This window comes from Nocardia sp. NPDC055165, assembly GCF_053606985.1.
This window is the reverse complement of the sequence record NZ_JBSGSS010000022.1, coordinates 1-56,165: the sequence shown is the minus strand read 5'-3', so window position 1 is coordinate 56,165 and position 56,165 is coordinate 1. Positions and strand designations below refer to the sequence as shown.

The 56,165-nt window shown below is 68.5% G+C and carries 54 protein-coding genes, 1 tRNA gene and 1 pseudogene (1 of these 56 running past the window's edge); 38 read left to right on the top strand and 18 right to left on the bottom strand.

Going from position 1 to position 56,165, the window contains the following annotated elements; all coding sequences use genetic code 11:
* The 12 genes from ACWFRF_RS32095 to hisH all read left to right on the top strand — a co-directional run.
* A protein-coding gene (locus tag ACWFRF_RS32095) for an MFS transporter (protein ID WP_452453862.1) crosses the window boundary here: on the top strand, positions 1 to 1,190 show its 3' portion. 19 nt of this gene lie to the left of the window's left edge; the window shows 1,190 of its 1,209 coding nt (coding positions 20–1,209); its start codon lies beyond the left edge, outside the window; its stop codon occupies positions 1,188 to 1,190.
* A gap of 87 nt (positions 1,191 to 1,277) precedes the next feature.
* A complete protein-coding gene (locus ACWFRF_RS32090) occupies positions 1,278 to 3,437 on the top strand; it encodes a TRAP transporter permease (RefSeq protein WP_452453860.1) in 2,160 nt (719 codons plus the stop codon).
* A 47-nt stretch (positions 3,438 to 3,484) separates the two neighbouring features.
* The gene (locus tag ACWFRF_RS32085; protein WP_379314102.1) at positions 3,485 to 4,465 is read left to right on the top strand and encodes a TAXI family TRAP transporter solute-binding subunit; all 981 of its coding nucleotides are present in this window, start codon (positions 3,485 to 3,487) and stop codon (positions 4,463 to 4,465) included.
* A gap of 93 nt (positions 4,466 to 4,558) precedes the next feature.
* On the top strand, positions 4,559 to 5,608 hold the full coding sequence (locus ACWFRF_RS32080; protein WP_452453859.1) for an alpha/beta hydrolase family protein: 1,050 nt from the start codon (positions 4,559 to 4,561) through the stop codon (positions 5,606 to 5,608).
* Between the two features lie 67 nt (positions 5,609 to 5,675).
* On the top strand, positions 5,676 to 6,536 hold the full coding sequence (locus tag ACWFRF_RS32075) for an arylamine N-acetyltransferase family protein (RefSeq protein WP_378995740.1): 861 nt from the start codon (positions 5,676 to 5,678) through the stop codon (positions 6,534 to 6,536).
* A 111-nt stretch (positions 6,537 to 6,647) separates the two neighbouring features.
* A complete protein-coding gene (locus ACWFRF_RS32070; RefSeq protein WP_379314388.1) occupies positions 6,648 to 8,696 on the top strand; it encodes an acyltransferase family protein in 2,049 nt (682 codons plus the stop codon).
* A gap of 67 nt (positions 8,697 to 8,763) precedes the next feature.
* Positions 8,764 to 10,506, top strand: a complete 1,743-nt coding sequence (locus tag ACWFRF_RS32065; protein ID WP_452453857.1) for a penicillin-binding transpeptidase domain-containing protein — start codon at positions 8,764 to 8,766, stop codon at positions 10,504 to 10,506.
* 88 nt (positions 10,507 to 10,594) lie between these two features.
* Positions 10,595 to 12,193: a serine/threonine-protein kinase gene (locus tag ACWFRF_RS32060; RefSeq protein ID WP_379314386.1), complete on the top strand. Its 1,599-nt coding sequence runs from the start codon at positions 10,595 to 10,597 to the stop codon at positions 12,191 to 12,193.
* Between the two features lie 130 nt (positions 12,194 to 12,323).
* Positions 12,324 to 13,661: a histidinol dehydrogenase gene (hisD, locus tag ACWFRF_RS32055; RefSeq protein ID WP_452453854.1), complete on the top strand. Its 1,338-nt coding sequence runs from the start codon at positions 12,324 to 12,326 to the stop codon at positions 13,659 to 13,661.
* Positions 13,658 to 14,785 (top strand): histidinol-phosphate transaminase, encoded by a 1,128-nt coding sequence (locus tag ACWFRF_RS32050; protein WP_387448905.1) that lies wholly within the window; start codon positions 13,658 to 13,660, stop codon positions 14,783 to 14,785. Before hisD ends, ACWFRF_RS32050 begins: the two co-directional genes overlap by 4 nt.
* A gap of 24 nt (positions 14,786 to 14,809) precedes the next feature.
* Complete coding sequence (gene hisB / locus ACWFRF_RS32045; protein ID WP_056824871.1) at positions 14,810 to 15,424, top strand: imidazoleglycerol-phosphate dehydratase HisB; 615 nt, start codon at positions 14,810 to 14,812, stop codon at positions 15,422 to 15,424.
* Positions 15,421 to 16,050 (top strand): imidazole glycerol phosphate synthase subunit HisH, encoded by a 630-nt coding sequence (gene hisH, locus ACWFRF_RS32040; RefSeq protein ID WP_378995727.1) that lies wholly within the window; start codon positions 15,421 to 15,423, stop codon positions 16,048 to 16,050. Before hisB ends, hisH begins: the two co-directional genes overlap by 4 nt.
* Before the next feature lie 38 nt (positions 16,051 to 16,088).
* On the opposite strand, the gene ACWFRF_RS32035 is transcribed toward hisH, so the two are convergent.
* The 3 genes from ACWFRF_RS32035 to ACWFRF_RS32025 are packed head-to-tail and all read right to left on the bottom strand — an operon-like array spanning position 16,089 to position 19,197.
* On the bottom strand, positions 16,089 to 17,063 hold the full coding sequence (locus ACWFRF_RS32035; RefSeq protein WP_452453851.1) for an alpha/beta fold hydrolase: 975 nt from the start codon (positions 17,061 to 17,063) through the stop codon (positions 16,089 to 16,091).
* Positions 17,064 to 17,117: 54 nt separating this feature from the next.
* A complete protein-coding gene (locus tag ACWFRF_RS32030; protein WP_452453849.1) occupies positions 17,118 to 17,897 on the bottom strand; it encodes a helix-turn-helix domain-containing protein in 780 nt (259 codons plus the stop codon).
* Between the two features lie 58 nt (positions 17,898 to 17,955).
* A complete protein-coding gene (locus ACWFRF_RS32025; RefSeq protein WP_452453847.1) occupies positions 17,956 to 19,197 on the bottom strand; it encodes a DUF2786 domain-containing protein in 1,242 nt (413 codons plus the stop codon).
* A 233-nt stretch (positions 19,198 to 19,430) separates the two neighbouring features.
* Here ACWFRF_RS32025 and ACWFRF_RS32020 point away from each other — a divergent pair, with 233 nt between their 5' ends.
* Positions 19,431 to 20,033, top strand: a complete 603-nt coding sequence (locus ACWFRF_RS32020) for a maleylpyruvate isomerase family mycothiol-dependent enzyme (RefSeq protein WP_379311907.1) — start codon at positions 19,431 to 19,433, stop codon at positions 20,031 to 20,033.
* Between the two features lie 82 nt (positions 20,034 to 20,115).
* On the opposite strand, the gene ACWFRF_RS32015 is transcribed toward ACWFRF_RS32020, so the two are convergent.
* A complete protein-coding gene (locus ACWFRF_RS32015; RefSeq protein WP_452453845.1) occupies positions 20,116 to 21,021 on the bottom strand; it encodes an RNA polymerase sigma-70 factor in 906 nt (301 codons plus the stop codon).
* A gap of 166 nt (positions 21,022 to 21,187) precedes the next feature.
* Here ACWFRF_RS32015 and ACWFRF_RS32010 point away from each other — a divergent pair, with 166 nt between their 5' ends.
* From ACWFRF_RS32010 to ACWFRF_RS31990, 5 genes are all read left to right on the top strand, one after another.
* Entirely contained in the window at positions 21,188 to 21,673 is a 486-nt protein-coding gene (locus ACWFRF_RS32010; RefSeq protein WP_452453843.1) for a carboxymuconolactone decarboxylase family protein, read from the top strand.
* A 143-nt stretch (positions 21,674 to 21,816) separates the two neighbouring features.
* Positions 21,817 to 22,548, top strand: a complete 732-nt coding sequence (gene priA, locus ACWFRF_RS32005; RefSeq protein WP_378637223.1) for a bifunctional 1-(5-phosphoribosyl)-5-((5-phosphoribosylamino)methylideneamino)imidazole-4-carboxamide isomerase/phosphoribosylanthranilate isomerase PriA — start codon at positions 21,817 to 21,819, stop codon at positions 22,546 to 22,548.
* Between the two features lie 8 nt (positions 22,549 to 22,556).
* The gene (locus ACWFRF_RS32000; RefSeq protein WP_378995711.1) at positions 22,557 to 23,378 is read left to right on the top strand and encodes an inositol monophosphatase family protein; all 822 of its coding nucleotides are present in this window, start codon (positions 22,557 to 22,559) and stop codon (positions 23,376 to 23,378) included.
* A 5-nt stretch (positions 23,379 to 23,383) separates the two neighbouring features.
* Positions 23,384 to 24,199 (top strand): imidazole glycerol phosphate synthase subunit HisF, encoded by an 816-nt coding sequence (gene hisF, locus ACWFRF_RS31995; protein WP_378995708.1) that lies wholly within the window; start codon positions 23,384 to 23,386, stop codon positions 24,197 to 24,199.
* Positions 24,200 to 24,371: 172 nt separating this feature from the next.
* The gene (locus ACWFRF_RS31990; protein ID WP_452453840.1) at positions 24,372 to 25,310 is read left to right on the top strand and encodes a TIGR03564 family F420-dependent LLM class oxidoreductase; all 939 of its coding nucleotides are present in this window, start codon (positions 24,372 to 24,374) and stop codon (positions 25,308 to 25,310) included.
* A 7-nt stretch (positions 25,311 to 25,317) separates the two neighbouring features.
* Here the strand turns inward: ACWFRF_RS31990 and ACWFRF_RS31985 are convergent, their stop codons facing one another.
* The 7 genes from ACWFRF_RS31985 to ACWFRF_RS31955 all read right to left on the bottom strand — a co-directional run bounded on the left by ACWFRF_RS31985 (position 25,318) and on the right by ACWFRF_RS31955 (position 32,058).
* Entirely contained in the window at positions 25,318 to 26,475 is a 1,158-nt protein-coding gene (locus ACWFRF_RS31985; RefSeq protein ID WP_452453838.1) for an acyl-CoA dehydrogenase family protein, read from the bottom strand.
* Between the two features lie 84 nt (positions 26,476 to 26,559).
* On the bottom strand, positions 26,560 to 27,306 hold the full coding sequence (locus ACWFRF_RS31980; RefSeq protein WP_452453836.1) for a hypothetical protein: 747 nt from the start codon (positions 27,304 to 27,306) through the stop codon (positions 26,560 to 26,562).
* Positions 27,307 to 27,383: 77 nt separating this feature from the next.
* Positions 27,384 to 28,640, bottom strand: a complete 1,257-nt coding sequence (locus ACWFRF_RS31975) for an ABC transporter substrate-binding protein (protein ID WP_378995700.1) — start codon at positions 28,638 to 28,640, stop codon at positions 27,384 to 27,386.
* Positions 28,630 to 29,682: a branched-chain amino acid ABC transporter permease gene (locus ACWFRF_RS31970; RefSeq protein ID WP_452453834.1), complete on the bottom strand. Its 1,053-nt coding sequence runs from the start codon at positions 29,680 to 29,682 to the stop codon at positions 28,630 to 28,632. The genes ACWFRF_RS31975 and ACWFRF_RS31970 overlap by 11 nt, the downstream gene beginning before the upstream one ends.
* Positions 29,679 to 30,557 carry a branched-chain amino acid ABC transporter permease gene (locus ACWFRF_RS31965; RefSeq protein WP_378995695.1) on the bottom strand — a complete coding sequence of 293 codons (879 nt, stop codon included), beginning with the start codon at positions 30,555 to 30,557 and terminating at the stop codon, positions 29,679 to 29,681. Before ACWFRF_RS31965 ends, ACWFRF_RS31970 begins: the two co-directional genes overlap by 4 nt.
* The gene (locus ACWFRF_RS31960) at positions 30,554 to 31,303 is read right to left on the bottom strand and encodes an ABC transporter ATP-binding protein (protein WP_379311899.1); all 750 of its coding nucleotides are present in this window, start codon (positions 31,301 to 31,303) and stop codon (positions 30,554 to 30,556) included. Before ACWFRF_RS31960 ends, ACWFRF_RS31965 begins: the two co-directional genes overlap by 4 nt.
* Positions 31,300 to 32,058 carry an ABC transporter ATP-binding protein gene (locus ACWFRF_RS31955; protein ID WP_452453831.1) on the bottom strand — a complete coding sequence of 253 codons (759 nt, stop codon included), beginning with the start codon at positions 32,056 to 32,058 and terminating at the stop codon, positions 31,300 to 31,302. Before ACWFRF_RS31955 ends, ACWFRF_RS31960 begins: the two co-directional genes overlap by 4 nt.
* A gap of 177 nt (positions 32,059 to 32,235) precedes the next feature.
* Here ACWFRF_RS31955 and ACWFRF_RS31950 point away from each other — a divergent pair, with 177 nt between their 5' ends.
* Both ACWFRF_RS31950 and hisI read left to right on the top strand, forming a co-directional pair.
* Complete coding sequence (locus ACWFRF_RS31950) at positions 32,236 to 33,489, top strand: PucR family transcriptional regulator (RefSeq protein ID WP_379311897.1); 1,254 nt, start codon at positions 32,236 to 32,238, stop codon at positions 33,487 to 33,489.
* Positions 33,486 to 33,830 carry a phosphoribosyl-AMP cyclohydrolase gene (gene hisI, locus ACWFRF_RS31945; RefSeq protein ID WP_378995685.1) on the top strand — a complete coding sequence of 115 codons (345 nt, stop codon included), beginning with the start codon at positions 33,486 to 33,488 and terminating at the stop codon, positions 33,828 to 33,830. The genes ACWFRF_RS31950 and hisI overlap by 4 nt, the downstream gene beginning before the upstream one ends.
* Here the strand turns inward: hisI and ACWFRF_RS31940 are convergent.
* From ACWFRF_RS31940 to ACWFRF_RS31925, 4 genes are all read right to left on the bottom strand, one after another.
* Complete coding sequence (locus ACWFRF_RS31940; RefSeq protein WP_378995683.1) at positions 33,827 to 34,294, bottom strand: MarR family winged helix-turn-helix transcriptional regulator; 468 nt, start codon at positions 34,292 to 34,294, stop codon at positions 33,827 to 33,829. The genes hisI and ACWFRF_RS31940 overlap by 4 nt on opposite strands.
* Positions 34,295 to 34,437: 143 nt before the next feature.
* Positions 34,438 to 35,010 (bottom strand): permease, encoded by a 573-nt coding sequence (locus ACWFRF_RS31935; RefSeq protein ID WP_378995681.1) that lies wholly within the window; start codon positions 35,008 to 35,010, stop codon positions 34,438 to 34,440.
* Positions 35,011 to 35,077: 67 nt separating this feature from the next.
* On the bottom strand, positions 35,078 to 35,548 hold the full coding sequence (locus ACWFRF_RS31930) for a peroxiredoxin (RefSeq protein ID WP_378995679.1): 471 nt from the start codon (positions 35,546 to 35,548) through the stop codon (positions 35,078 to 35,080).
* Positions 35,549 to 35,620: 72 nt separating this feature from the next.
* Positions 35,621 to 35,899: a hypothetical protein gene (locus ACWFRF_RS31925; protein WP_378995677.1), complete on the bottom strand. Its 279-nt coding sequence runs from the start codon at positions 35,897 to 35,899 to the stop codon at positions 35,621 to 35,623.
* A gap of 133 nt (positions 35,900 to 36,032) precedes the next feature.
* Here ACWFRF_RS31925 and ACWFRF_RS31920 point away from each other — a divergent pair, with 133 nt between their 5' ends.
* The 11 genes from ACWFRF_RS31920 (at position 36,033) to ACWFRF_RS31870 (ending at position 47,386) form a co-directional block, all read left to right on the top strand.
* A complete protein-coding gene (locus ACWFRF_RS31920; protein WP_452453827.1) occupies positions 36,033 to 37,571 on the top strand; it encodes an anthranilate synthase component I in 1,539 nt (512 codons plus the stop codon).
* Positions 37,568 to 38,365, top strand: coding sequence for a TIGR02234 family membrane protein (locus tag ACWFRF_RS31915; RefSeq protein ID WP_378995673.1), 798 nt, complete (start codon positions 37,568 to 37,570; stop codon positions 38,363 to 38,365). Before ACWFRF_RS31920 ends, ACWFRF_RS31915 begins: the two co-directional genes overlap by 4 nt.
* A gap of 124 nt (positions 38,366 to 38,489) precedes the next feature.
* A complete protein-coding gene (trpC, locus tag ACWFRF_RS31910) occupies positions 38,490 to 39,311 on the top strand; it encodes an indole-3-glycerol phosphate synthase TrpC (protein ID WP_056824640.1) in 822 nt (273 codons plus the stop codon).
* Entirely contained in the window at positions 39,308 to 40,573 is a 1,266-nt protein-coding gene (gene trpB / locus ACWFRF_RS31905; protein WP_378637181.1) for a tryptophan synthase subunit beta, read from the top strand. Before trpC ends, trpB begins: the two co-directional genes overlap by 4 nt.
* Positions 40,570 to 41,370, top strand: coding sequence for a tryptophan synthase subunit alpha (trpA, locus tag ACWFRF_RS31900; RefSeq protein ID WP_378637179.1), 801 nt, complete (start codon positions 40,570 to 40,572; stop codon positions 41,368 to 41,370). Before trpB ends, trpA begins: the two co-directional genes overlap by 4 nt.
* 121 nt (positions 41,371 to 41,491) lie before the next feature.
* Entirely contained in the window at positions 41,492 to 42,568 is a 1,077-nt protein-coding gene (lgt, locus tag ACWFRF_RS31895; protein ID WP_452453825.1) for a prolipoprotein diacylglyceryl transferase, read from the top strand.
* A gap of 224 nt (positions 42,569 to 42,792) precedes the next feature.
* Positions 42,793 to 43,323 (top strand): TM2 domain-containing protein, encoded by a 531-nt coding sequence (locus ACWFRF_RS31890; protein WP_378995669.1) that lies wholly within the window; start codon positions 42,793 to 42,795, stop codon positions 43,321 to 43,323.
* Between the two features lie 166 nt (positions 43,324 to 43,489).
* Positions 43,490 to 44,248, top strand: a complete 759-nt coding sequence (locus tag ACWFRF_RS31885) for an amino acid ABC transporter substrate-binding protein (protein WP_452453823.1) — start codon at positions 43,490 to 43,492, stop codon at positions 44,246 to 44,248.
* A 3-nt stretch (positions 44,249 to 44,251) separates the two neighbouring features.
* Positions 44,252 to 44,923: an amino acid ABC transporter permease gene (locus tag ACWFRF_RS31880; protein WP_452453821.1), complete on the top strand. Its 672-nt coding sequence runs from the start codon at positions 44,252 to 44,254 to the stop codon at positions 44,921 to 44,923.
* Positions 44,924 to 45,068: 145 nt separating this feature from the next.
* Positions 45,069 to 46,487 carry a pyruvate kinase gene (gene pyk, locus ACWFRF_RS31875; protein WP_378995802.1) on the top strand — a complete coding sequence of 473 codons (1,419 nt, stop codon included), beginning with the start codon at positions 45,069 to 45,071 and terminating at the stop codon, positions 46,485 to 46,487.
* 2 nt (positions 46,488 to 46,489) lie between these two features.
* Positions 46,490 to 47,386 carry an acyl-CoA thioesterase gene (locus ACWFRF_RS31870; protein ID WP_378995663.1) on the top strand — a complete coding sequence of 299 codons (897 nt, stop codon included), beginning with the start codon at positions 46,490 to 46,492 and terminating at the stop codon, positions 47,384 to 47,386.
* 42 nt (positions 47,387 to 47,428) lie between these two features.
* On the opposite strand, the gene ACWFRF_RS31865 is transcribed toward ACWFRF_RS31870, so the two are convergent.
* The 3 genes from ACWFRF_RS31865 to ACWFRF_RS31855 all read right to left on the bottom strand — a co-directional run bounded on the left by ACWFRF_RS31865 (position 47,429) and on the right by ACWFRF_RS31855 (position 49,265).
* On the bottom strand, positions 47,429 to 47,812 hold the full coding sequence (locus ACWFRF_RS31865; RefSeq protein ID WP_379316948.1) for a hypothetical protein: 384 nt from the start codon (positions 47,810 to 47,812) through the stop codon (positions 47,429 to 47,431).
* A 134-nt stretch (positions 47,813 to 47,946) separates the two neighbouring features.
* Positions 47,947 to 48,570, bottom strand: a complete 624-nt coding sequence (locus ACWFRF_RS31860; RefSeq protein ID WP_378995659.1) for an arsenate reductase/protein-tyrosine-phosphatase family protein — start codon at positions 48,568 to 48,570, stop codon at positions 47,947 to 47,949.
* Between the two features lie 185 nt (positions 48,571 to 48,755).
* A complete protein-coding gene (locus tag ACWFRF_RS31855) occupies positions 48,756 to 49,265 on the bottom strand; it encodes a monooxygenase family protein (protein WP_378995656.1) in 510 nt (169 codons plus the stop codon).
* A 112-nt stretch (positions 49,266 to 49,377) separates the two neighbouring features.
* Here ACWFRF_RS31855 and ACWFRF_RS31850 point away from each other — a divergent pair.
* The 7 genes and pseudogenes from ACWFRF_RS31850 to ACWFRF_RS31820 all read left to right on the top strand — a co-directional run bounded on the left by ACWFRF_RS31850 (position 49,378) and on the right by ACWFRF_RS31820 (position 55,986).
* Positions 49,378 to 49,464, top strand: a tRNA-Leu gene (locus ACWFRF_RS31850).
* 165 nt (positions 49,465 to 49,629) lie between these two features.
* Positions 49,630 to 50,241 (top strand): ANTAR domain-containing response regulator, encoded by a 612-nt coding sequence (locus tag ACWFRF_RS31845; RefSeq protein WP_056824610.1) that lies wholly within the window; start codon positions 49,630 to 49,632, stop codon positions 50,239 to 50,241.
* Between the two features lie 272 nt (positions 50,242 to 50,513).
* Positions 50,514 to 51,671: a branched-chain amino acid ABC transporter substrate-binding protein gene (locus ACWFRF_RS31840; protein WP_379318575.1), complete on the top strand. Its 1,158-nt coding sequence runs from the start codon at positions 50,514 to 50,516 to the stop codon at positions 51,669 to 51,671.
* Between the two features lie 72 nt (positions 51,672 to 51,743).
* Positions 51,744 to 52,781 (top strand): branched-chain amino acid ABC transporter permease, encoded by a 1,038-nt coding sequence (locus ACWFRF_RS31835; RefSeq protein WP_378995651.1) that lies wholly within the window; start codon positions 51,744 to 51,746, stop codon positions 52,779 to 52,781.
* Positions 52,778 to 54,202: a branched-chain amino acid ABC transporter permease gene (locus ACWFRF_RS31830; protein ID WP_452453817.1), complete on the top strand. Its 1,425-nt coding sequence runs from the start codon at positions 52,778 to 52,780 to the stop codon at positions 54,200 to 54,202. Before ACWFRF_RS31835 ends, ACWFRF_RS31830 begins: the two co-directional genes overlap by 4 nt.
* Before the next feature lie 41 nt (positions 54,203 to 54,243).
* Positions 54,244 to 55,149: pseudogene (locus ACWFRF_RS31825) on the top strand (ABC transporter ATP-binding protein); the annotation flags it as partial.
* Between the two features lie 141 nt (positions 55,150 to 55,290).
* Entirely contained in the window at positions 55,291 to 55,986 is a 696-nt protein-coding gene (locus ACWFRF_RS31820; protein ID WP_378995800.1) for an ABC transporter ATP-binding protein, read from the top strand.
* Positions 55,987 to 56,165: the final 179 nt, after the last annotated feature.

Sequence of the window (56,165 nt, the reverse complement as noted above, 5' to 3'; positions counted from 1 at the left end):
CGCCACGGGTGCGCGATGGGGCGATCTGGGCGGCAGCGTGGCCGGTCCTCGCGGTGTTCGTGCTCTCGAACGCCGCCACGCCGCTCTACGTCGTGTGGCAGCGGGAGATGGGATTCTCCTCGGGCACGCTCACCCTCGTCTTCGCCTGCTACATCGCGGGATTGCTCGGGGCGCTGACCGTCGCCGGCGTGGTCTCCGATCGGGTGGGGCGTAAGCCGGTGCTGCTACCCGCGATCGTGCTGGCGATGGTGGCCTGCGTGCTGTTCGCCTGCGCCGGTTCGGTTCTCGTGCTCGCGCTGGCGCGATTGCTCACCGGCGTCGCGGTGGGCTGTGCGGTCTCGGCGGGGATGGCGGCGGTGACCGATATCGCGGGCCGAGAGCGCTCGGCGAAGGGCGCGTTGGCGGCTTCGGTGGCCATGGTGCTGGGCGCCGGTCTCGGTCCGCTGCTGGCCGGGGTCTTGTCGGAGGCCGCGCCCGGTGCGACCGTGACCGTGTTCGTGGTCGAAATCGCGCTACTGGCAGTGGCTTTCGTCGTGGTGTCGCGGCTGGATCTGCCGAGCGGGGTGGGCGGGCACGGTCCGTGGATCCGAGTGCCCGCGGTACCGGCGCGGGGCAGGACGGCGGTGCTGCTCGGGATTGTCGCCTTCGCCCCCGGCATCACGGCCACGTCCTTCGTCCTGTCGCTGGGCCCGTCGGTTCTCGGGATGCTCGGATCGGCGAATCGGGTCGTGGCGGGTGCGCTGGCCTTCGTGATGTTCCTGGCCGCGACGGGGATCCAGTTCGCGGTGCGGCGCAGGAGTATTCGCGTGATCCTGCTCGGCAGCTCGGTGGCGACGGTGGGGAGTGCGGTCGCGCTGATCGGCGCGGTCGCGACGGCGGCGGTGCCGGTGTTCGGCGTCGCCGCGGTGCTGGCCGGGATGGGGCAGGGGCTCGGGCAACTCGGCGGTTTGACCGCGATCGGATCGGCGGTGCCGCCGGATCGGCTGGCCGAGGCCAACGCCGCGCAGAACGTGGGCGGTTATCTCCCCGCCGCGGTGTTGCCGCTGGCGACCGGTTTTCTCGGCGATGCGGCGGGGTTGGCCACGGCCACCACGGTATTCGCGATCGTTGTCGCGGCCGCCGCCGCAGCGGGCGCCACCTTCGCGCTGCGCCGAGGTGCGGAAGTGGATCGTGGGACCACACAGCGGTGAGCGCCACCCGCGTAGTGTCCATTTTGTACAGACTGCCCGGTTGTCGATTTCGTCACCGGCCGTGAATCTCGTTGCTATCGTCCGCTCATGAACGCAGCGCCACCGGTTGTCACTGCGGCTGAGCTGGGGGTGGACGACGAGGAGCGGCCCGCGCGGGTGCTCTCCGGATTCCCCGGTCGGCTGGTCGGCGGCGTCGCGCTCGGGCTCGCGCTGCTGTCGGTGTGGCAGGTGTTTCGGCCGCTGGCGCAGGGCAGCCAGTACTACCTGGTCATCTTTCTGGCTGTCGCGCTGCCGCTGGTGTATCTGAGCTATCGGTCGTGGTGGGGTCCGCTCGATCGGGCCGACGGACCATCCGTGCTCGACTGGGTACTGGCGGCGATCACCCTGGTGGTGTGTCTGTATCCGGTGCTGCCGATTCGAATCGGTGACGCGGGTGGGGGATACGACGCGTTTCTCGATCGGCAAGGGATGCTCGCGCCGCTCGATGTCGTGATGGGCGGGTTGCTGCTGGTGCTCGTGCTCGAGGCGTGCAGACGCACCACCGGGGTGATCCTGCCGGTGGTGTGTCTGGTGTTCCTCGGGTACGGGTACTACGGCGGTCTGCTGCCGCAGGACTGGTCGATCGCGCACGCGGGCCTCGACGTCGATCAGATCGTCGACGCGCTGTACAACTCCGGCAGCGGCTTCTACGGCACGCCCCTCGACGTCGCCGCCAGTTACATCGTGTTGTTCACGCTCTACGGAGCGGTACTCGAATTCTCCGGTGCGGCACGGTTCTTCGTCGATCTGTCGGTGTCACTGTTCCGGCGCTCGCACAGCGCGGCAGGGCGCACGGCAGTGGCGTCGGGATTCCTGCTCGGGACCGTCTCGGGCTCGGGAACCGCGACCGCGGTGAGCACCGGCGCGGTGACCTGGCCGATTCTGCGCAAGGCCGGTTACCGGCCCGAACAGGCGGGTGGGATGCTCGCGGCGGCGGGCGTCGGTGCGATTCTGTCGCCGCCCACGCTGGGAGTAGCGGCATTCATCGTCGCCGAATATCTCGACGTGTCGTATGTGACGGTGCTGGGGTGGGCCCTGATCCCGACGCTGCTGTACTACCTGGGCATCCTGCTGTCGGTCGAGATCGACGCCCGCCGGATCCACGCGGACGGGCGGGCGCCCGTGGATCTGGCCGACGGTCCGCTGCCGACGCCGTGGTGGAAGCTGCTGGGGCGCTTCGGGTATCACTTCTCGTCGCTGATCGTGATCGTCGTGCTCTTGCTGGCCGACGTGAGCGCGACCCGCGCGGTGGTGTACGCGACGGCGCTCGCGCTGCTGCTCGCGATCCCGGACCGGATGCTGCGCAGTGCCGCGGCGACCGATGCGGCCTCGGCCACCGATCTCACGAAAACGCCCGCTGAACAGAGCACGACGGAATCAGTTGAGGGCCGCTCGGTGCGAGCGGAGGGGCACCGCTGGTCACGCAAGAGCGTGGGGCAGTTCGTGATCGAAGCCTTGCGCTCGCTGTCGTACGGGATGCGCTCGGCGCTGCCGGTGGTCGCGGTGTGTGCGGCGGCGGGCGTGATCACCGCGATGACCACCAAGACCGGCCTCGGTGCGCAACTGGCCGCGCTGCTGGTCAAGGCCGGATCGGCGCTGTCGGACGATCCCGCCGTCGTGCTGGCGACCACCGCGGTGCTGGCGGCGATCGCGTTGTCGCTGCTGGGTCTGGCGGTCCCGGTGACGGCGTCGTTCGTCATCGGCTGGGTGATCATCGGGCCCGCGCTGCTCGACCTGCACGTCGCCGCACCCGCCGCCGCCATGTTCGTCTTCTACTTCTCGGTGCTCTCGGAGGTGACGCCGCCGACCGCGCTGGCCGCCGTCGGCGCGGCCGCGGTGACCGGGGCGAAGGCGATGCCGACGATGTGGCACGCCCTGCGGTACGCGCTGCCCGCGTTCCTGGTGCCGCTGATGTTCGTGCTCACCGACTCCGGGGAGCATCTGCTCGGCCGCGGTGCGGTGCTCGACGTGCTGTGGGTCAGCGCGGCAGCCTGCGTCGGCGTCGCGGCATTGGCGGCGGCGACCGGCGGGTGGCTGTTCGGAATCGGCGCGATCGGCCCGATACCGCGCGTCATCGCCGCCGCCGCGGGACTGATTCTGCTGTACCCGAATCCGGTCGCCACCGGGCTCGGACTCGGGGTGCTGGTCGTCGCCGTGCTGGCGGGCCTTCTCGACCGGGCGAACAGAACATCCACGGACACACCGTGATCCGCGGGAATCGGCAGGCGGCCTGGCCGTCGACGGAAGGGGACCTGATGGTCAGAACAATTGTCGCGGTGGTCGCGGCCGCCGCGTTACTCACCGGCTGCGGTGGCCGGCAGGACACCCCGACCGCCGACGCGGGCGGCGAGGTGACCTGTGCAGTGAAGCAGGACACCAGGATCGGCATCGCCACCGGAAACGCGACCGGGGTGTACTTCGCGCTCGGCAACGCCTACGCCGAGCAGATCTCCGCCGCCACCGGCGGGACCGTGAAGGCCACCGCGGCCGAGACCGGCGCCTCCGTACAGAACATCCAGCAGGTGGTCGGCGGCACCTATCAGGTCGGCTTCTCGCTCGCCGACTCCGCGGCCGACGCGGTCGCGGGCACGGGCAGCTTCACCAGCGCGCAGCCGATCCGCGCACTGGCCCGGCTCTACGACAACTACACCCAGGTCATCGTGCGCACCGACGCCGGCATCAACTCCCTCGCCGACCTGCGCGGCAAACGGGTCTCCACCGGCTCACCCAAATCGGGAACCGAGGTGATCGCCCAGCGCGTGCTGCAAGCCGCGGGGCTCAACCCCGACAGCGACGTCGCCGCCCAGCGCCTCGACCTGACCAAGACCGTCGACGGTCTCAAGGACGGCTCCATCGACGCGATGTTCTGGTCCGGTGGCCTGCCGACGCCGGGCATCACCGACCTGTTCACCACCGCCGAGGACAAGGTCCGCTTCCTCGACATCACCGGTGTGCTGCCGAAGCTGAAGCAGATCAACCCGGTCTATGAGACGGGCTCGATCCCGGCCGCCACCTATGGGCTGCCCGCCGACGCGCCGACCATCGTGGTGCCCAACCTGCTCGTGGTGCGCGACGATCTCGACGCGAACCTGGCCTGCGTACTGACCAAGACGCTGCTGGATCGCAAACCTCAACTGGAACAGGCGAATCCGGCCGCCAAGGGAATCAACGCCGACACCGCGAGCAAGACGGCGCCGGTGTTGTTGCATCGCGGGTCGGAGGTCGCGCTGCGCTGACGTCACCACGAACGGATCCACGCCGACACGTGGGTTCCGGCGGTCCCCGCAACCCCTGCACTGTGGGGGCCGCGGGGACCGTGCCGTGTCGGCGTGGGAACGCGCGACGACGTGCTGGACCCCCGTCCACCGGTGGCGGACAATCGCGACATGAAGCGGGTCGGGGTCGTCGTGGCGGTGTGCGCGCTGCTGGTCGCGATATCGGCCGCGGCCGGACCCGCCCCGCACGGGCAACCGCCGTGCGCACCGGGTGTCGACCTGCGACAGGTCGCGATCACCGTGGACGGCGAGCGTGCGACCGGGCGCGTATACGAGCCGTTTCGCTGTGTTCCCGGCGATATCGCGGCCACGAAGCTGGTGGTCGCGGTGCACGGGCACGGTGGGTCGTCGGCCGATTTCGCCCCGTATATGTCCGCGCTCGCGCGCACGGGCGGGTCGCCGATTCTGCTCATGGATCTGCGCAGCGCCGACGGACCGTGGCGCGCCGGCGACTGGAACCTGTGGACGGGCTGGCACGACCTGGTGGCAGCCACGCAGTGGTATCGCGGCGAGCATCCCGCTATCGCGTCCACCGTGCTGTGGGGGTGGAGTCAGGGCGGCATCACCAGCGGGCTCGCGGTGGCACACGGGCCGCCCGGGCTGTTCGACTACTGGGTCGACAACTACGGCCCCTCCGATGATTTCACGATGTGGGCGGCCGGTGGCTCGGTGGATCCCGCACTGCCCCGCCAGATCGAACGTGACGCGGGCGGCTGCGCGCCGATGATCTGCCCGCTCGCCTACATCGAGCGTTCGCCCGCGCTGCTCGCCGACCGGCTGACCATGCGCCGGGCCTTCCTGATCCACGGCACCGCCGACGCCATCGTGCCCTTCGCGACCAGTGTGGAACTGCGCGCGGCGCTGACCGCGGCAGAGAAAGCGTTCTCCTTCTACACCGTGGTCAGCGGGCGTGACCTGACCGGCGCCATCGTCGCGGGTGATCACTCGGTCGGACCCGCGCTGTTCGAGGGCGGATGTGTGGTGTTGCGCCTGCTCGCGGGAACCGAGCCGCTCGCGCCGCAGGTCATCGACTATGTCGTCGATGTCGAGCACGGTTCGGTCACCGCGCCCCCGGCCCCCGCGGGCGCGAAGTGCGCGGCCTGAGACACGCGGGAACAAGGTTCGGCGAACCGCGGTTGTGCGAGAAGACACCGACCGGAGCGAGGATGCGATGACCGACGTAGTGCCCGACGATCACGGCTGGCAGGGTGCCGAGCTCGATCTGGACGCCTATCTGTCCAGGATCGGCTACGACGGGCCGCGCACGGCATCGGTCGACACCTTGCGCGCCTTGGTGCGCGCCCACACGACCACCATCCCGTTCGAGAATCTGGAGATCATCCTCGGCCGCGGCATCCCGCTGGATCTGAACTCCTTGCAGGACAAGCTGATCCGTCGCAGCCGCGGCGGCTACTGCTACGAGAATGTGGGAATCTTCGCCGCCGCGCTCGAACGGTTCGGGTTCGGTGTCGCGGGACTCAGCGGCCGGGTCACCTACGGTGTGGCCGACACCGGCGCCCTGCGGCCGGCGACCCATGCCCTGCTGCGCGTGACCACGCCCGACGACGATCGCGTCTGGATCTGCGATGTCGGTTTCGGTTTCGGTCCCTTGGCGCCGTTCGAACTGGTCGACAGCAACGGCGAATTCGCGCTCGGCGACTGGCGCTACCGGCTGGAACGCCGGGCCGGTGACCTGTGGGTGCTGTTCCAGTTCAGTCGCGACGGCTGGATCGACCGCTACACCTTCACCGAGAACCCGCAGTTCCGTATCGACTACGCGGTCGGCAACCACTTCGTGTCGACCTCGCCACGTTCGCCGTTCACCACGCGACCCTTCCTCCAGCGATTCCTGCCCGGCGTCCACCACGTGCTCGATGACCTGACGCTGAGCTCGGAATACCCCGACGGCACTGCCACTTCGCGTGATCTCGATCCCACCGAGCTGCCCAAGGTGCTGGCGGAAGTCTTCGACATCGACCTCGGCGAAGACGACGCCGCCACTGTGACGACCACGCCCTGGCGAACCGGATAGCACCCTCCCCACACGGCACGGCGGTTTGCTTCCTGGGTGGCGCTACGGCAAATTGATGGTTACTTGCCGGGAAACAATTCCTTTGTGGGGGCCGATTCTGTGGGGTCGTTGGTGCCGAATGTTCGGACCGCATCGCCGGGTGCGGCGGTCCGTGGCACCGTCGAACGCCGCCGGGATCTGGACGGTCTGCGCGGGATAGCGATCGCGCTCGTGGTGGCGTTCCATGTGTGGGCCGGCCGCGTATCCGGCGGTGTCGATGTCTTTCTGGTGCTGTCGGGGTTCTTCTTCACCGGGGCCGTGGTGCGCGGGGTGGAGCGGCGCGGCGGGGTGTCCGCGGCAGAGACCGCGCGACGGACCGCGCGCAGGTTGATGCCGTCGTTGGTGGTGGTGTTAGCGGCGATTCTGCTCGCGACGGTGGTGTTGCGCCCGTACACCCAACTGGGCGAAGCCGCCGCGCAGACGTTGGCGTCGATGTTCTACGGCCAGAACTGGTATCTGGCCACCGCCGAGCTCGACTATCTCTCGCCCGATCCGTCGGTGAGCCCGCTCCAGCACCTGTGGTCGATGTCGGTACAGGGGCAGTTCTACCTGGCGATCTTCGTACTGCTGGCGGGGTGGGCCTGGTTGCGCAGGCGCGGTTCGGCCGGGCGGCTCACCTTGCTGATCGTGCTGGCCGGGCTGGCGTCACTGTCGTTCTGGTACGCGGCGTCGGGCACCGCACAGCACCAGGCCTGGACCTATTACGACAGCGTCGCGCGCGGCTGGGAGTTGCTGGCCGGGGCGATGCTGGCCGTCGCGGCGCCCTGGCTGCGGATACCGAACCGGCTGCGGGGGCTCGCGGCCGCGCTCGGTCTGGCCATGGTGCTGTCGTGTGGGCCGCTGTTCGACGGCGCGAATCAGTTCCCCGGCGTCGCGGCGCTGTGGCCGGTGGCGGCCGCCTGCCTGGTGATCGCCTCCGGGTTCGGCGTGGCCGCGCGGTCGTGGCCGAACCGCCTGCTGGGCGGACGGTTCTGCACCGAACTCGGCGCGCTGGCCTACCCGCTGTACCTGTGGCACTGGCCGATCCTGATCTTCTACCTCGGCGAGACCGGGCGGGCGAATGCCGGCATCGTCGACGGTGTGGTGGTGATCGGCGCCTCGCTCGTCCTGGCCTACGCGACCACGCGTCTGATCGAGTCGCCCTTGCGCATGCCACCGCGCGGCCAGGAGGTCGAGAACCGCAGGCTGACCGGGGCACTGGTCACCGCCACCGCGGTCGCGGTGTTGATCGCCTCGCTGGGATGGCAGGTGGTGCTGGTGGCCAACCCGGCCGTGCCGCCGCAGGCGCTGGACACCCACCGCTATCCGGGCGCCGCCGCGTTGCTCTCCGGTGCCGAATACTCACCGGAACCCATGCGGCCCACCGTCTTCGAAGGACAGGCCGACACTCCGCCGCCGACCACCGACGGCTGCATCACCCCCAACCGGGAAGTCCGCGTCTGTACCTACGGCGACCCCACCGCCGCGCGCTCGATCGCGCTGGTCGGTGGGTCGCACTCCGAGCACTGGCTGCCCGCGCTGGAACCACTCGCCCTCGAGCACGGGTTCCGGGTGGTCTCCTACCTCAAGGAAGGCTGTCCGGTCGTTCTCGCCGATCAGCCGTCCTACGCCGAGTGGCCTTTCCCCGAGTGTCACGAATGGTCGGTCGAGGTGCTCGACCGGCTGGCCGCCGACCCCCCGAACTGGGTGCTGACCCTGTCCACCCGCTACCGCCAGAACGGCACGGGCGACGAGGTGCCCAACGAATACCTCGAAGTATGGACGGCGTTGCAGGACCGTGGCCTCAACGTGCTCGCCCTGCGTGACACGCCTCGATTACGCCGCGACGGCGTCCTCTACCGCGCCACCGACTGCCTCGCCCACCGCGGCGACCCCGACAGCTGCGGGCTCGATCGTGCCGATGTGCTCGACCCGCGCGATCCCGCCCAGGAGCCGGCGGCCGGCTACCCGAACGTCCATCCGCTCGACCTGTCCGACGCGGTCTGCCGACCGCAGCGCTGCCGGGTGGTCGAGGGCAATGTGCTCATCTATCGCGACGAGCACCACCTGACCGCCAGTTACGCCCGCTCGCTCGCCCCCGAACTCGGCCGCCAGATCGGGGCGATCACCGGCTGGTGGTAGCGGACGGGCTCGTCACAGCAGAAACGACAACCCCACCGGTACCACGGATCGAGCTAGTCTCGGACTCGTGCGCACACCACGGAAGGCATCGGTCCTGCTCGTCGCGCTCGCTGCGCTGCCCCTCGCGTGCTCCTCCGGACCCGACCAGCCCCAGACCGTCGCCGAGTCCTTCGCCGCCGCGCTCACCAGCGCAGACGCATCCGCCGCCGCCGCGCTCACCGACGCACCGGAGCAGGCCCTGCCGGTCCTCACCGCGCTGTTCGAGAACCTCGGCAAGAACGACACGGTCCGGGTGTCGTCCACCGACGACAAGTCCTTCACGCTGGAATCCACCTGGAAATTCGGCCCCGACGGCCGCAACGCGTGGACCTACTCGAGCGCCGGAACCACCACTGGCGACGACGAGTGGAAGATCGCCTGGCAGCCGACCACCGTCGCGCCCGGCCTCGACCTCGGCGCGCTCAGCTACAGCCCGGTCGCGGCGAAACCGGCGCGGGTACTCGACGCCTCCGGTGGTGACCTGATGACCCAGCAGGTGGTGACGCTGGTGAACGTCGCGCCCGACGCCGACCTGCCCGCCGCCGCCGCGCTGCTGGCGCCGCAGGGCATCACCGAGACCACGCTGCGGACGGATCTCGCCGCGGCACAGGGTAAACCGATCACCGCCGTGGCACTGCGTGATGCCGACATCGCACCGGTGCAGCAGGCGCTGACGGGCGTGCGCGGGGTGACGCTCGCGCCACAGACCCGGTTGCTCACCGTCGACAAGACTCTCGCCGGACCCACCATCGGGGGATTGGCCGAGATCTGGCAGGAACAGGCCGACACCGCCGCGGGCTGGGCGATCCGCGCGCAGACCGCCGAGGGCACCCAGCGCATCGCCGGACCCGACGCGAAGCCCACCGCCGACATCGCCAGCACCCTCGACATCGATCTACAGCACGCGGCCGAGGACGCACTGACCCCGATCGCCACTCCGGCCGCCATCGTCGCGCTGCGCCCCTCGACCGGGGAGGTGCTGGCCGTCGCCCAGAACGCGCCCGCCGACGCCCAGGGCCCGATCGCGCTCACCGGGCTCTACCCGCCGGGCTCCACGTTCAAGACCGTCACGGTCTCGGCGGCACTGCAAGCAGGCGGGGTCACGCCCGACACCGTGCTGCCGTGTCCCGGCCGCGCCACCATCGAGGGCCGCACGATTCCCAACGACAACGGCTTCGACCTGGGTATGGTGCCCCTGCACACCGCGTTCGCACGCTCGTGCAACACCACGATGGCCGAGCTGGGAGTGAAATTGCCTGCCGACGGACTCACCGCGGCGGCCCAGCAGCTGGGTCTCGGGGTGGACTATGTGACACCCGGCTTGACGACTGTCACAGGGAAAGTTCCACCCGCCGAAAGTCCGGCGCAACGGGTCGAATCGAGCATCGGACAGGGCACGGTGACGGCGTCGCCGTTCGGAATGGCGCTCGTCGCGGCCGCCCTCGCGCACGGTTCCGCGCCGGCTCCGAGCATCATCCGCGGCCGTCCCGGCACTCCCGACCGGCCTTCGGCGCCGGTGCCCGCGACGGTGACGTCGCAGCTAGAGACCATGATGGGGGAGACGGTGAGTGCGGGTACGGCCACCGCCCTGCGTGACATCCCCGGCCTGCTCGGCAAGACCGGTACCGCCGAGTACCTCGACGACACCCACGCCCACGGCTGGTTCGTCGGCATCGACGGTGACCGGGCGTTCGCGGTGTTCGTCGCGGACGCCGGAAGCTCCGGACCGGCGGTCGAGGCAGCGGGACGGATGCTACGTGTGACACCATGAGTCGTCTTTCCCCCCGCAGGCGAGCAATCCCCCCGCTGCCGCACGCGGTCATCACCCAGCCAGCTACACTCGGCGGCGGACCATACCCATGGTCAATACGCGGGATGTCACAATTTCGAGAAGGTTCGGAGTAGGCGCCATCGATACCGGTCAGAAGATCGCGGAGCATTACCGCCTGGTCGAGCGTATTGGTAGCGGCGGCACAGGCGTTGTATGGCGTGCTGTCGACGAACGCCTCCAACGCTCCGTGGCAGTGAAGCAGATCCACATCAAACCCAGCTTGCCCGAGGGCGAGCGGGATGTGTTGCGCCAGCGCGCGATTCGGGAAGCCCGCAACGCGGCACGCTTCCAGCACCCCAATGCCATCGTCGTATTCGACATCACCGAGCACAACGGTGATCCGTGCCTGGTGATGGAGTACCTCAAGTCGGTCAGCCTCGCGGGTGAGCTGGGCCAGAAGGGCCCGCTGCCGCTGCTCGAGGTCGCCCGCATCGGGGAGAAGGTCGCCTCCTCCCTGATCGCCGCCCACCAGGCCGGCCTGGTGCACCGCGACGTGAAACCGGGCAATATCCTGCTCGGCGACCACGGTGAGGTGAAGATCACCGACTTCGGCATCTCCCGCGCGGCCGGCGACGTGACGCTCACCGAGACCGGGCTGATCTGCGGCACTGCCGCCTATCTGGCACCCGAGGTTGCGCGCGGCTCCGATCCGACCCCTGCCGCCGACGTATTCGCCCTCGGCGCAACGCTCTTCCACGCGCTGGAAGGTGAACCCCCCTACGGTGCCAACGCCAACCCGCTCGCGGTGCTCTACGCCGCCGCCAACGGACAGGTACGCGAGCCCCACAACGCGGGCCCGGCCACCGACTTCCTGCTCGATCTGCTCAGCCCGGACCCCCTCGACCGTCCGACGATGACCGAGGCCCGCGACGCGCTGGCCGCGTTCGCCGAGGACGAGAACGCGGTGCCCGCCGGATTCGTCCCCGCCAGTGAGGCTTTCAACCGTCGCAACTCCGCGGCCACCACCCAGGTGATCCGGCAGTCCGGTCGCCGGGCCTCCCATGCGGGCGCGTCCACCGCCACGACCCGTCAGATTCGCTCGAACCCGCGTCCGCAGGTCCGTCAGGACACCGCGGCGCACCCGCACACCCAGGCTCAGCCGATGCCCGCCCCGCGCAAGCAGGCGGGCAAGGGCCGTGCGGTACTGATCGGGTCCGCGGTGGGTGCGGTGGTCGCGGCCGTCGCCGTGGCGTTCAGTGCCTTCAACAGCTCCGACTCGGATTCGCCGCAGGTGCAGGCCGGTCCGCAGACTTCGGCGCAGTCGTCGGCGGCACCGAAGCCCAGCGCGGCGGTTCCGCCGCTCGGGCAGGCCAGCAATGTCGGCACCGTCGATATCGGATCGGCGGGTCTGCTGGTCGAGAACTTCTTCAGCGATCCGGCCGGTTCGTGGTCGCTGCTCACCCCTGCCGCACAGCAGGTCTACGGCAGCGAGTCCGCGTTCCGCGAGTACTGGAACGCCCGCACCGTCGACACCTTCGCCAGCATCACCGCGGTCAGCGGCAACAACGCCGACGGCTCCACGAATATGCGCCTGGCCAGCATCACCATCAACGGCTCGACCAAGGCCATGGTCATGCGCGTGGTGAGCTCCGGCGGCAGTCTGCGCATCGACGGGGATACCCGCTAGCTGGTGTTCGCGACGGATCCGCCGGTCGGGTCCGTCGCCTCGGTGGGATGTGGGTGGAAAAGCGATGGCGGCCGACCATTAGGCTGGTAGCTGACCTGAGCCCCAGCACAGAACAGGACCGTACCCCGATATGACTTCCCGCATCGAGCTCGCCCGCGTCGATCTGCGCGGTCGTACTCCTTCCGCTGCCGAGCTGCGCACCGCGCTGCCGCGCGGAGGGGTCGACGTGGACTCGGTGCTGCATCATGTGCGGCCGGTCGTCGAGGACATTCGGGACCGGGGCGCCGAGGCGGCGCTGGACTACAGCGAGAAGTTCGACGGCGTGCGGCCCGCCGTGGTGCGGGTACCGGCCGGCGAGCTGACCAAGGCGCTCGCCGAGCTGGACCCGGCGGTGCGCGCCGCGCTCGAGGTGGCGATCGAGCGGACCAGGAAGGTGCACGCCGATCAGCGGCGCACCGACACGGTGACCGAGGTCGTGCCCGGTGGCACCGTCACCGAGAAGTGGCTGCCGGTGGAGCGGGTCGGGCTGTACGTGCCCGGCGGCAACGCCGTGTACCCGTCGTCGGTCGTCATGAACGTGGTGCCCGCGCAGGCCGCCGGTGTCGAGTCGCTGGTGGTGGCCTCGCCGCCGCAGGCGCAGTTCGGTGGGCTGCCGCACCCGACGATCATGGCGGCCGCCGCGCTGCTCGGCGTCGAGGAGGTGTGGGCGGTCGGCGGTGCGCAGGCGGTGGCGCTGCTGTCCTACGGCGGTATCGATACCGATGGCGGGGCGCTCGAACCGGTCGACCTGATCACCGGGCCCGGCAATATCTACGTCACCGCGGCCAAGCGGCTGTGTCGTGGGCTGGTCGGCATCGATGCCGAGGCGGGCCCCACCGAGATCGCCGTGCTGGCCGACGCCACGGCCGATCCGGTGCACGTGGCCGCCGACCTGATCAGCCAGGCCGAGCACGATGTGCTCGCCGCCAGTGTGCTGGTCACCGATTCTCCCGCGCTGGCCGACGCGGTCGACGCTGCCGTGAACGCTCAGCTCGCCGTGGTCAAACACCACGATCGCGTGCGGGAAGCGTTGAGCGGCAAGCAGTCCGGGATCGTGCTCGTCGACAACATCGCGCAGGGTCTGCGGGTGGTCGACGCCTATGCCGCCGAGCACCTCGAGATCCAGACCGTGGACGCCGCCGCTGTCGCCGCGCGGGTGCGCAGTGCCGGTGCGATCTTCGTCGGCCCGTGGGCGCCCGTCAGCCTGGGTGACTACTGCGCGGGTTCGAACCACGTGCTGCCGACCGCGGGGTGTGCGCGGCACTCCTCGGGACTGAGCGTGCAGACGTTCCTGCGTGGCATCCACATCGTGGAGTACACCGAGGCGGCGCTGAAGGATGTCGCCGGACACGTTGTCGCCCTGGCGAACGCGGAGGATCTGCCCGCGCACGGTCAGGCCGTGCAGGCGCGTTTCGAGGCGCTGTCATGAGTACTCCCACCGTGCCCGGCGCTTCGGCGACCCTGGACCAGCTACCGCTGCGCGACAACCTGCGGGGCAAATCGCCTTATGGCGCACCGCAATTGACGGTGCCGGTGCAGCTCAATACCAACGAGAACCCGCACCCGCCCAGCAAGGCGCTGATCGACGATGTCGCCGAGTCGGTGCGCGCCGCCGCCGCCGATCTGCACCGGTACCCGGATCGCGACGCTGTCGCGCTGCGCCACGACCTGGCCGAGTATCTGACCCGTCAGACCGGTGTCGCCGTCGACACCGCGAATGTGTGGGCGGCCAACGGCTCCAACGAGATCCTGCAGCAGCTGTTGCAGGCGTTCGGCGGACCGGGCCGCAGCGCGCTGGGTTTCGTGCCCTCGTACTCGATGCACCCGATCATCTCGGAGGGCATCGACACCGAGTGGGTCGAGGCCAAACGCAGTGGTGACTTCTCGCTCGACATCGACTACGCGGTGGCCCAGATCGCCGAACGCCGACCCGACGTGGTGTTCGTGACGAGCCCGAACAACCCGACCGGGCACAGCATCCCGATCGCCGAGCTCGAGCGGATTCTCGAGGTCGCGCCCGGCATCGTCGTGGTCGACGAGGCGTACGGCGAGTTCTCCGCGGCGCCCAGCGCGATCACCTTGATCGACCGGTTCCCGACCAAGCTCGTTGTCACCCGCACCATGAGCAAGGCGTTCGCGTTCGCGGGTGGGCGCCTGGGCTACCTGGCCGCCTCGCCCGCGGTGATCGATGCGATTCTGCTGGTGCGCTTGCCGTATCACCTGTCGGTGGTCACCCAGGCCGCCGCGCGCGCGGCATTGCGTCACGCTGACGAAACCCTCGGCAGCGTGGCGGAATTGGCGGCTCAGCGTGATCGGGTCGCCGCCGCACTCGCCTCGCTCGGGTTCGACGTGATCCCCAGCGACGCCAACTTCGTGCTGTTCGGCCGGTTCACCGACGCGGGCGCCGCGTGGCAGCACTATCTCGACGCGGGTGTGCTGATCCGCGATGTCGGCATCCCCGGGTACCTGCGCGCCACCATCGGCCTCGCCGCCGAGAACGACGAATTCCTGCGCGTGAGCCGCGATATCGCGGGCACCGACCTTACTCACTGAATCCACCTGTGGAGGAACACAATCATGAGCAGAACAGCGCGGGTGGAACGCGTCACCAAAGAGTCCTCGATTCTGGTGGAGCTGAACCTCGACGGCACCGGGCAGACCGAGATCTCCACCGGAGTGCCGTTCTATGACCACATGCTGACCGCGCTCGGCGCGCACGCCGGGTTCGACCTGGTGGTACGGGCCGAGGGTGACATCGAGATCGAAGCGCACCACACGGTCGAGGACACCGCGATCGTGCTGGGACAGGCGCTCGGGCAGGCGCTGGGCGACAAGAAGGGGATCCGCCGCTTCGGCGACGCGTTCATCCCGATGGACGAGACCCTCGCGCACGCCGCCGTCGACGTGTCCGGCCGGCCGTACTGCGTGTTCACCGGCGAGCCCGAACACCTCGTGCACACCATCATCCCGAGCGCGGGCCCCGGCGCGTCGTACTCCACGGTGCTCAACAAGCACGTCTTCGAGTCGATCGCGCAGAACGCCCGCATCGCGCTGCACGTGCGGGTGCTCTACGGCCGCGACCAGCACCACATCACCGAGGCCGAGTTCAAGGCTGTCGCGCGGGCTCTGCGCGCCGCCGTGGAAATCGACCCCCGGGTCAGTGGTGTGCCGTCCACGAAGGGTGTGCTGTGAAATCCGTTGTGCTGCTGGACTACGGCTCCGGCAATCTGCACTCCGCCGAACGCGCGCTGGTGCGTGCCGGTGCGCAGGTGGAGGTCACGGCCGACCCCACCGCCGCCTTGGCGGCCGACGGGCTCGTCGTCCCCGGCGTCGGTGCGTACGCCGCCTGTATGGCCGGGCTGCTGTCGGTGCGCGGTGATCGCATGATCGGCCAGCGCCTCGCCGGTGGACGTCCCGTGCTCGGCATCTGCGTCGGCATGCAGATCATGTTCGACCGCGGCGTCGAGTTCGGTGTCGAGACCGAAGGCTGCGGCGAATGGCCCGGCACCGTCGCGGGACTGGACGCTCCCGTCCTTCCGCACATGGGCTGGAACACGGTCAAGGCACCCGCCGACAGCACGCTGTTCGCCGGTATGGACGCCGACACCCGCTTCTACTTCGTCCACTCCTACGCGGCGCAGCAGTGGGAACTCCCGGACAACGAGCACATCGCACCCGCGAAGCTCACCTGGGCCGAGCACGGCGTCCCCTTCCTGGCCGCCGTCGAGAACGGACCGCTCTCGGCCACCCAGTTCCACCCGGAGAAGTCCGGCGACGCGGGTGCGCAACTGCTGCGCAACTGGATCGGCTCGCTGTAGTCCGGCCACCTCGGCTGACTGTCGTGCGGCAACCGTGGCTAGGCGCGGTGGCGTTCTCGTTCGCTTCCGGCGGTCAGCGGCTCGTCTGACAGGAACGCGCGGACCGGTGCCGCGCAGCGGACCGCGTCGTCGAACCACGGGCCGTGACCGCCGGGGACGACGACGAGTCGCGCGCCGGGGATCTTCGTCAGCGATGGTCGAGCCTGGTCAGGGGAGCTGAAAACGTCGTGCTCGCCCCAGACGAACAGCAGCGGCGTGGTGATCCGAGCCAGTTCGTCATCGGTCAGGACGTTGTCGGGGCGCGCGTTACGTCCCCGCATCAGGCGACACAGCAGCGCGCGGTAGGACGCGGCCTGTCCGGGCAGTCGCAGCGGTAGCCGGTGCAGATCGAGCATGTCGTCGGACATGGCACGAGACGCTGTCGCCCCGAGCGCCTCGGTGAGGGCGAAGCGGGCGACGAACCGCGGGGACGGCAGTCGCATCAGCCTTTCATCGACAGGGCCGCGGAGCGGAGAGGTCAGTGACTCCATCTCGGCAATGCCGCGCATGTCGGGGAAGGCGGTGGCGGGGGTGGCGACAATCGCTGCTCGCGTGAGCCGTTTCGGCGCGTCCAGCGTGGCCCAGAGGGTGAACAAGCCGCCGAGGGAGCTGCCGACGAACGCGGCTCGATCCACGCCGAGCGCATCCAGTGTTCCGGTGAGCACACCCGTGGCCAGCTCGCGGACGGTACTTCCCTGCCAAGTGAACGGGGGTGCGAGACTGTGACCCGGCAGGTCGACGAGGATATGCCGGAAGCCGGGCAGGTGGGCGATCAGCGGTGCCATGCCCATGGCGGGTGCCGAGATGCCGTTGATGTGGACGACGGGTTCGCCGGATCCGGCGGTCAGGACGCGGACCTGTACCGCGGGATCGCGCAGCGTGAACAGGTGCTCGCTGATCGTGAGTCCGTAGGCGTCGGCGACGCGCTGTTCGGCGGCGCGGATCCGGCGTTGCAGACCTCGGGAATTGCTCATGCACTCACTGTGGGGTGCGCCGGGGTGCGCTGTCTTGAACGAATGTTCCGGCGGTCAGAGCGCCGTGAGCGCACCCGGTGTGACACCGGCGAAGGCCGACACGTCGCGATGTAGGTGTGATTGATCCGAATAACCGCATGCCACAGCGGCATTCGCGGGTGAATGGCCGGTCGTCAGCAGGTCGAACGCGTGCCGGAACCGGGTGAGCATCGCGGCGCGTTTCGGTGTCACGCCGACCTGGTCGGTGAACCTCGACCACAGCCGTTTGCGGCTCCAGCCGGTGAGTTCGGTCAGTTCCCGTACCCGCACGCCGCCGTTGCCGGCGACGATGCGGTCCCACGCTGCGGCGACCTCCGGGTCGGCCGTCCTGGTCGATTCACGCAGGGTGAGAAACCGGGACGTCAGCGCGAATCGTTCTGCCCACGTCGCTGTTTCGGCCAGCTGTTCGCGCAGCAGTGGCGCCGCCGGACCCCAGACCTCGTCGAGGCCGATCATCGCGCCGCTCAGGGCGGCCGGCGCGACCCCGAGCAGGCGGTAGGCGGCGATCGGCGACATTCGCACCTCGACACATTCGACACGCGCCGCGTGAACACGGCGAACCCCCGGGTCGAGCCCGGCGACCAGGCCGTCGAACGTGAACTGCTGATCGGGGCCTTCGACACTGAGCCCACAGTCGCCGAACTGGATCACCACAGTGACTTCCGGTCGCGGGAAGATCCGCAGATCGCACCCCGCGGACACTCGATCGCGGAATCCTTCCATCACGACATCGGTGGCTGCCGCTCCGGTCGAGCGCGCCAACTCCCAGCCGTCGTCCAGCTTGTGTTCGGACATGATGGGCCGCACACATCGAGCGTACGGACGTCGTGACGATCGTGGGGCCTGTCGGTGATCAGGGGTTGTCGAAGTGGGCTCGGTCGGCGGCTTCGGTGCCTGCGGTCCAGCCTTCGGCGCTGCGGATGGTGATGCCTCGGGTACGGGCGGTGGGGAAGTAGGTGGCGAAGGCTTTGTCCACTCGTTGTCGGTGGATGGCCAGGACGGGGAGTAGGTGGGTGGGGTCGGGGGAGTCGGCGATGGTTGCTCGGGCGGCCTCGGCGAGGCGTTCGCCGACTCGCGTGGCATAGGCGGTGAGGTAGGCCTTGCGGTAGTGGCGGGAGCGGGATTCCTCGGTGGTGGCGTTGTCGATCATGGTGCGGGTGGCTTGGACGAGCAGGGAGGTGGACAGGATCTCCACGGCGTCGAGGTCGGGGTCGTCGCCGACGATCGTGACGAAACCCCAGTCGGCGACGAAGATCGCGCGGCAGCGGTTGGCTCGGGTCACCATGTCGATGAGCAGGGCTTTGGCGTCGGTGTAGGGGGTTTCCAGCCAGATGCGGCGGGCGGCGGGCAGGTCGGGGTCGGTGCGCTGGGTGTCGAGCAGGGCGCGGTCGATCGCGTACTTGGTCATGAGTTCTTGCGCCTTGGCGGACAGCGTTTCCGCTTCCTCGGCGAAGGACGTCGATTCGGCCTTGGCGAGGAGGCCACGGACTCGGCCGAGGGTCTTCTCGTCGACATGGTGGTGCGTGACGGTCTGCCTGCGGGTGCCGGGCAGTGCGACGATCTGCTCGAGTTTCGGGAGTTGGACGAGCAGGGCCAGGGCGGTCAGAGCTGAGGTGAGGGCCTCTTCGCGGGTGAGAAGCGCGCGGTCGGCCCACTGTTCGAGGTGGGGTTGCCCGGACGTCCACCAGACCGTGGCGCTCAGCTCGTCCAGTTGCGACTGCCAGATCTCGTCGACGGACTCGGCGGGGAAATCGGACCGGTGCTCGGCCATCAGATCGGTCAGGTAGCTCACCGCGAACTCGTCCACCCGTCTGCGCGCTGCCTCATGAACATCGCGGGGCAACCAGCCGAACTCGAAGGCGCGGGCGATGATTCGCTCAGCGGCGAGCTGAGCTCCGCCGCCCAGCCCGGCGCCCGCGACGTGTTCGGCGAATCGCCCGATCGCGTTCGTGTCGCCCTGGGCGGCGAGGAAGGCCACGGTCGCGATCGCGTCGGCCACCTGCGACCGGTCGCCCGACAACGCGGCATCGATCGGAAGTCCGGGAGCGGCTGCCGGTTTACGGCCTGTCCGGCGCCGACGATTCTGCTTGGCCAAGGGTTGCGCCGATCCTGTTCGTGGAGGTGCTACCCGTCACGGGGGTAGGCAGTGTTCGCGGCGTCCATTGTCGCGCATCGCTCCCGTACGGCCGCGTCGTCATCGGGCCCGCGTCGAATCGTCGAAGGCAGCTCGGTTGTTTCCTGCCGATCCTGGGTTCGTAATCGCTACTCGCCCAAGGGAACTGCTGAAAGAGGGTGTCGGAAGTCGGTCGGTGAGCTTAGGCTGGCGGGATGAGTTATCGGGGGATGGTTCTCGACGAACGAGCCGAACTGGTCGACCTGCTGCGGGGGTTGAGCGAGCAGGAATGGGAGACGCCGTCGCTGTGCGCGGGGTGGCGGGTTCGTGACGTCGTCGGGCACCTGTTGCAGGACACCCTGAGCCCGCTGGGCTACGCGGCCGTCGTGGTGAAGAGCCGTGGCTCGGTCAGCCGCACCAATAACGCGCTCGCGCAGTCGTTCGCGGAGCTGACGACCGCGCAGCTGGTGGACAAGCTCGAGACCGAGTCGGGTCGCCTGTCGAAGTACTCGCCCCGGTTGATGCTCTCCGACCTCGTCGTCCACCACCAGGACATCCGCCGTCCCCTCGGCCGCCCACGGACGATCCCCGCGGACCGTCTCATCGCGGTCCTGAACTACCCCGACCCCTTCGCCTTCCCGGCCAGGTACGCCAAGGGTCTGCGTTTCGTCGCCACCGACGTCGACTGGTCCTCCGGCGACGGTCCGGAAGTGCGCGGCCCCGGCGAGGCCATCGCCCTGGCCGTGGTCGGCCGCACGGCCGCGCTCGCCGACCTCACCGGCGGCGGACTCCCCGAACTCCGCCGCCGCCTCGGCTGACTACTTCAGCAGTGGGGAATCGAGTGCGCGCGCGAGCCGACGGCCCCCACCTCGGTCAGTTCGTCGGCGCAGGTCGGCCGGGTCAGCGCCGCAGTGTGGTCGCGGTATCCGTCCGCGACAGTTTGTCCGGATTGCGGACCGAGTAGAGGCCGGTGACGAGGCCGTCGTCGACGCGCACCGCGAAGACCGTGTCGATCACGCCGTCGAGTCGCAGGATCAGGGCCGGGTGGCCGTTGAGCTGTGCCGATTCGACAGTCATCGCCGCGCCGATCCTCGGCACACTGGCGGTGAGCAAGGCGGCGACCAGGTCGGCCCCGACGATGGGCGACAGCGCGGCCTGCTTGATTCCGCCGCCGTCGCCGAGGAACACGACATCCGGTGCGAGCAGGTCGAGCAGATTCTGGAGATCGCCGGTCTCGATCGCCCGCTGGAATGCCGCGAGCGCATCGCGGGATTCGCTCGCCGACACGATGCCGCGCGGTCGGCGGGCTGCGACGTGGGCGCGCGCCCGGTATGCCAGCTGGCGGACGGCGGCCGGGCTCTTGTCGACGGCCTCGGCGATCTCGTCGTAGTCCAGATCGAATACTTCGCGCAGCACGAACACCGCCCTTTCGATCGGCGTCAGCGTCTCCAGGACGAGCAGCATCGCCATCGAGACGCTCTCGGCCAACTCGACGTCCTCGGCGATGTCAGGCGTGGTCAGCAGCGGTTCGGGCAGCCAGGGGCCGACATAGGACTCCCGGCGCCGACCCAGCGCGCGCAACCGATCGAGTGACCGGCGGGTCGTGATCCTGACCAGATACGCGCGCTGGTCGCGCACCGCGTCGAGATCGACGCCCACCCACCGCAGCCAGGTCTCCTGGAGCACGTCCTCGGCGTCGGCAGCCGAGCCGAGCATCTCGTAAGCGACCGTGAACAGCAGATTGCGATGGGCGACGAACACCTCCGTCGCCGGGTCCTTCGCTGTGCCCTCGGGCTGCGGCGCCATGGGTCACTCCCTTTCCACTCGGATGTATCGCCCATCAGACGTCGGCCGACGCCGTCGCGTAACACCGATCCGCAGTGGCGTGGATCACGTCGACGAGCTGTTACGGAGGTCCGGTCGCCGCCGTCTCATGGTCGTTCGATTCAGCACCAGCAGTGAGGAACACGTCATGGAACCCCGATTCAACCTTTTCGGCACCGAGGTCGGCGCCACGTTCGGCAAGCGGTTCGGCAACGCCAGCCTGGCACTGATCCGGTCGACCCTGCCGAAAGCCACCCAGGACCTGGTGATGCTGCGCGTCAGCCAGATCAACGGCTGCGGCTACTGCACCGACGCGCACAGCAAGGATCTGGCCCACTCCGGGCAGTCCGCGACGCGGATCAATCTCGTTGCCGCCTGGCGTGAGTCGACGGTGTTCACCGATGCGGAACGGGCGGCGCTGGCGCTGGCGGAGGAAGGTACCCGCGTCGCCGATGCCGCGCAGGGAGTGTCCGACGAGACCTGGGCCCAGGTGCGGGAGTACTACGACGACGAGCAGCTCGCCGCCTTGGTCGCGGTGGTGGCCCAGATCAACGCCGCCAACCGGCTCGGTGTCATCCTGCGCCAGCAGGGCGGTGCCTACGAGCCCGGCGCGTTCGACGCCGCGGCAGGCTGAGCGAATCGTGGCAGGCCCGGGTCCCCGGATCCGGACCGACCCGCTCGACGCGCCGAGCGGTTGTGCGCGGGGTTCGCGTGACACGGGCCTCACCGGCGCGGACCGTTGCGGGAGCGGCGGCACAGACCTACTAGTCTGAATGCGTGAGTCTTGTGCTGTTGCCCGCTGTCGATGTCGCCAATGGTGAGGCCGTGCGCCTTGTGCAAGGGGAGGCCGGTAGCGAAACGAGCTATGGGTCGCCTCGGGACGCGGCGTTGGCGTGGCAGCAAGCGGGGGCCGAGTGGGTGCATCTGGTCGATCTCGACGCGGCCTTCGGCAAGGGGAGCAATCGCGAACTGATCGCTCAGGTCGTCGGTGAACTCGACGTGAAGGTCGAGCTGTCCGGTGGTATCCGCGACGACGATTCGCTGAAGGCGGCGCTGGCCACCGGGTGCGCGCGGGTGAACATCGGCACCGCGGCGATCGAGAATCCGCAGTGGTGCGCGCGAGTGCTCGGCGAGTACGGCGACCGGATCGCGGTGGGACTCGACGTCAAGCAGATCGACGGCCAGTGGCGGTTGCGCGGTCGCGGCTGGGTGACCGACGGCGGCGACCTGTGGGAGGTGCTCGAACGCCTCGAGCGCGACGGATGTGCGCGCTATGTGGTCACCGACGTCTCCAAGGACGGCACGCTCACCGGCCCCAACCTCGAGCTGCTGAGCGAGGTCGCCAACGCCGCCGAGGCACCGGTGGTCGCCTCCGGCGGCATCTCGGTGCTCGACGACCTCGTCGCCATCGCCGGCCTGGCCGACGACGGTGTGGAGGGCGCGATCATCGGCAAGGCGTTGTACGCGGGCCGCTTCACGCTGCCCGAAGCTCTGGCCGCGGTGCGCTGACACCGCCGATGACCGCCGCGCCGAGCACCGCCGAACTGACCGACCTGCTGACCGTCGCCACCCAGATCCTGGACGGCGTGGTCCCGCGTTTCGTCGAAGGACTCGGCGCGCCGAGCGCGGTGACCAAGGGCCGCAACGACTTCGCCACCGAACTCGATCTCGAGCTGGAACGCACCATCTCCGCCGAACTCCAGCAGCGGACCGGCATCGCGGTCCACGGCGAGGAATTCGGCGGACCGGCGCTCACCTCGGGCACGGCCTGGGTGCTCGATCCGATCGACGGCACCTTCAACTACTCCTCGGGCCACCCGATGTCGGGCACCCTGCTGGCTCTGGTGCACGAAGGCGAGCCGGTGATCGGCCTGACCTGGCTGCCCATGCTGGGTCGCCGCTACGCCGCGGTGACCGGTGGACCGTTGTACCTCGACGGTGTGGCATTGCCACCGCTGGAACCGGGCAAGCTCGCCGACTCCATGATCGGATTCGGCGCCTTCAACCTCGACTCGGCGGGTCGCATCCCCGGCCAGTTCCGGTTCGACCTGCTCGGTGCACTGAGCCGGTTGTCCTCGCGGGTGCGGATGCACGGCGCCACCGGCATCGACCTGGCGTTCACCGCCTCGGGGGTGCTCGGCGGCGCGGTCGTGTTCGGGCACCATCCGTGGGACAACGCGGCCGGGGTCGCGCTGGTGCGCGCCGCGGGTGGCGTGGTCACCGACCTCGCGGGCGCGCCGTGGACGATCACGTCCGGTTCGGTGCTGGCCGCCGCGCCGGGCGTGCACGAAGAACTGCTGGAAATGATTTGCACCGTCAGCGAAGAAGAACGAGGGTGAACCCCATGACACCGCGTACCGACGAACGACCCGGCACCACCGCGCCGAGCACCTTGGCGGTCCGCGTGATCCCGTGTCTGGATGTCGACGCGGGTCGCGTGGTCAAGGGCGTCAACTTCCAGAACCTGCGCGACGCGGGCGATCCGGTGGAACTGGCCGCGACCTACGACGCTCAGGGCGCCGACGAACTGACCTTCCTCGACGTTACCGCCTCCACCGGTGACCGCGGCACCATGCTCGACGTGGTGACCCGCACCGCCGAACAGATCTTCATCCCGCTCACCGTCGGCGGTGGGGTACGCACGGTCGAGGATGTCGACCGGCTGCTGCGCGCCGGCGCGGACAAGGTATCGGTGAACACCGCCGCCATCGCACGCCCCGAGGTGCTGTTCGAGATGTCGCAACGCTTCGGCGCCCAGTGCATCGTGCTCTCGGTCGACGCGCGCACCGTGCCCGACGGTCAGCCCGACACCCCGTCCGGCTGGGAGGTCACCACCCACGGCGGCAAGCGTGGCACCGGCATCGACGCTGTCGAATGGGCCGTCCGCGGCGCCGAACTCGGTGTGGGCGAGATCCTGCTGAACTCGATGGACGCCGACGGCACCAAGGCCGGTTTCGACCTGCCGATGATCACTGCCGTGCGCGCCGCGGTGCGCGTTCCGGTGATCGCCAGCGGCGGCGCGGGCGCGGTCGACCACTTCCCGCCCGCTGTCCACGCGGGCGCCGACGCGGTCCTCGCCGCGAGCGTCTTCCACTTCGGCGACCTCACCATCGGCCAGGTGAAGAACGCGATGCGCGCGGACGGCATCACCGTCCGCTGACACCGGTTGCGGTGGCCAGCCGAATTCACCTGGCGCCGAACGAATTCGGCGTCACAGCACGATGATCCGACGGAACGCATCGACCGAGCGCCAACGGTGAGCTGGTCGCAGGCAATGGAATCATCGTGCGTGGATCGCGATGATCTCCGTTGCCGCCGACGTTGATGCGGGGATGAGCATCGGAATCGCGTTGTCCCCGTTCGTCCTCGACAACTCCGCCAACGCCGTGGACACGGCCGTCGACCTGGGCGGAGTCGCCGCCGAGGTCGGGCTGAGTTCGGTGTGGTTGGGACAGGCCTTCAGTAGTGACGCGATCGTGTTGGCGGCGTTGATCGGTCGGTCGGTGCCCGGGATCGAAGTGGGGACGTCGGTCGTTCCGGTGCCGGGCAGGCATCCGCTGCTGGTGGCCGGTCAGGCGCAGACCGCGCAGGCGGCGACCGGTGGACGGTTCGTGCTGGGGTTGGGGCTCGGCGCTCGGTCGCTGTCCGAACGCGCGTTCGGTGGGCCGTTCGACCGGCCCGGCCTCCGGCTGCGTGAATTCCTCACGGCGCTGCGGTCGATTCTCGACACCGGTGCAGTGGACTTCCGCGGTGAGACGGTGACCGCCGCCAGTCCGATGCCCGCGGCGGTGGCGGGTGCCGACCCGACAGTGCCGGTGCTGGTCGCGGCCATGGGGCCGCAGGCGCTGCGAGCCACCGGCGAACTGGCCGACGGCACGTTGCCCTTCCTGGTCGGTCCCGAGGCGCTGGCCGAACACATCGTCGCGCCGTTGACCGCCGCCGCGACGGCCGCGGGCAGGCCGCACCCCCGCATCGTGGCGATGGTGCCCGGCGTCGTGACCGCCGACGTCGCCGCGGCCCGGAGCATCGCCGAGACGAAAACCGCCTTCTACGACACGATTCCGTCGTACCAGCGAGTGGTCGCGCTGTCGGGCGCCCAGCGGGCCGCCGAACTCGTGGTGATCGGCGACGAGGAGACGGTCGCCGCCCGCGTGGCCGACTACTTCGCCGCGGGCGCCACCGATGTGGTGTTCTCCCAGACCGACCTCACCACACCCGAGGATCAGCAGCGCACCTGGCGGCTGCTCGGTGAGCTCAATCGCGCCCGCTGATCTGGCGTCACAACCCCATCTCGGCGGCGATGATCGTGCGCAGCACTTCGCTGGTGCCACCCACGATCCGATCGATGCGGTGGTCGGCGTAGAGGCGGGCGATGGGGGAGTCCGCGAGATAGCCGACCCCGCCGTGCAATTGGAGGCAGCGGTCGATCACCCGCCCGGCCGACTCGGTGCAGAACAGCTTCGCCGAGGCCGCGTCGGCGGGGGTCAGGTCGCCGCGGTCGTGGGCGGCGAGCGCGCGGTCGACCACCGCCTCGATCGCGTCGACCTCGGCCCGGCAGGCGGCCAGCTCGAACGTGGTGTTCTGGAAGCTCGCCACCGAGTGGGTGAACGCGGTGCGCTCGGCGGTGAAGCTGTGCGCGAAACGCACCGCGGCCCTGGCCTGCGCGTGGGCGCCGACGGCGATGGTGAGCCGTTCGCGTGGCAGCTGTGCGGCGAGATGGTCGTCGCCACGGTGCGCGGCACCGAGCCGATCGGTCACCGGCACCCGCACATCGGTGAAGGTGAGTTGAACTATGTCGCAGACCTTTCGGCCGAGAGTGTCGAGGGCGCGCCCGACGCGGTAGCCGGGGGCGGCGCTGTCGACGACCAGCAGGGACAGGCCGTAGGTGGGGTCGTCCGCGCTCGGGGGCGCGGTACGCGCGCACACGATGACGCGGTCGGCGTGCACGCCCCCGATGACGTAGGTCTTCGAACCGTTGAGCAGGTATTCGCTGCCGTCCAGCGACAGGGGCGCGGTGGTACGCATGCCCGACGGCTCCGTACCGGTGCCGGGTTCGGCGACCGCGAGCGCGAACATCGTTTCGCCGGTGACGAATCCGGGCAACCAGCGCTGCCGCTGTTCGGCGGTCGCCAGGTCGTTGATCAGGGGCAGACAGCGGGACACGTGGGCGCTGGAGCCGCCGAAAGACACCGCGGCGCGCGCGATCTCCTCGGTGAGCACCGCCCGGTACCGGAACGAGTCCAGGCCGCATCCGCCGTGTTCGACGGGCGCCTCCATGCCGAGGATCCCGAGTTCGCCCAGCCGGTAATAGAATTCGCGCGGCACCAGTCCGTCGTCGTACCACTTGCCGAAACTCGGCACGACCTCGGCATCGATGAACGCGCGCATCGCCGCACGGAAGGCGCGGTGCTCGGCATCGAAAACTGTTCTGCGCATGGGGAATCCTTACCGGCCGGAAACGGCCACGAGCCGGCCCGCCCGACGCGGTGATCGGGTGGGCCGGCGAGACGGCGGTGCGTACTACTTCGGCGGTGTGGGGACCGCGGGGTCCTTGCAGTAGGCGCCGAGTTCGGCCGGGCACGGCGCGAGAATGGTCGAGAAGTACTGGTAGGCCGAGAACAGCGCCAGCGGACCGCCGACGGTGACCAGACCGATCATCGTGCCGACCGCACCGAGCGTGGCCGCGCCGAGCACGCAACCGGCCACGGTGGCGCCGACCCACGGCACCAGCAGCACGATCACCGGGCTGGCGATGGTGGCGCCCGCGGCACCGCCGACCAGGCAACCGATGCCACCGCCGACCACCGCGCCGACGATGGCCGCCACGGCGCCACCGACGCCGAGGCGCTGGCTGAGAACCCCGAGCGCGGCCTGATCGCGCGGGGTGAAGGACTCGGCGATCTGCTGCGCGGCCACGTCCTGGGTGATCAGGTTCGTCGCCGGGGCCACCGGAGTGCCGCCCTCCTTGGACGGGGTCAGGGTCGCGGTTCCGCCGTCGACGGTGGCGGCGATCGGGAACACCTTGTCGTCCATGCGGTAGGTCAGCGGCAGGGCGGCGACCGGGGTGCCGGCGCCGGTGGTGAGCACGAGCTGGCCGTCGACGACCTGCAGCTTGCCGTCGGTGGACAGCACCGCGGAGTCACCCTGCCTACTCACCTCGTAGCGCACCTCGGTCTGTGGTGCGGGATCGGCGTTGCCGGTCCCGGTACTGACACACAGGGCCAATGCGGTCATCGCCGCCGTGGCCAGAGTGGTTGACATCTTCATCTGTGATCCTCATCGATCGGGGTACTTCGGACGAGCCGCGCACGCTGGGACGCGCTGCGCAACGAGGGAGGGGGTGGCTACTTGCCCGCGGTGTCGATCAGACCGCCGTCGGTGAGCGACCAGTGCTCGCCGACGAAGGTCTGGATGCCGACCGCTTCGAGCGGATAGCCGTCGTTCGCACCGGTTTTCATCGCGATGCCCGGCAGCATCAGGTCGGCGGAGACGTTGTCCAGCGAGCGCATCGCGTCGCGCAGGCCCTCGCGGGTCGGGCACTTCGCCGCGTCCATGGTCTTGCGGAAGCTCTCGGCCATCGTCCATCCGGCCATCGCGTGCTGGTTCTCGGGATCGGCGCCGGGGGCGTACTGCGTCAGCTTGGACCGGTAGGTCTGCATGCCCGCGTCCGTGGCCCAGCGCGGATCGGCCGCGTCCTTGAGGAACGCCGCGGTCACCGTGCCCTGGACGTTGGGCAGCCCCACCGGGCGCAGGGTGGCCATGGTGTTGGAGACCACGGCGAGTACGTGCAACGGATTCCAGTCAGCGTTGCGCACGTCGGCGGCCAGCGCCTGCGAGGCGAACTTCGGGGTCGAGAAGTTCAGCAGCACATCGGCTTTGGAGTTGGCGAGGTTGCGCACCTGGGCATCGACGGTGGGGTCGGTGACCTCGAAGCTCTGTTCGGCGATCACCTTCACCCCGCTGCCCGCGACGCCCTCGGTGAACGCCGCGAGGAGGTCCTTGCCGAAGTCGTCGTTCTGGTAGAGCACCGCCACGGTGGCGTTGGGCCGCTGCGCTTTCACGTACTGCGCGTAGGCCAGCCCCTCGGTGCGGTAGCTGGGCTGCCAGCCGATGGTCCACGGGTGCTCGGTGCCGGCACCGAATTTGTTCGCCCCGGTGGCGACGAAGACCTGGGGCACCTTGCGCTGGTTGAGGTAGTCGGTGACCGCCGAAGAGGTTGCCGTGCCGAGGGTTTGGAAGACCGCGAACACCTGGTCCTGTTCGACCAGGCGACGGGTCTCTTCGACCGTCTTCGGCGGCTGGTAGCCGTCGTCGCGGACGATGTACTCGACCTTGCGTCCATCGATGCCGCCCTGCTCGGCGTTGATGTAGTCGAAGTAGGCCTTGGCGCCCTTGGGGACCTCGCTGTAGGCCGAGGCCGGACCCGACAGCGGGTACGCCCCGCCGAGTTTGATGGTGCTGTCGGTGATACCGGTGGTCTGTTGGCCCTGGCAGTCGCCTTGACCGACGGAGCCGGTCTCCTCGCCACGACCACCACACGCGGTGAGGGTCGCGAGAAGCGCGGCCGTCACACCGATGGAGCGGATTGCCCTAGTGCGCATGAGTTTTCCCTTTCCGGACACGATGTCCGAGCCATTGCGTCCACTGGGTGGCCAGGCCGGCCAAACCCTTCGGCGCGAGGTACATGACCGCGATGATCAGCAGTCCGAAGATGACGCCGGGTGCGGCCTGGTTGACGTCCTGGGCGAAACTGGGCACGAACATCACGAACAGTCCGCCCAGCAGCGGGCCCCAGGTGGTGCCGAGCCCGCCGACGACCAGTCCGGCCAGCAGCGTGATCGACAGCGTCAGCGCGAAGGAGTCGGGCGAGACGAACGCGATCACCCAGGTGTAGACACAGCCGGCCACACCGGCCAGCAGCGCGCTCCAGGCGAAGGCGAGCGTCTTGTAGTGCGCCAGGTTCACCCCGAGCACCTCGGCGGCGATCTCGTTGTCGCGCATCGCGTGCAGGGCCCGCCCGACTCGCGAGCGCAGCATTCCGGCGACCAGCACGAAGCCGATCACGGTGGTGGCCAGGGCCAGGAAATACAGCCACTGGTCCTCGGCGAGGCCGGTCCACGCGGGCGGCACCGGCTTGTCGACAACGAGTCCCATCGAGCCGCCGGTCAGGTCGTCGAACCGCTTGAGCAGGGGGACCAGGAAGATCGCGATGGCCAGGGTGACCAGCGCCAGGTACAGCCCGCGCAGTCGCAACGCCGGGACGCCGAGGGCGAAACCGAGTACGAAGGTGATGGCCGCGGCGATCGGGATGGTCGCGAAATACGGTACGTCCCAGCGCTGCATCGCGATCGCGGCGGTGTAGGCGCCGACCGCGAAGAACGCACCGTGGCCCAATGAGATCTGGCCGGTGTGACCGACCAGCAGGTTCAGCCCGAGCAGGGTGACCGCGTAGATCATCGCCATGGCCAGCTGGAAGGTGTGGAACGGCACCAGCTGGAACGGGGCCGCGCAGGCGAGCAGCAGTAGCGCTGCCGTCGCGAGCAGTGGCCACCGGATGGCACTGATACGAGCTGAGACGGAAGTATTCTGTGGGACAGCCAGTGTCGTGGTCACTGGCTTTTCGGTGAGTTTCACTTCGCTCATACTCTTTCCACCGCCGCGTGTCCGAACAGACCTTGCGGGCGCAGCAAGAGCACGCCCAGGATGATCACCAGCGGCACGCCGATCTTGAGTTCGGTGCCGATCGCGTCGACGTAAGCGCCGGTGAGGGTTTCGGCGACGCCGACGATCAGACCGCCCGCCACCGCGCCGCCGGGGGAGTCGAACCCGCCCAGCGTCGCCGCCGCGAAGGCGTAGATGAGGACTCCGCCCATCATGTTGGGTTCGAGGAACAGCAGCGGCGCCGACAGCACGCCTGACACCGCCCCGACCAGCGCGGCCAGTCCCCAGCCGAGCGCGAGCACGGTGCCGACCCGGATACCGACGAGTTTGGCCGACTGCGGGTTACACGCCACGGCACGCATGGCGAGCCCGATCCTGGTGTAGCGGAACAGCAGATACAGCAGCGCCATGACCACGCCGACGACGAGCAGGACGCCGAGACTGCCGTAGCCCACACTCAGCCCGCCACCACGCAGAGCCCCCTCCGGGAAGGGATTCGGGAACGATTTGGTCTGATACGACCAGATCCAGCCCGCGGTGGCGTGGATGGTGAAGAACAGTCCGACGGTGACGATCACCAGGGTGATCTCGGGTGCGCCCTCGACCGGCCGGATCACCACTCGTTCGATCAGCATGCCGCCGGCGAACGAAATGGCGAGAGTGAGGATCAGCGCCGCCCAGAACGGCATGATCTGGCTCAGCTGCCAGGCCAGGAACGCCGAGAACATGGCCAGCTCACCCTGGGCGAAATTGACGATCCCGGTGAATCGGTAGATGAGCACCAGTGCCAGCGCGAGACCCGCGTAGATCGCGCCCGCGGACAGACCCTCGACGAGTTGCTGCAGGAATTCGATCACGGCTTCACCTGGATTCCCAGGTAGGAGCGGGTGACCTGCTCATCGGCCCTGATCTGCTCGGCGGTGCCCGACAAGACGATGCGCCCGGTTTCCAGGACGTGCGCCTGCTGGGCGACACCGAGCGCCAGGTGGGCGTTCTGTTCGACGACGATCACCGTGGTGCGTTCCTCCTCGTTGATGGTGGCGACGATCCCGAACAACTCCTGGGTGACCAGCGGTGAGAGGCCGAGTGAGGGTTCGTCGAGCAGCAGCATGCGTGGCCGCAGCATCAGCGCCCGGCCGATGGCGAGCATCTGCTGCTGGCCGCCGGACAGGCCGCCCGCGGCGTCGCGTTGTTTGTCGCGCAGGATCGGGAAGTAGTCGTAGACGCGGCGCAGGTCGGTTTCGACGGCGGCGCGGTCACGGCGGGGGTAGGCGCCCAGGCGCAGGTTCTCTTCGACGGTGAGCGGGGCGAAGGTACCGCGCCCCTCGGGAACATGGGCCACGCCGAGGCGCGCCATCGATTCCGGTGCGCGACCCGATACTTCGTCACCGTCGAGGAGCAGGCTGCCGCGAACCTTGATCATCCCGCACAGGGCGCGCAGCAGGGTGGTCTTGCCGGCGCCGTTGGGGCCGAGGATCGCGCACACGGTGCCCTGCTGGACCGAGAAGCTGACGCCGTGCAGGACTTTCGCCGCACCGTAACCGGCATGCAGATCGGTGACCGTCAAGAACGCGTCGTCGGCCGTCGGCCAGTGCTCGCTCATGCCGAAGCCCCCAGATAGGCGCGAATGACGGCCGGATCCTGCTGTACCGCTTCGGGTTCGCCCTCGGCGATCACCTGGCCGAACTCGAGGCAGATCACCCGATCGCAGGTGCCCATCACGAAACCCATGTGGTGTTCGACGACGATCACGGTCAGCGCGAGGTCGGCTTGCAGGGTGCGCAGGCGGTGAGCGAATTCGTCGACTTCTCCGTGGCTCAAGCCGTTCACGGGTTCGTCGAGCAGCAGCAGTTGTGGCCGCACCGCCAGCGCTCTGGCGAGTTCGATGCGTTTGAGGGTGCCGAAAGGCAGACCGGAAGCCGGGTGGTCGGCGACCGCGGTCAGGTCGAGGCGCTCGAGCAGTTCATCGGCTTCGGCGCGCAGCACCTTTTCCTCCCTGCGGATCTTCGGCAACCGCAGTCCGGCTGACACGAAGCCCGCGCAGGCTCGGTGGTGCGCACCCACGAGGACGTTCTCGCGCACCGAGAGACGGGGGAACAGGCCCAGGTTCTGGAAAGTGCGGGCGATGCCGAGCGCGGCCAGCGCGTCGGGCCGCACCGTGGACAGATCGGTGTCGAGGTAACGCATGGTGCCCGACGTCAGCCGGTTGCGCCGGGTCATGCAGTTGAACAGGGTGGTCTTGCCTGCGCCGTTGGGTCCGATCAGGCCGACCATCTCGCCGGAAGCGACCGTGAACCCGACGTCCTGTAAAGCGGTGATACCGCCGAAGCGCACCGTCAGGTTGGTTATCTCGAGCATGCGACGAACACTAAGACCGCAGGTCGGAGCCCACATCGGACGTTGTGGACCAAGAACTCGACCGGTGCTCGTCCGCTGCGGACAGTGTGACGTGGTTGACACTGTGAGCGCGCGCATGCACACTCCCGGAACATGTCAGCTGGATCACGTTTATCCGTTTCGACCGAGTCTGATCAGGTGCGGGCCGAGCGTCACCGGATAGCGGGTGCGGCGTACGACCACGCCGATGAGATCGCCGACGACGTGATGGCCAAGATCCGCGCCGAGCTGCCCGGCTACGCCACCGCGGGCCCCGGTCTGCTCGACGATGTGCACGATCAGCTCGCCCGGCTGAGCCGCACCGGGCTCGGCGCCTTGCTCGAGCACCGACGTGTCTGCCCGTCCGACGTCGCCTACGCGCGGCAGGCGGCGGCGCGACGGGCCCGCACCGGGCTGCCGCTGGTCGACTACATCGCGGCGTTTCGCCTCGGCCAGCGTGCCATCTGGAAAACGCTGCTCGCGCACGCGGGCGATTCCGAGGCAGGTCAGGCGGCCGTGCTGTCGCTGGCGGGGCCGCTGGCCCGCTACACCGATCTGATCAGCACCCAGGCCACCGACGCGTATCTGGAGTTCCAGCAGTACGTGGCCGCCGAATCCGGGCGCGACTCGCAGGCGCTGATGGACGCGCTGCTCGACGGTGCGCTGCCGGCGAGCGGTCCGCATCTGTCGGTGGCCACCGCGCACGGAATCGGGGCCGAACGTACCGCGCCGGTGGTGGTGATCACCGCGGTCGTGCTCGATCGGGCGGAACGCAACGAGGATTCGTCCGAAAGACTCGGTCAGGCAAGGCAATTGGTGTCCGCGGCGATGGCTCGGTGCACGGTCAACGGATTGCGGACGCTGTCGGTGGTCCGCGGATCCGAGATCGTCGCCGTGCCCGCGCTCGGTGCGGGCGACGCCGCCGACGGATTGTGCGAGCGGCTGCGCGTGATGCGCGACGAGCTGGGCGCCGAGGGCCTCACGTTGGCCGTCGGGGTGAGCACCGCGGTCACCGAGGTCGCCCAGATTCCACGTGCCTACCGGCAGGCGCAGGCCGCGCTCGAGCTCCTGCCCGAAGGCGGCGGGGTACTCGCGTTACCGCAGCTCACGCCCTTCAAATATCTGCTCCTGCGCGCCGATGACACCACCCGTCAGCTGGTGGACCCCCGCATCGGGAGCGCACTGGCCGAGGACCGCGTTCGTGGCGGGACATTGGCCGAGACGATCCGCGCGTTCGCCGCCGCCGACATGAATCTGCGCGAAGCCGCCGACACCCTCCACATCCACCTCAATACGGCCAAGTACCGGCTCGGCCGGATCCAGGAACTCACCGGTCGCAATGTGCGCAGCGTGAACGACCTGGTGGAACTGCTGGTGGCCATCGAACTGGCTGCTGTTATAAACGAGGCATGAGCCTCGACCCCGCCATCGCCGCCCGCCTCAAGCGCACCGAGGACGGACTGATCGCCGCGATCGCACAGGAAAAGGCCACCGGCGACGTGCTGATGATGGCCTGGATGGACGACGAGGCGCTGGCCCGCACGCTGGAAACCCGCAAGGCGACCTACTATTCGCGTTCGCGTCAGCAGTACTGGGTCAAGGGCGAGACCTCCGGGCACACCCAGTACGTGCACGAGGTGCGCCTGGATTGCGACGGCGACACGCTGCTGCTGATCGTCGATCAGGAGGGCGCGGCCTGCCACACCGGCACTCACACCTGCTTCGACACCGACGTACTGCTCGCCATCGGCTAGTCGCCGTCTTCGACGAGGATCCGGTTCAGCCGGTCGGACAGGGATTCCCCGAGTACCGCGAGTTGCGCGGTCTGCTGATCGGTGAGACCGTCCAGAACGAGCCTGCGTACGGCGTCCACGTAGCCGGGGGCCGCCTCGATCACCTTCTCGAAACCGGCGTCGGTGAGAACCGCGTACACCCCGCGTCGGCCCGCGGTGGTGTCGCGGCGCACCCAGCCGATGCGTTCCAGCTTCGAGACCACATGCGAGAGTCGCGATAGCGACGCATTTGCCTTGTGGGCGAGATCACTCAGTTGCAGCCGGTGTCCCGCCTCCTCGGAGAGCAGGCTGAGTACCCGGAACTCGAAATGGGTGAGGCCGGACTCGCGCTGCAACCGGGTGTCCAGTGCGCCGGGAATCCGGGTCATGAGCGCGACGATCGCCTGCCATGCGCGTTGTTCGACGGGGTCGAGCCACTGAGTCATCGCCGGTACTGCCTCGCGGCCGGACGGCGGACATGGTGGAGTGAGGCGCGCACACGAAAGAGTTTGCCACGACGTCGCTGTGGCGTCCGGGAGTTGGCGGTGGTCGTGAGGTCACTCACATCACCGCGGGGTGCGGGCGAGGGCTACCGATCGCCGGTCATCGGCGGCGTAGCGGGCGCCGGTTCCTGCGCCGCGGCCTTGGCGGCCTTGTGACGGCTGAATCCACGCTTGCCCATCAGCGCGATCACCAGCGCGAACACCACCGCCGCGATGATGGCGCCGACCAGGCAGGCGCCGCGGAACGCCGGCGCGTCGACGTCCAGAATTCGCTGACCCGCGTGTGCGGCATTGTTGCCGCCGAGCACGATCGTCAACGTCATCAGATTCGGCAGCGAGCAGGCCAGCGCGACGATCACCGCCGCGCCCGCCATGAACTTGCCGCCCTTGCGCTTCCACACCCGCACCGCGAATATCAGCAGCAACAGCGGCAGCAAGGTGAACACGAAGCCGTACACCAGCCCCCACCAGATGCCCGAGCTGAAACTGCCGTGCACGGTGTTGGCCAGCCGCTGTGCCCACCACCGGGGGATGAACGAGGACAGGATGAAGTAGGCGGCCACCAGCACCACCACCGTGGCGAGGGTCATGATCGCCCGGTTACGCCATACGACGGCCGTGGGCTTCTGACCGCTCGACTGCACCTCGCCGGTTGTCATCTGCCCAGCGTAAGTGCGTCGAGGTCGCCGGGCGCCGATCCGCCGCCCGGCGATTCGCCGACCGGTACTACTCGGGAGTGATGCTGCGCTTGCGCAGGAAGGCCAGCGCTTCGTCGGCATGCACGGCCGCCCGCAGCTCACCGGTGACGATCTCGAGAATCGTGCGGTCGGTGTCGATGATGAAGGTGTGTCGCTTGACCGGGGCGAGTTTGCCCAGCAGTCCACGCTTCACGCCGAACGCGGCGGCGACCGCGCCGTCGCTGTCGGACAGCACCGGGTAGTCGAGGCGCTGCTTGGTGGCGAAACCGGCCTGCACCTCGGTGCTGTCGGTGCTGATACCGACACACGAGGCGCCCAGCGCGGCGAACTCGCCGCTCAGATCACGGAAGTGGCAGGCCTCGGCGGTGCACACCGGAGTGTTGGCGGCGGGGTAGAAGAAGAGCACCACCGGTCCGTCGGCGAGCAAGCCGTCGAGCGAGCGGAGCTGGGCGGACTGATCGGGGAGCTCGAATTGCGGAGCGCGCTGGCCTGGCTGCATGCCCAGACAGTAACGACCGGCGGCCGAGTAAGGAAGATCCCCGTTCGCGTCCACGAACGGGGATCTGGGGTCCTATTGCCCGAGCAGTGCCGCGATGTCGGGATTGCGGATCTGCATCACGTCGAGGATGCCGTGCGCGCGCAAGAGTGGTTCCAGCTCGCGGATGCGATCGCTGTGCCCGGCGTACTCGTCGGGGAAATTCTTCTTGTCGAGGTCCTGGATGGCCTTGGCGTAGGTGACGAACGAATTGATCGCGCTCGTCGCCACCGCCTGCTGGCCGGGACCGAAGTGCTGCTGCGACGGGACGGCCAGCCGGCCGTCCTGTGCGCCCTGCTGCGAGGGGTACACCATTGCTCCTCTCGGAAAGGGGATTACCGCATGCGACATGGAACGCGCGCGAGTGTAGTGATGCCGGTCACCGCCCGATTCGGCGCGGGGTCGGGTCCGCGCGCGTCGGCGACGGCACGCCTGGGATGATGGGCCCATGCAGGGCGCGTCGACACCAACCACCACGACCCGCGAACAGTTCCGGCTGCTCGCCGCCGAGCACCGGGTCGTCCCGGTGACCCGAAAGGTGCTGGCGGACTCCGAAACTCCGCTCTCGGCCTACTCCAAACTGGCCGGCGACCGGCCGGGCACCTTCCTGTTCGAATCCGCGGAGAACGGGCGCTCGTGGTCGCGCTGGTCGTTCATCGGCGCGGGCAGCCCGTCGGCACTGACCGTGGTCGACGGCGAAGCCGCCTGGCTCGGCACGGTGCCCGTCGACGCACCCACCGGCGGTGACCCGCTGCGCGTGCTGCACGACACCCTCGAACTGCTGCGCACCGAACGGCTGCCCGGGCTGCCGCCGCTCACCGGCGGCATGGTCGGCTTTCTCGGCTACGACGCGGTGCGCCGGATCGAACGTCTGCCCGAGCTCGCCACCGACGATCTGCGGCTGCCCGAACTGGTCCTCATGCTGGCCACCGATCTGGCCGCGTTCGACCACCACGAAGGCGCGATCACCCTCATCGCCAACGCGGTGAACTGGGACGGCACCGACTCCCGGGTCGACGAGGCCTACGACGACGCGCTCGCCCGGCTCGACCGGATGACCGCCGCGCTGGCGACCCCCGCGCCCTCCACGGTATCGATCTTCGGCCAGCCCGAACCGCAGTTCCTGCGCAGGCGCACCACTGAGGAATTCGGTACCGGCGTGCGCCGCCTGATCAAGGAGATCGAGGCGGGTGAGGCGTTCCAGGTGGTGCTCTCGCAGCGCTTCGAAATGGACTACACCGGCTCCCCGCTGGCGGTCTACCGCATGCTGCGGGCCTCGAACCCGAGTCCGTACATGTATCTGATGCACATCCCCGACGGCGAGGGCGGCACCGCGTTCTCGATCGTCGGCTCGAGTCCCGAATCGCTGGTCACCGTGAAAGACGGGGTAGCCACGACACACCCGATCGCGGGCACCCGCTGGCGTGGCGAGAGCGCCGAGGACGACATCCTGCTCGAGAAGGACCTGCTGGCCGACGAGAAGGAGAACGCCGAGCACCTGATGCTCGTCGACCTCGGTCGCAACGATCTGGGCCGGGTCTGCCGTCCCGGCACGGTGAAGGTGACCCAGTACCGCCACGTCGAGCGGTACAGCCACGTGATGCACCTGGTCTCGACGGTGTCCGGGCAGCTCGCCGAGGGCAAGATCGCACTCGACGCGGTGCGTGCCTGCTTCCCCGCCGGCACGTTGTCGGGTGCGCCGAAGGTACGGGCGATGGAACTGATCGAGGAGCTGGAACCGACCCGGCGCGGCGTCTACGGCGGCGTGGTCGGCTACCTCGACTTCGCCGGCGACGCCGACACCGCCATCGCCATCCGCACCGCCCTGCTCAAGGACGGCACCGCCTACGTCCAGGCGGGCGCGGGCGTGGTCGCCGACTCCGATCCGGTCTACGAGGACACCGAGGCCCGCAACAAGGCCATGGCGGTGCTCAAGGCGATCGCGGCGGCGCAGACCCTGCGCACCTACGAAGGCGGGGACCTGTGACGGCCACGCCCGGAGCAGACCACACCGATTCCGTCGACCCGGCGGACTCCTCGAACGACGGCCCGAACTCGTCCGCCGCACGTCCCGCCGACGCGGCGAGCGTGCAGGCCGACCATTCCGCCAGAGCCACGGCGGCGAAGCCGATCGTGCCGGTTGTGTTGCTCGCGCTGGCGGCAGCGGGGCTGTGGGCGTCTTCGCGGATGACGTGGGTGACGGTGTACTCGGCCGACGGCCTCACCGAACCGCGCACCGACGACCTCAACGGTGGTGTGTGGTTCGGCGCGCTCACCCCGCTCGCGCTGGTGCTGGTCGCCTCGATCGCGGCGGTGTTCGCGGTCAAGGGTGTGCTGCGGCAGTTGCTCGGGGTAGTGATCTCGGTCGTGGCCGCGGCCGCCGCGGTGCCGGGGTTCGCGCTGGCCGTCGGCGCGGGCAGGACCGCCGACCGGGCGGGCACGCTGGCCGAGCTGCCGGTGCGCGCGGTGGTCAGCTCCGCCGACACCCACCTGGGTCCCGCGATCCTGTCGATCGTCGCGGCGAGCCTGGCACTGGCCGCGGGCATCCTGCTCACCCGGCGCACCGGCGAACGCACCGAGGAGGTCTCCGACCGATACGACAACCCGGTGTTCCGCAAGGCCGACGCCAGCGCCGCGGTGAGCAAGCAGAACGCGGAGACCGGATCTGCGGCGCCGCTGTCGGACCGGGTGCTGTGGGACGCGCTCGACGCGGGCACCGACCCGACCGATACCCCGGACACTCCCGGCGCCGACCGCGGTCCGGCCGGGGAGAACAAGTGACCGGCAGCACCCCCGCCGCAGTGACACGCGCGGCGGGCATTTATTCTTTACCAGCATCGGTGAGACAGCGCCCGAGGGGACTCTCGGGCGAGAAGTGCGTCTCCCCAGAAAGGATTCGAGCCAGATGACGGTACTCGACTCGATTCTCGACGGGGTCCGAGCGGATGTTGCCGCTCGCGAAGCCCTCCTCGATTTTCAAGCGATCAAAGCTGCTGCCGCCGCGGTCAAGGGACCGCTGGACGCACACGCCGCGCTGCACGAGGACGGAATCGGTGTCATCGCGGAAGTGAAGCGAGCCAGCCCCTCCAAGGGCGCGCTCGCCGACATTCCCGATCCCGCCGTGCTGGCCAAGGCCTACGAAGACGGGGGCGCGCGCATCATCAGCGTGCTCACCGAGGGCCGCCGCTTCGGTGGATCGCTCGACGATCTCGACGCCGTGCGCGCCGCCGTGAACATCCCGGTGCTGCGCAAGGACTTCGTCGTCGGCCCGTACCAGATCCACGAGGCCCGTGCCCACGGCGCCGATGTGATCCTGCTGATCGTGGCCGCGCTCGAACAGGACGTGCTCGCCTCGCTGATCGACCGCACCGAATCCCTCGGCATGACCGCCCTGGTGGAGGTGCACACCGAGGAAGAGGCCGATCGCGCCCTCGAAGCCGGTGCGACGGTGATCGGCATCAACGCGCGCAACCTCAAGACCCTCGAGGTCGACCGCGATGTGTTCGCGCGGATCGCGCCCGGCCTGCCCTCGGAGGTCATCCGGGTGGCCGAGTCCGGTATCCGCGGCACCGCCGACCTGCTGGCCTACGCCGGTGCGGGCGCCGATGCCGTGCTCGTCGGCGAAGGCCTGGTGACCAGCGGTAACCCGCGTTCGGCCGTGTCCGAACTGGTGACCGCCGGCACGCACCCGTCCTGCCCGAAGCCGGCCCGACGGAGCATCCGGTGACGGTGCTTCCCCCGGCGAGCGCCGGTGTCGCCCAGCACTCCGAGTACGAACCCGACGCGGGCGGCCACTTCGGCGTATACGGCGGACGGCACGTCCCCGAGGCGCTGATGGCCGTGATCGAAGAGGTCACCGCCGAGTACGACAAGATCCGCACCGATCGCGGCTTCCTCGACGAGCTCGACCGGCTGCAGCGCGACTACACCGGCCGTCCGTCGCCGGTGTTCGAATGCACCCGGTTGGCCGCGCACGCGGGTGGCGCGCGGATCTTCCTCAAGCGTGAGGACCTCAACCACACCGGCTCGCACAAGATCAACAATGTGCTCGGTCAGGCGTTGCTCGCCAAGCGGATGGGCAAGACACGCGTCATCGCCGAGACCGGAGCGGGCCAGCACGGCGTCGCGACGGCTACCGCGTGCGCGCTGCTCGGCCTCGACTGCGTGGTCTACATGGGTGCGGTCGACACCGCCCGCCAGGCGCTCAACGTGGCCCGCATGCGGCTGCTCGGCGCCGAGGTGATCCCGGTGACCTCGGGTTCGCAGACGCTCAAGGACGCGATCAACGAGGCGTTGCGCGACTGGGTGACCCACGCCGACGACACGTTCTACTGCTTCGGCACCGCCGCCGGTCCGCACCCGTTCCCGCTGCTGGTCCGTGATTTCCAGCGCGTGATCGGCTTGGAGGCGCGCGAGCAGATCCAGCTTCCGGCGCAAGCGGGCAGGCTGCCCGACGCCGTCGTGGCCTGCGTGGGCGGCGGTTCCAACGCCATCGGCATCTTCCATGCCTTCATCCCCGATGCGGGCGTGCGCCTCGTCGGTTTCGAGGCGGCCGGTGACGGCGTCGAAACCGGGCGCCACGCCGCCACCTTCACCGGTGGCACGCCCGGTGCGTTCCAGGGCGCCTACTCGTACCTGTTGCAGGACGAAGACGGCCAGACCATCGAATCGCATTCGATCTCGGCCGGACTCGACTACCCGGGCGTGGGCCCCGAGCACGCCCACCTCAAGGACATCGGCCGCGCCGAATACCGGCCGATCACCGACACCGAGGCGATGGACGCGCTGCTGCTGCTCTCGCGCACCGAGGGCATCATCCCGGCGATCGAGTCCGCGCACGCGGTGGCGGGTGCGCTGAAGCTGGGCGTGGAGCTCGGCGAGGGCGCGGTCATCCTGGTCAACCTGTCCGGTCGCGGTGACAAGGACATGGACACGGCGGGGCGCTGGTTCGGTCTGTTCGACGACGATGCCGAGGAGCACCAACAGTGAGTCAGCAGTCGCGTCTTGCGAACACCTTCGCCGCGGCCCGCAGCGAGGGCCGGGCCGCCCTGATCGGCTATCTGCCCGCCGGTTATCCCGATCTCGCCGGCTCCATCGCCGCGTGCCGTGCGCTCGTCGAATCCGGCTGTGACATCGTCGAAGTCGGCGTCGCCTACTCCGATCCCGTGATGGACGGCCCGGTCATCCAGGCCGCCGCCGAGCAGGCGCTGCGCAGCGGGGTGCGGGTGCGCGATGTGTTCTCCGTCGTCGAGGCGATCGCCGATGCCGGTGGGCAGGCCGTGGTGATGAGCTACTGGAACCCGGTGCTCAAATACGGCGTCGACACCTTCGCCCGCGATCTCGCCGCGGCCGGTGGCGCCGGCATCATCACGCCGAACCTGATCCCCGACGAGGCCGACGACTGGTTCGTCGCCTCGGCCACGCACAATCTGGATCGCATCTTCCTGGTCGCGCCGTCGTCGACCGAAGAGCGTCTGGTCAAGACCCTCGAGGCCTCCCGCGGCTTCATCTACGCGGCCTCGACCATGGGTGTGACCGGTGCCCGCGACGCGGTCTCCTCGGCCGCGCCCGCGCTGTGCTCGCGCATCCGCGCGCACTCCGACATCCCGATCGGCGTCGGCCTCGGCGTGCGCTCGGGGGCGCAGGCCGCCGAGATCGCCGCGTACGCCGACGGCGTGATCGTCGGCTCGGCGCTGGTCTCGGCCGTGCCGGAGGGTCTCGACGCGGTGCGCGCACTGACGGCCGAACTGGCCGAGGGCGTGCGTTCGGCGACCGTTCGCTCCTAGCAGTTCGTACGATGGGCCCGGCCGCTGATCCGCGGCCGGGCCCATCGCTCGTCACCGGCCCGTCGTCCACCGTCCGGGTCGCGGCAACACGCCCGTAGGGCTCTCCACTAACGTGGGCCGGGTGAACTCAGTCCTGGCCTATATTCCGAGTCCGCCCCAGGGGGTCTGGCAACTCGGACCCTTCCCGCTGCGGGCATACGCACTGTTCATCATTCTCGGCATCGTCGTCGCCATCTGGTGGGGTGAACGCCGGTGGCGCGAGCGCGGTGGTCAGCCGGGCGCCGTGCTCGATGTCGCGATGTTCGCGGTGCCGTTCGGCCTGGTCGGCGGCCGGATCTATCACGTGGCCACCGACTGGCAGAAGTACTTCGGCGAGGGCAAGCATCCCGTCGAGGCGCTCTACATCTGGCAGGGTGGCCTCGGCATCTGGGGCGCGGTGTTCTTCGGCGCCATCGGTGCCTGGATCGGCTGCCGGATGTACAAGATCCCGCTGCCCGCGCTCGGCGACGCCGTCGCGCCCGCTGTGCTGCTCGCCCAGGCCATCGGCCGGCTCGGCAACTACTTCAACCAGGAGCTGTACGGGCGCGCCACCGAGCTCCCGTGGGGCCTGGAGATCTATGAACGGTTCGACCCGGAGACCGGCGCGCGGGACATGATGAACGGGGTGTCGACCGGGCGGGTGCTCGAGGTCGTGCAGCCGACGTTCCTGTACGAGCTCGTCTGGAACGTGCTGGTCGTCATCGGTCTGGTGCTGCTCGACAAGCGCTACAAGATCGGCCACGGACGACTGTTCGCGCTCTATGTCGCGGGCTACAGCTTCGGCCGGTTCTTCGTCGAGCTGCTGCGCAGCGACGAGGCCACCCATATCCTCGGCATCAGGATCAACTCGTTCACCTCCGCACTCGTCTTCCTCGGCGCCATGGCCTACTTCGCCTTGGCGACCAAGGGCCGCGAAACCCCGGCCCAGTTGCAGCCCGACGGTGAGCCGCGCCCCTGGCCGTGGCAGTTCTCCGCGCTGCGCGCCGCCGGTGCGGCCGACAACGCGGCGGCGACGACGGACTCCGAGACCGCGGCCGTCGACGTCACGAAGAAGGCGGATTCCGCTGAGGTGGACAAGGATTCGGCAGAAGCGGATGTCGTGTCCGAATCTGTCGGCGCCGCCGACGCGAAGGATGTCACCGACGCGAAGAAATCCTGATCCACGACAGTTTTCGTGGAATCGGCGGGCGTCCGGCAACATTGCGGACGCCCGCCGCGATATTCCACGGTATGGCGAGGGCAGCTCGGGGAAGCACCCGACAAGACAACGGTGGGCAGGACCGGCAACAATGACCCGTGATCGTCGCGGGCGCACCGCCGTTCGGCCGATCGCCACTGGCCGGGGGCCACGACGGGTACCCGCACGAATGATGGAGGACATGAGTGACCGACCCCTACAACCCCAATCCACAGTACGGCCCTGACCTGAGCAAGCAGCCCGACTCGGGTTCGCAGCCGCAGTACGGCCAGCCTGCCTACGGTCAGCCCTCTGATCCGTATGCCCAGCAGCCGCAGCAGCCCGGCTACGGTCAGCCGCAGTACGGTGCGCCGCAGCCGCAGTACGGTCAGCCTGCCGACCCGTACGCTCAGCAGCCGCAGCCGGGGTACGGCGCAGCGCCGTACGGGGCCATGCCGCAGGGCTACAACCCGAACGACCCGGAAGCCCCCTACGGCCGGGACATGTACGGCGTGCCGTTCTCGGACAAGCAGAAGCTGATGGCCGGTCTGCTGCAGATCTTCCTCGGCAGCTTCGGCGTCGGTCGCTTCTACCTCGGTTACACCGGTCTCGGCATCGCCCAGATCGCGGTGACCTGGCTGACCTGTGGTCTCGGCGCCATCTGGCCGCTGATCGACGGCATCATGATGCTCACCGGCAAGGTGCCCGACGCGCAGGGTCGCCCGCTGCGCGACTGATTCCTGCCCGCACGGGGATGAACGGGTGTTCTGCTACGGCGGGGCACCCGTTTCGTGTTTCCCCGCCGGTATTCCGATCACGGTGAGCGATACTCTGTGTCGGTCTGTGGCGGCGCCGTAGCGTCGCTTGGCCTGCGCGTGCCCCCTACGCGCAGCGGAGAAAGGGATGTCCGTGCGCAAATTCATTGCCGCCGCCGTACTCGCTGTGGTCGCCGCGACGGGCCTGTCGGCCTGCTCGTCCGCGTCCGACCCGAACGTGCTGAAGATCGGTACCGAGGGCACCTACGCGCCGTTCAGCTACCAGGAGGGCGGCACGCTCACCGGCTACGACGTCGAGGTCGCGCGCGCGGTCGGCGAGAAGCTCGGCAAGCAGGTGGAATTCGTGCAGACTCCCTGGGACTCGATCTTCGCCGGCCTCGAGTCCAAGCGCTTCGATCTGGTCGCCAACCAGGTCACCGTGAACCCCGAGCGCACGGCCAAGTACGCGCTGTCGCAGCCGTACACGACCTCCGAGGGCGTGATCGTCACCAAGTCCGACAACACCTCCATCACGTCGCTGGCGAGTCTGGCGGGCAAGACCACCGCGCAGTCGGCCACCAGCAACTGGAGCAAGGTCGCGTCGGGCGCGGGTGCGAAAGTCGAAGCGGTGGAAGGATTCGTGCAGGCGGTGCAGCTGCTGAAGGCCGGTCGGGTCGACGCCACCGTCAACGACACCCTCGCGGTCGGTGAGTACACCAAGAAGACCGGTGACACCGGCATCAAGATCGCCGCGCAGACCGGCGAGACCAGCAAGCAGGCCTTCGCCGCCCGCAAGGGCGACACCGCGCTCATCGCCGACGTCGACAAGGCGCTGGAGCAGTTGCGCGCCGACGGCACCCTGGCTCGTCTGTCGGAGAAGTACTTCGGCACCGACGTCAGCAAATAGCGGATGGATCCGGCTACCTGGGAGCTGATCCGGCACAACCTGGTACCGATGCTGAAGGCCGCGGTGACGGTGACGTTGCCGCTCACGGCCGTCAGCTTCGTCATCGGCCTGGCCATCGCGGTCGGTGTCGCGCTGGCGAGGATGTCGACGCGGCGGGTGCTCTCGGTGCCCGCCCGCTTCTACATCTCGATCATTCGCGGCACCCCGCTGCTGGTCCAGCTGTTCATCGTGTTCTACGCGCTGCCGCAATTCGGGATCGTCATCGATCCGTTCCCGGCGGCGGTGATCGCGTTCAGCCTCAACGTCGGCGGGTACGCCGCGGAGGTGGTGCGCTCGTCGATCATGAGCGTGGCACACGGGCAGTGGGAGGCGGCGGAATCGCTGGGCATGACCTATGTCAAGACGCTCTGGTACGTCGTGTTCCCGCAGGCCGCGCGGATCGCGGTGCCCCCGCTGTCGAACACGCTGATCTCCCTGGTCAAGGACACCTCCCTGGCCTCGACCATCCTGGTCACCGAATTGCTGCGCACCGCCCAGCTGGCCGCCGCGCCCACCTTCGACTTCTTCGCCCTCTACGGCGTCGCGGCGCTCTACTACTGGGTGATCTGCCTGATCCTCGGCTTCGGCCAGAGTCGTTTGGAAACAAGACTTTCCAGACACGTCGCCGTTCGGTGACCATTGATTTCGTGAACACATGGGTAACTCATCGGGAACGCTCGGCCCCTGTTCCCGCCGAAACCGCCGGTCCGGTCGCCAGGTGACCACGACCCTCCGACCGGCCAAATTCACGGAGAGGCGGATGAGCATTAGGCTGGGGGCCGTGATGCGACGGACGAAGATTGTGTGCACCCTGGGCCCGGCCACTGCTACCCAGGATCGTATTCGTGAGCTCGTCGAAAGCGGCATGGACGTGGCCCGGCTGAACTTCAGCCACGGCGACCACGCCGACCACGCCGACAACTACAAGATGGTCCGCGCGGCCTCGGACGAGACCGGTCGCGCGGTCGGCATCCTCGCCGACCTCCAGGGCCCCAAGATTCGCCTCGGCCGGTTCGCCGACGGCAAGACCGTGTGGGCCAACGGCGAGCAGGTGCGGATCACCGTCGACGAGGTCGACGGCACCCACGACCGCGTCTCGACCACCTACAAGGAGCTCGCGCAGGACGCCAAGGCCGGTGACCGGCTGCTGGTCGACGACGGCAAGGTCGGCCTCACGGTGGAATCGGTCGAGGGCAACGACGTCGTCTGCCGGGTCACCGAGGGCGGCCCGGTGAGCAACAACAAGGGCCTGTCGCTGCCCGGCATGAACGTGTCGGTGCCCGCCCTGTCCGAGAAGGACGTCGCCGACCTCGAATTCGCCCTGGAGCTGGGCGTCGACTTCATCGCGCTGTCGTTCGTGCGGTCGCCGTCCGACATCGAACTCGTGCACGACATCATGGACCGCGTCGGCCGCCGGGTGCCGGTGATCGCCAAGCTGGAGAAGCCCGAGGCGATCGACAACCTCGAGGCGATCGTGCTGGCCTTCGACGCGGTGATGGTCGCCCGTGGCGACCTCGGCGTCGAGCTGCCCCTGGAGCAGGTGCCGCTGGTGCAGAAGCGCGCGATCCAGATGGCGCGGGAGAACGCCAAGCCGGTCATCGTCGCCACCCAGATGCTCGAATCGATGATCGAGAACTCCCGGCCCACCCGCGCGGAAGCCTCCGACGTCGCCAACGCGGTGCTCGACGGCGCCGACGCGGTGATGCTGTCGGGGGAGACCTCGGTCGGGGCGTGGCCGATCGACGCGGTGCGTACCATGGCCCGCATCGTGACCGCGGTCGAGTCCGAGACGTCGCGGGTGCCACCCCTGACCCACGTGCCGCGCACCAAGCGCGGCGTGATCTCCTACGCCGCCCGTGACATCGGCGAGCGGCTCAACGCCAAGGCGCTCGTGGCGTTCACCCAGTCCGGTGACACCGTGCGTCGGCTGGCCCGCCTGCACACCCCGCTGCCGCTGCTGGCGTTCACCCCGATGCCGGAGGTCCGTAGTCAGCTCACGCTGACCTGGGGCACCGAAACGTTCATCGTGCCCATGGTGGACACCACCGACGCGATGATCCACCAGGTGGATCAGGCGCTATTGTCGCTGGAGCGTTATCGCAAGGGTGACCTGGTGGTCATCGTTGCCGGTTCCCCTCCGGGTACCGTCGGTTCCACCAACCTGATCCACGTGCACCGCATCGGCGAAGAGGACCACTAGTAGTGAGCATTTCGATCGGCATCGAGACCACACAGGGCGAGCCGACACCCGATCTGCGGGTGTTGCTCGACCTGCTCGACCTCGAGTCGATCGGCGAGGACACCTTCTTGGGCAACCACCCCGAGAAGGTGTGGAGCCGCACCTTCGGCGGGCAGCTGGTGTCGCAGGCGATCATCGCCGCCGGACGCACGGCGGGGGATCGGCCGCTGCACGCGATCAACGCGCATTTCGTGCGCGGCGGCGATGTGAAGAAGCCGATCGAATACCACGTGCAGCGCCACCGCGACGGCCGCGCGCTCGCCAACCGGACGGTGACCGCCAGCCAGGACGGCCAGGAGCTGTTCGTCATGCTGGCCGCGTTCCAGGACTGGGGCAAGGGCCTGGAGCACGCGCACGAGGGCCCGGATGTGCCGGATCCCGAAACCCTGCCCCGGGTGGAGGAGAGCTTCGTCGGCTTCGAGGACAAGCTGGAGATGTTCATCAAGGCGCCGCATCCGATCGACATGCGCTACACCAACGATCCGTCGTGGATCCTCAAGGGCACCGGCGAGAAGCTCAATCACAACCGGGTCTGGATGCGCACCGACGGCGCGTTGCCGGATGATCAACTGCTGCACGTGGCCGCGCTGGGCTACTCCTCCGACACCACCGTGCTCGATTCGATCATCACCACGCACGGTTTGTCGTGGGGGCTGGACCGGATTCTCGCGGCGACGGTGAACCACTCGATGTGGTTCCATCGCCCGTTCCGGTTCGACGACTGGGTGCTCTACGCCACGGAGTCGCCGGTCGCGGCCGGTTCGCGTGGTTTGGCGACGGGCCGGTTCTATTCGCGCACAGGCGAATTGATCGCCACGACCGTGCAGGAAGGCGTCATCCGGCACTTCCCGGCCCGCTGAGCGCCGCGGTGTGGCCCCGCTGAGGTCATCCGGCCGGAGAACTCAACGCAGTTCGTGGTCGAGTTCGGGTGCGACGACGTCGGTGCGCTGATGGGCGCGCAAGGTGAAGGGCACACCGTGCGCGTGATGCGGTGGGGCCGCTCCGTACACGGCCAGCGCCAGCCCACGCTCGAGGTCGGCGATGTCGGCGTCGGTGAGATCGGCCTGATCGCCGACCAGGCTCAGCGCGATCTCGTAGGTGCTCTCCGTGCTCGGCTCGAGGCCGGGATAGCTACCGCGCCACTGTGATTCGAGTTCGTGATGCACCGGGTCGCTCGCGTCGACGGGCATGGTGAACCGCCATGCGTAGACGTCACGCTCGTGCACGTGGTCGTCGAGAACCGTCCGGACACTGGCGACGATGCGGTCGAGGATCTCCGGCGTCACATACACATGGAGCGAAACATCCGAAATGCGTTTCGGCAAGTCTGTAGTCCCGTCGTGTGTCGAACCTGCAAGGGGTAACCACCCACGTCCGCGCCGAAGTCTAATCCCTGCGCGCCGTGGCGAACAGCCCTAGCTCAGCGTCTGCGTTGCGCGGCGAGAAAGGCCGACAGTGGGGCGCCGGGTCCACTGGGAGCTATCACCAGGCCGGGCCGATCGGTGTCGCCGGCCCGTTTCGTCTGCTCGTGGGGGGCGAGCGCGCCCAGCACGGGAAACAGCAATTCGGCGATTCGATCGCCGACCTCGAGGAACGCCGCGGGCGAGAGGCCGATCGGGTCGGCGATGTTCTCGCGGCCCACATAGGCCAGGTTGTTGCGCGCGTGGTGCAGTGCGGCAATGGATTTCGCACCGGTGACCTTGGCGATGCGATGGGCCTCGGCGAGGGTGAAGGTGCGCGGGGCGGTGCCGAAGGCCAGTTCGCCGACCTGGTCGCGTAAGGAATCGGTCATCGTCAGCACCAGATCGGCGCGATCGACCATCTCGGGCTTGAGCTTTCGGGCCTTGAAGCCGGCGGTGTCCCCGCCGAGGCCCTGGATGGTCTCGGCGGCCATCGGATCGGGCGGAAAGCCGACCAGGGCCCTGGTGCCCGCGCTCTCCGCGGTGAGGCCCGGTAGAGCGTGCTCCGTCGCGAACGCCCGGGTGAGCCGTTCGGCGATCACCGACCGGCAGACATTGGAGTTGCAGACGAAGAGCACGTGCATACCGACACCGTAATCGGGTCGATTGTCACGGAGTAGGCCGGAATTGTAACCATCACAAGCGCGGTACTACTTATTCACCTTTCGGTTGAACGCCGTACATCATTCACGATGCGCAAATCTGTTGTGTGTGACCGTGATACCCGCGAGATAGGGGGAAGAAACCTCGCGGTGATATGTGTCGGTTGTCACTCTTTTCGGTCATAATAATTCGATTCGGAAATGACCGGCGGCACGGCCGGTGGAGTGCCGTGCACGCGGCCCCTGGTGGAGAACATCGGCCCGCGCGCGGGGACGACCGGCGCGAACGCCGCCAGCCCCGTCGAGGTCGACATGTCGTCGTAGACCGCGTCGATGCCGCCACGGCGGAAGTAGGCCTCGTGCCAGAAGCCGGTGCCGCCGGAATCGCGCAGGAATTCGCCCCACCACTGCCGGTGCGGTTCCGATCGCGTCCAGCGCTCGAGCGAATCCAGATCGCGCCAGTACTGCCGGGCGCCCCAATGCGGTGGAAACATCGACCACACGATGTCCTCGTGCAGCAGCAAACCGTCGGGCCGGTCGGCATGTGAGCGATACAACTTCGGGCCGACGCCGAGCAGCCGCAGCATCCCGCGCGGGGTGCGGACACGCATGCCGAGCAGGATCATCACCAGGTCGGGGTAGGCATTCAGGTCGACCGTAGTTCTGTGCACGCGCATGATCGCAGCCCCTTCCAAGGTGCTCTTTCGAGGTACTACGGGGCAGGTGGACGTCCGGTTCGACCGGCGGTTCGCTTCCCGGCGCGCCGAGACGCTATAGTGACCGCGGTGCGCCGGGTTGGCGGAACTGGCAGACGCGACGGTCTCAAAAACCGTTGTCCGGAAGGACGTGTGGGTTCGAGTCCCACACTCGGCACCACGGCGGAAGCGCGGCGTACGTAGCCGCGCTCCGCGGGGGAGTATCCGGCGCAGGGTGTGCGCGATCTCATCGCAGGCGCATTCTCTGCGCGGAAGCAAAAGGTACTCTTTACATCGCCAGTCGTGGTGTGATCGACAGGCATCGGAATCCAGAGGGGTCGAACCTATGAGCACGAATGCAGCCGGCGCCACGCGTGAGGCCGCGGCCAAGCGGGTCGTCGTCGCCGAGGATGAGGCCTTGATCCGGATGGATCTCGTCGAGATGCTCAAGGAAGAGGGCTACGACGTCGTCGGCGAAGCGGGCGACGGACAGCAGGCTGTGGAGCTCGCCGAGGAACTGCGCCCCGATCTGGTCATCATGGACGTGAAGATGCCGCGCCGTGACGGTATCGACGCGGCCGCCGAGATCGCGTCGAAACGTGTTGCGCCCGTGGTGATCCTGACCGCGTTCAGTCAGCGCGATCTGGTGGAGCGTGCGCGGGACGCGGGCGCGATGGCCTATCTCGTGAAGCCGTTCACCAAATCCGACCTGGTCCCCGCGATCGAACTGGCGGCCAGTCGTTTTCACGAAATCACGGCGCTGGAAACCGAAGTCGCGAATCTCTCGGACCGTTTGGAGACGCGCAAACTGGTCGAGCGGGCCAAGGGTGTGCTCATGCAGACCCAGGGGCTCTCGGAGCCGCAGGCGTTCAAATGGATTCAGCGCACGGCGATGGATCGCCGCACGACGATGAAGGCGGTCGCCGAAGTCGTGCTGGAGAACCTCACCCCGCAGTGACGCGGTTCGGCTCTTACCGCCGCGTGGGCCGAAAGCAGAAAATGTTTACGTAAGCGAAACAATAATGTGAACTATTGCTGGACAACCGACCTCCGACATGATGCGAATGTGATGCGGATCTAACAAAGCGGCGATATGTTCTCTGCGGGCTGAACGTGGTCGGCCCCCTCGGTGAACCCGGGGAGCACAGGACATAGAGGTGAGACGTGCTCAGTTCGACATGGCGCAGTCGGTCGACGCGGGGAGTTCTGGTAATCGGAGCTGCCGCGTCGTTGGTGTTGTCCGGATGCAGTGACAAGTCGTCGGATGGCGGCGGTGGCGGCAACACCGATCTCTCCATCCAGTCGGTTGTTCAGCTCGATACCCAGGGTAAGGCCGTCGCGACGACCGACGCCGGTGCGGCCGCGGACCCCGCAGGCGACGGCAAGGCCAAGTGCGCGCCCCTGACCCTCGGCATGGCGGGCCCGCTGACCGGCGGCAATGCCGCCCTCGGCATCAACATCATCATGGGCGTGAAGCTGGCGCTCGACCAGCACAACAAGGCCAACCCGGACTGTCAGGTCTCGGTGAAGCAGTTCGACACCGAGGGCAAGCCGCAGATCGCCAGCCAGGTGGTTCCGACGATCGTCGCCGACCCGAACATCGTGGCCCTGGTCGGCCCGACCTTCTCGGGTGAGACCAAGGCGACCGGCCAGATCCTCAGCGAGGCGGGCATGCCCACGCTGACGGCGTCGGCCACCAACCCCACGCTCACCCAGAACGGCTGGAAGACCTTCTTCCGCGGCCTCGGCAACGACGACTCGCAGGGTCCGGCCGTGGCCAACTACCTGACCGGTGAGAAGGGCTTCAAGAAGATCTGCGTCGTGCAGGACAACACCGACTACGGTGCCGGCCTGGCGAAGGCCTTCATCACCGCCGCGGGTCCCGCGGCCGACGCCTCCTGCGGGACGAGCGTCAAGGAAGGTGACAAGGACTTCTCGGCAGCGGTCTCGAAGCTGTCCGCGGCCAAGCCCGACGCCATCTTCTACGCCGGTTACTACGCCGAGGCGGCACCGTTCGTGCAGCAGCTGCGTTCCGGTGGCGTGACCGCGGCCTTCGTTTCCGCCGACGGCACCAACGATCCCGAGTTCGTCCGGCAGGCCGGCTCCTCGTCCAAGGACGCGCTGCTGTCGTGCCCGTGCAGCCCCGCGCCGGAGAAGTTCTCCGCCGATTACAAGGCGCTCAACGGCCAGGCGCCCGGCGTCTACTCCGTCGAGGGCTACGACCTGACCACGATCCTGCTCAAGGGAATCGATGCCGGCAAGGTCACCCGCGCCGAGCTGGTCGACTACGTCCGTAACTACAACGGCACCGGCGTCGCCCGCCAGTACAAGTGGGGCGAGACCGGCGAGCTGGCCAACATCCAGATCTGGATGTACCAGGTCAAGTAGTTCAGATGATGTGTGCAGCGGTGCGCGTGGCAGTGATGCCACGCGCACCGCTCGCCTGACGCGAGAGTAACCATGACATCAGCGGCTTCGCTCGGTGTGACCCTGTTGGCCGAAGGGTCCATCGATTTCAACGTCTCCGGGGTGATCGACCAGTTCTGGCGATTGACCGTGGACGGCCTCACCTATGGCTCGATCTACGCCCTGGTCGCTGTCGGCTACACGCTGGTCTACGGCGTGCTCCGACTGATCAACTTCGCCCACTCCGAGATCTTCATGCTCGGCATGTTCGGCACCTACGTGGGACTGGAACTGCTCGGCTTCGCGCCCAGCGGCAACGTGTATTCCCAGGGTGTCCTGCTGACAGTGCTGTACCTGGGCTTGGCGATGCTGTTCGGCATGCTCGTCTCGGGCATCGCGGCGGTGGGGCTCGAACGAGTCGCCTACCGGCCGCTGCGCAGGCGCGGCGCGAAACCGCTGGCGTTCCTGATCACCGCGATCGGTATGTCGTTCGTGATCCAGGAATTCGTGCACTACATCCTGCCCAAGATCAAGCCGGGGCTCGGCGGCTCCAACGCCCAGACCGGTATCCGGCTCGTGGAGCCGAAGGTGCAGTTCAGCTTCCTCGGCGCGCAGGTCACCAATGTGGCGCTGGTGATCATCGCCGCGGCCGTCGTGCTCGCGATCACCACCGAAATCGTCATCAACAGAACCAAATTCGGCCGCGCCATCCGCGCGGTCGCCCAGGACCCCGACACCGCCACCCTGATGGGTGTCTCGCGTGAGCGGGTCATCGTGCTGACGTTCCTCATCGGCGGTCTGCTGGCAGGCGCGGCCGCGATGTTGTACACGCTCTACATCCCCACCGGCATCATCTTCTCCGGCGGTTTCATCCTCGGTATCAAGGCGTTCAGCGCCGCGGTGCTCGGTGGCATCGGCAACCTGCGCGGCGCGCTGCTCGGCGGGTTGATCCTCGGCATCGCCGAGCAGTACGGGCAGATCCTGTTCGGCACCGAATGGCGTGACGTGGTCGCGTTCGTGCTGCTGGTGACCGTGCTGATGTTCCGGCCGACCGGCATCCTCGGCGAGAGCCTGGGGAGGGCACGCGCATGACAGACCTGACGAAAACCCCGAAAGCGCCTGTCGCACCGCAGGATCGACGTGGCATCGGCGATGCGATCCGGGTCTGGTGGGACGGGCTCTCGCGTCCGGCCCAGTGGGCCGTTGGCGTGCCGATCATCGCCTTGCTGGCGCTGATGCCGCTGTTCCCGCCCCCGCTGCTCGACACTCCGGGCGTGAGCTTCGGCGGTGTGATGGCGCAGTTCGCCATGTACGCGCTGATCGCCATCGGCCTGAACGTGGTGGTCGGCCAGGCCGGTCTGCTCGACCTGGGTTATGTCGGCTTCTATGCCGTCGGCGCCTACACGGTCGGCCTGCTGACCAGTCCGAACAGTCCGTGGAACCAAACCGACGGCGGCTGGCTGCAACCCGGCTGGGCGTGGGTGGCCTGCCTGCCGATCGCGATCGCGCTGACCGCGCTCGCGGGCCTGATCCTCGGCGCGCCGACCCTGCGGCTGCGCGGTGACTACCTCGCGATCGTGACGCTGGGCTTCGGTGAGATCGTCCGGCTGATGGCCGACAACCTGGGCGACCTGACCAACGGCAGCCTCGGGCTGTCCAAGATCGCCTACCCCACGGTCGGCGAATCCGAGGCGCACCCCGGTGGTTTCTTCTCCCCGGGCAACCTCGGCGACACCAGCAGCTGGAATCCCTTCCAGCGGGCCAGCAACGGCACCTGGTGGTTCTGGCTCGGCATGGCCTTCGTGATCGTGGTGCTGTTGATCATCGGCAACCTCGAGCGCAGCCGGGTCGGGCGCTCCTGGGTCGCCATCCGCGAAGACGAGGACGCCGCCGAGATCATGGGCGTGCCGACCTTCAAGTTCAAGCTGTGGGCGTTCGTGATCGGCGCCTCGGTCGGCGGTCTGTCCGGCGCGATGTACGCCGGTCAGGTCACCTACGTCAACCCCAAACAGTTCGACATCATCTTGTCGATGTTGTTCCTGTGCGCGGTGGTGCTGGGTGGTTCGGGCAACAAGCTCGGCGTGATCGTCGGCGCGTTCCTCATCGCCTACCTGCCGATGCGGTTGCAGTCGGTGCAGCTGGTGTCCAGCGAGTCGACCGGTTACCTGCTGCTCGGCCTCGATGTCGCGCTGCTGATCGGGCTGTGGTTGCTGTGGCGGTGGAAGAAGGACGCGCTGGCCGCGTGGGTCCGGCGGACGGTGATCGGCGTGGCGATCGTTGCGGTGATCCTCGGCCTGCTGCTGTTCGGCAGTGTGTTGCTGTTCCGTCCGGGCGGCGCCCAGAACCTCGGTGACCTGAAGTACCTCTACTTCGGCATCGCGCTCGTGGTGATGATGATTCTGCGGCCACAGGGTCTGTTCCCGGTGCGGCAGAAACTGCTCGCCTACGGCAGACAGGTGTACCAGGCGGTCGTGCGCAAGCCGGCGGCCGAATCGATCGGAGCAGGGCGATGACGGGGCCGGGCGCGGGAGACGCGCTGTACGACAACGAAGACATGAAGGCCGGCTACCAGCCGCCGCCCGAGGTCGAGCCGACCGGCGAGGTCGACGTCACCGCGGTGCTGCCCGAGCTCGCCGATGCCGAGACCGTCGCCGAGGTGGTCGCGCCGCATCGCGAGATCGAGACCGCGGTGGGCGAGCCCCTGCTGCGTACCGACGGTCTGACCGTCAAGTTCGGCGGTCTGACCGCGTTGGACGGGGTCAGTTTCGAGATCCGCCGCGGCGAGATCCTCGGTCTGATCGGCCCCAACGGCGCGGGCAAGACCACCTGCTTCAACGCGATCACCGGCGTCTACAAGCCCGCGTCGGGCAGCGTGCACTTCGACGGTCGGCCGCTGGCCAAGACCAAGCGCAACGAGATCACCCGGATGGGTATCGCGCGCACGTTCCAGAACGTGCGGCTGTTCGGCGAGATGACGGCGCTGGAGAACGTGGTCGTCGGCACCGACGCGCGCCACACCACCTCGGTGCCCGGCGCGGTGTTCCGCACGCCGAAGTTCCGGCGCGAGGAGCGTGATGCCATCGAACGCGGCATGGCGCTGCTCGAGTTCGTGGGCATCGCGCCACGCGCGGTGGAGAAGGCCCGCAACCTGTCCTACGGCGATCAGCGCAGGCTCGAGATCGCGCGGGCTCTGGCCACCGAGCCCAAGCTGCTGTGTCTCGACGAGCCGGCTGCCGGATTCAATCCCAGCGAGAAATCGGCGCTGATGGACCTGATCCGCAAGATCCGCGACGACGGCTACACCGTGCTGCTCATCGAGCACGACATGCGCCTGGTGATGGGCGTGACCGACCGGATCGTGGTCCTGGAGTTCGGGCGCAAGATCGCCGACGGCCTGCCCACCCAGGTGCGTGAGGACCCGGCGGTGATCGCGGCCTACCTCGGCGTGCCCGACGCGGACACGATCGAGGAAGTGCGCGAGGGATCGGTCGCCGCCGCGGAGGAGGGGGCGACGCCGGTGGCGGACGCCGTGGTGGTGCGCTCGCGGGACGAGCCGGAGGCCGTGGTCGAGACCGAGGCGCCGCTGCTCGAGGTCCAGGACATGGTCGTGAACTACGGCCGGATCCAAGCGCTGCACGGCATTTCGCTGTCGGTCGCCCAGGGTGAACTGGTGACTCTGCTCGGCGCCAACGGCGCGGGCAAGACCACCACCATGCGGGCGATGTCGGGCCTGCTGCCGCTCACCTCGGGCCGAATCCTGTTCCAGGGCAAAGACATCACCACCATGAAAGCGCACGATCGGGTGGTCGAGGGTCTCATCCAGGCGCCGGAGGGCCGCGGTGTCTTCCCGGGCATGACGGTCGCGGAGAACCTCGACATGGGTTGCTATGGCAGGCCTTTCGAGAAGAAGACCGAGTACCAGCAGACTCTGGACTGGGTCTTCGAACTGTTCCCTCGCCTGGCCGAACGTCGCAAGCAGGTCGGCGGCACGATGTCGGGCGGCGAACAGCAGATGCTCGCGATCGGCCGCGCCCTCATGGCCCGGCCGAAGCTGCTGCTGCTCGACGAACCCTCGATGGGTCTGGCCCCCATGGTGATCCAGCAGATCTTCCGGATCATCAGCGAGATCAACCGCCAGGGCACCACGGTGCTGCTCGTGGAACAGAACGCCCAACAGGCCCTGACCCGCAGTGATCGCGCCTACATCCTGGAAACCGGCGAGGTCACCAAGTCCGGTCCGGGTGCGGGATTGCTCACCGACCCTGCGGTGATGTCGGCCTACCTGGGCGTCGACTAATTGCCGGCGGCGCGGGGACCCTCGACGATGCGGCGGGCAGTCGCGGGTGCGAGGGTCACCTGCGTTCGGTTGTCCCAGGCGGTTCGACGCTGTGTTTGTTGGAGCGCTGGCGCGCTCGAGTCGCGGCCCCTGGGGGCCGCCGGTTAGCCACCGGGGCTTGCTCCTTCGTCGCCTACGCC

Bases quoted from the DNA above. Each gene is read 5' to 3' on its own strand.
- ACWFRF_RS31990 (WP_452453840.1), top strand. From the start codon at position 24,372: ATGAGCATCGGAATCGCGTTGTCCCCGTTCGTCCTCGACAACTCCGCC.
- ACWFRF_RS31880 (WP_452453821.1), top strand. From the start codon at position 44,252: ATGGATCCGGCTACCTGGGAGCTGATCCGGCACAACCTGGTACCGATG.
- ACWFRF_RS31885 (WP_452453823.1), top strand. From the start codon at position 43,490: ATGTCCGTGCGCAAATTCATTGCCGCCGCCGTACTCGCTGTGGTCGCC.
- ACWFRF_RS31920 (WP_452453827.1), top strand. From the start codon at position 36,033: ATGCAGGGCGCGTCGACACCAACCACCACGACCCGCGAACAGTTCCGG.
- ACWFRF_RS31980 (WP_452453836.1), bottom strand. From the start codon at position 27,306: ATGAAGATGTCAACCACTCTGGCCACGGCGGCGATGACCGCATTGGCC.
- ACWFRF_RS32015 (WP_452453845.1), bottom strand. From the start codon at position 21,021: ATGGCGCCGCAGCCCGAGGGCACAGCGAAGGACCCGGCGACGGAGGTG.
- ACWFRF_RS31925 (WP_378995677.1), bottom strand. From the start codon at position 35,899: ATGGTGTACCCCTCGCAGCAGGGCGCACAGGACGGCCGGCTGGCCGTC.
- ACWFRF_RS31960 (WP_379311899.1), bottom strand. From the start codon at position 31,303: ATGAGCGAGCACTGGCCGACGGCCGACGACGCGTTCTTGACGGTCACC.
- ACWFRF_RS31970 (WP_452453834.1), bottom strand. From the start codon at position 29,682: ATGAGCGAAGTGAAACTCACCGAAAAGCCAGTGACCACGACACTGGCT.
- ACWFRF_RS31955 (WP_452453831.1), bottom strand. From the start codon at position 32,058: ATGCTCGAGATAACCAACCTGACGGTGCGCTTCGGCGGTATCACCGCT.
- ACWFRF_RS31975 (WP_378995700.1), bottom strand. From the start codon at position 28,640: ATGCGCACTAGGGCAATCCGCTCCATCGGTGTGACGGCCGCGCTTCTC.
- ACWFRF_RS32090 (WP_452453860.1), top strand. From the start codon at position 1,278: ATGAACGCAGCGCCACCGGTTGTCACTGCGGCTGAGCTGGGGGTGGAC.
- hisB (WP_056824871.1), top strand. From the start codon at position 14,810: ATGAGCAGAACAGCGCGGGTGGAACGCGTCACCAAAGAGTCCTCGATT.
- ACWFRF_RS32075 (WP_378995740.1), top strand. From the start codon at position 5,676: ATGACCGACGTAGTGCCCGACGATCACGGCTGGCAGGGTGCCGAGCTC.
- ACWFRF_RS31930 (WP_378995679.1), bottom strand. From the start codon at position 35,548: ATGCAGCCAGGCCAGCGCGCTCCGCAATTCGAGCTCCCCGATCAGTCC.
- ACWFRF_RS31820 (WP_378995800.1), top strand. From the start codon at position 55,291: ATGGTCGTGAACTACGGCCGGATCCAAGCGCTGCACGGCATTTCGCTG.
- hisF (WP_378995708.1), top strand. From the start codon at position 23,384: ATGACACCGCGTACCGACGAACGACCCGGCACCACCGCGCCGAGCACC.
- hisI (WP_378995685.1), top strand. From the start codon at position 33,486: ATGAGCCTCGACCCCGCCATCGCCGCCCGCCTCAAGCGCACCGAGGAC.
- ACWFRF_RS32000 (WP_378995711.1), top strand. From the start codon at position 22,557: ATGACCGCCGCGCCGAGCACCGCCGAACTGACCGACCTGCTGACCGTC.
- ACWFRF_RS32060 (WP_379314386.1), top strand. From the start codon at position 10,595: ATGGTCAATACGCGGGATGTCACAATTTCGAGAAGGTTCGGAGTAGGC.
- ACWFRF_RS32035 (WP_452453851.1), bottom strand. From the start codon at position 17,063: ATGAGCAATTCCCGAGGTCTGCAACGCCGGATCCGCGCCGCCGAACAG.
- hisD (WP_452453854.1), top strand. From the start codon at position 12,324: ATGACTTCCCGCATCGAGCTCGCCCGCGTCGATCTGCGCGGTCGTACT.
- ACWFRF_RS31855 (WP_378995656.1), bottom strand. From the start codon at position 49,265: ATGCGCGTGCACAGAACTACGGTCGACCTGAATGCCTACCCCGACCTG.
- ACWFRF_RS31935 (WP_378995681.1), bottom strand. From the start codon at position 35,010: ATGACAACCGGCGAGGTGCAGTCGAGCGGTCAGAAGCCCACGGCCGTC.
- ACWFRF_RS32010 (WP_452453843.1), top strand. From the start codon at position 21,188: ATGGAACCCCGATTCAACCTTTTCGGCACCGAGGTCGGCGCCACGTTC.
- ACWFRF_RS31835 (WP_378995651.1), top strand. From the start codon at position 51,744: ATGACATCAGCGGCTTCGCTCGGTGTGACCCTGTTGGCCGAAGGGTCC.
- ACWFRF_RS31940 (WP_378995683.1), bottom strand. From the start codon at position 34,294: ATGACTCAGTGGCTCGACCCCGTCGAACAACGCGCATGGCAGGCGATC.
- ACWFRF_RS32050 (WP_387448905.1), top strand. From the start codon at position 13,658: ATGAGTACTCCCACCGTGCCCGGCGCTTCGGCGACCCTGGACCAGCTA.
- ACWFRF_RS32085 (WP_379314102.1), top strand. From the start codon at position 3,485: ATGGTCAGAACAATTGTCGCGGTGGTCGCGGCCGCCGCGTTACTCACC.
- ACWFRF_RS32030 (WP_452453849.1), bottom strand. From the start codon at position 17,897: ATGTCCGAACACAAGCTGGACGACGGCTGGGAGTTGGCGCGCTCGACC.
- ACWFRF_RS31985 (WP_452453838.1), bottom strand. From the start codon at position 26,475: ATGCGCAGAACAGTTTTCGATGCCGAGCACCGCGCCTTCCGTGCGGCG.
- ACWFRF_RS31860 (WP_378995659.1), bottom strand. From the start codon at position 48,570: ATGCACGTGCTCTTCGTCTGCAACTCCAATGTCTGCCGGTCGGTGATC.
- trpC (WP_056824640.1), top strand. From the start codon at position 38,490: ATGACGGTACTCGACTCGATTCTCGACGGGGTCCGAGCGGATGTTGCC.
- ACWFRF_RS31845 (WP_056824610.1), top strand. From the start codon at position 49,630: ATGAGCACGAATGCAGCCGGCGCCACGCGTGAGGCCGCGGCCAAGCGG.
- ACWFRF_RS32020 (WP_379311907.1), top strand. From the start codon at position 19,431: ATGAGTTATCGGGGGATGGTTCTCGACGAACGAGCCGAACTGGTCGAC.
- ACWFRF_RS31830 (WP_452453817.1), top strand. From the start codon at position 52,778: ATGACAGACCTGACGAAAACCCCGAAAGCGCCTGTCGCACCGCAGGAT.